Here is a 49,734-nt window from a genome sequence, read left to right as displayed (position 1 = left end):
GCTTCGTGCTCCAACTGACACACTGCGGAAGCCGCCGACGCGGCTCGCGCCGCTGCTACAGAGGCCCCGCGAGCCCGTCCGGGTGCGCAGTGTTCCAACTGACACACTACGCAAGCCGATGCTACAGGGGATGGATCAGGATTTGGTTTTCACCTTGGCAACGTCGCCACCAGGCAGGCCTTGCTCGGGCTCTGGGCTGAGCCAGACGTTGACACTGTCGACACTCTCTTGGTTCAACTGCCCGCTCCAACGATTCAACATGAAAAGGTTGGTAATGAAGTCATATTGGGATTTGAGCAGATCCCTGCGCGCCTTGAACTCGTTCTGCACACTGGTCAACACGTCCACCGCATTAACCACGCCATAGGCAAAGGCTTTTTGCGCTGCAACGCTTGACTGTTGGGCCGAAGACAAGGCGTTCTTGTTCGCACGGATCTTCTCGACGCTGGCCTGCGCGGTCAGATAGGCCGTGGTCGTCTCCTTGACGACCTGACGCCGGATGCCTTCGAGATCCTGCTCTGCGGCCAGCTGATCATCATAGAGACCGCGCACCCGCGCAGAAGTAGACCCACCGCTATAGATGGGAACCCTTACGCCCAAAGTCGCAACATAACTATCGCTGCGCGGCGTCAGGGTATTGTCATAACCCACGTCACTTTGCTGGGCACTCAAGCTCACGCTCAGTTGCGGGTAGTGTCCGCCCTTCCCTTCTCGTACCGCTGCATCAGCGGCTTCGGCACCACTCTGGTAGGCCTTGAGCAACGGGTTGGCCTCCATCGCCTGGGACACGAAGTTGGCCAGAGGCGCGACAGGCGCCTGCAATGCCACGTCGTTACGCACCCGGCTCAAACGCTCATCAATGCGCCGCCCGACAATCTCCGACAGCGCTTCGCGACTCACCTGCACCTGGTTACGCGCATCCACTTCCTGCGCTGCCAGTGCATCGACCCGCGCCTTCAGATCCAGCTGATCGGTGATCTTGGCCATCTGCCGTTCATACAGCATGTTCACCCGATCAAGGTTCTTCTGCGTCGCTCGGCGTTCGGCCTGCACTAGTTCCAATTCATCGTCAGCAGCCAAGGCGATGAAATAGCGTTTGGCCAGGTCGACTGTGGCCTCGGCATGGGCATCCTCGGCTTGGGCACCTTTCTGCGCAGTGACGCTCTTGGACTTCTGCCAACCTTCCCAGGCAGTCTTGTTGTACAGGTACTGGGTCAGGCTCAGGGAATAGCTTTTGTTGTCATAGATTTCTCGCGCTGCATCATCCTTGCGCAAAATCCGGTTGACGTTGCTCTGCGCCGAGAGCTGCGGCAGCAAGCCACCAAGCGCTTCGCGCTGTTGCTCAGAGGCAGCACGGGCCCGAGCATAGGCCGCCAGTACCCGTGGATCTTCCAGGCGCGCCTCGCGATACAGTCCAGCCAGGTCGAGCGCGTAGGTCAACGCCGACACGGGCGGTTTGGGAGGCAAATCCTTGGGAACCACCGTTTCCGCCCCCACTGCTTGCAAAACGAACATGCTCAACATCACACCAGGTAGCAAACGCAGCACTGTCATTCCTCGATCATCGACTTGGCGAACATGTTGCGTGCCGGCTTGAGCAGATACTCCAGCATTGTGCGGTCACCTGCATTGATCAAGACGTCTGCTGGCATGCCCGGTTGCAACCTGCGATCGCCAAGCGTCTTCAGCCCTCGCTCAGTTACCTTCACTCGAACGAGATAATAGGAATCGCCGGAGCGTTCGTCCTTTAGCGCGTCAGCAGAAATTCGCGTGACTTCGCCGTCGATTTCCGGCGTGGTTGCATTATTGAATGCGCTGAAGCGGATGTCGGCACGCTTGCCCATCTCCAGACGATCAATATCAGCCGGTGCTACACGCGCCTCGACAATCAGCTCAGCTTCAGCAGGCACGATGTCAAGCAGTGGCGTGCCCGCACTAACCACGCCACCTACGGTGTGCACCTTCATGTCCAGCACCATGCCGCTTTCCGGCGCGCGAATGACCACGCGTGAAAGGCGATCGTTGAGAGCTGCCTCTTTCTCTTGGAGATCAAACACCTGAGCCTGCACATTCGACAGATCATTGGCCACATCGGAGCTGAACTTCTTGTTCAACTGAACGATGGACAGTTCGGTCTCACTGATTTGCAGCTGGGTTTTGAGGATGGTGGACTGATGATCGGCCACCTCCGTCTTAAGCATGTCGAGCTTGCGCTCTTGCTCCAGCAAGCGCTGGTTGTCGACGAAGCCCTGAGATAGCAGATCCTTGAGCTGCACGATCTCGCCGTTGTATGACTTCTCCAGGTTCTGCTTGGTCCTGATCATCCCCTGTAAGCCCAGAATCTGCTGCTTGAGCTGGCTGATACGCTCGCGCTGCACGGATATTTCGCTCAAACGTGAATCGCGTCGAGCCTTGAACACTTGCTGCTCACCCGCCAGCGCTTCCATGGGACGGTCCGAATCGGTACCCGTCATCTGCACGGGCGGCACCGATTGCAGGCCGTCGCGCTCTGCACGCAAGCGGGCTTCCTTGTAGCGGGCCACGATCAGCTGGTTGCGAGTGGACTCATACTCGGCGCTCAGCTGCGCTTCATCGAGCACGATCAGCGGGTCGCCCTGCTTGACCATGTCGCCGTCACGGGCGTTGAGCTCCTTGATGATCCCGCCTTCCAGATGCTGCACGGTCTTGCGATAGCTTTGTACGGTGACGATACCGCTGCCATGCACGGCATTGCTCAAGGGGGCAACGGCCGCCCAGGTGCCGAAAATGCCGAAAGTGACGAAGATAATGGTGAAGCCGATGCGGCGGATAGCGCGGTCGGAGATCGGCATGTCATCGAAATTGTGGTCGAACTCGGTAATGGCTTTGCTGGTCATCGATGAAATCCTTTCACGCGCCGGTCGATTGGGTGTCGGCCGGGCCGGCTGGCGGCTTGGGTGCCGCAGATGGAGAAGGTGCGGCAGGCGGGGTCGGGGCGAGCGGGGCACCAGCGGCAGGAGGCGTACCTGGGGCGCCCGGCGCTGGCTGGGCCACGCGTGGCTGCCCCTTGTTCTGTTGCGCCGCCAACTCGGCAATTACCTTGTCACGCGGGCCGTACATCGAAATGGTACCGGCCGACATCACCAGAATGTGGTCAAGGCGAGACAAGATGTTGGGACGATGTGAAACGATGAAGACCGTCGAGCCATTTTCCTTGACCTTCTGCAAGGCCACGCCCAAGGCTCTTTCGCCTACTTCGTCGAGGTTCGAGTTCGGCTCGTCGAGCACAATCAGCTTGGGGCTCCCATAAAGGGCACGCGCCAGGCCCACCCGCTGACGCTGGCCGCCAGATAGATTCAAGCCATCACTGCCGATGATGGTGTCGTAGCCATCGGGCAGCATCAGAATCATTTCGTGCACACCGGCAGTCTGCGCAGCGAGCACGACTTTCTCGGCATCGACCTTCTCGAAACGGGCAATGTTGTCGCTGATAGTTCCTTCAAAAAGCTCGATGTCCTGCGGCAGGTAGCCTACATACGGCCCCAGTTCGTGCTTGTCCCAGGTACTGATGTCGGCGCCATCGAGGCGCACCACGCCGTGCTGAGGCGACCAGATGCCCATCAAGGCACGTACCAGTGTGGACTTGCCGGCAGCGCTTGGGCCAACGATGCCAACGATGGACCCGGCCGGAGCAACGAAGCTGATATTGCGGATGACAGGCGCCTTGGCACCGGGCGGCGCGACCACCAGATTCTCGACTTGAATATGGCCTTGTGGAGCGGGCAGAGCCATGCGCTCAGGCTCGGCGTTGAGTTTGTCCAGCACTTCGTTCAAGCGGGCGTACTGGACCTTGGCGGCGACAAAGCCTTTCCAACTGCCGATCATTTGGTCAATTGGTGCAAGTGCGCGCCCGAGCAAAATTGAACCGGCCATCATCAGTCCGGGGTTGATCTCGTGAATGATCACTAGGTAAGCACCCATCCCCAGCATGATTGACTGCGACCACATGCGGAACGTCTTAGAAATGGACGTGAGCGCTCCACCCTTGTCGCTGGCATTGGACTGCAATAGCAGAATGCGTCGCTGGCGTACTGCCCAGCGATTCATCAGCGTTTCGAGCATGCCCATGGACTCGATGACTTCCGCGTTGCGGAGATTTTTGGTCGTGGCTACGTTGGATCTGACGCTTTGCTGATTGGCATCAGCCAGAGCCTGGGTGGTGAAGCGATGATTCATAGCTGCAAGAACAACCAGGGTGACTCCGCATCCTACGGTCATCCATCCAAACCACGGGTGAAACATGAACATTACTGCGGAGTAGATTGGAAACCATGGCGCATCGAAGAAAGCAAACAGACCAGTGCCAGTCAAGAACTGACGCAGGGCTGTGAGATCGTTCAGCGACTGAGCCGTAGCATCCATGCCACCACTGTTGAGTGCGCGCTTGAAGCTAGCACGGTAGACATCACGACTAAGCAATACATCAAGACGATTGCTTATGCGGACCATAATGCGCGATCGCACCCACTCCAAAGCGCCCATGGTGATCATCAACACAGTGAGAATCAGCGTCAGCATAATCAGTGTCGAGTTGCTGCTGGACGGTACGACCCTACCCGAAATCTGAATCATGTAGAACGTTGGAACCAGCATCAGCGCGTTGACGAAAAAGCTGAACACACCAACAGAAACGAAGCTGTTTTTGCAGGCCTTGAGGGCGGCCTGCAAATTATTTTCTGGTAAACGACTCATAGCATCCGTACTTGAAAAAAGGCGAAAACGGCGGGCAGTGTACCACCTGCGTCGAGGTGCTGGGTGCGATCGTTAATATGACTGAGCGATGAACCCGGAATGTTGCAAACATCCATCAGCATATGGAAACGGGGCACGAGAGAACATAGCTACTACCTAATTTTTTATTCAGCTAGCACGCCAAGTCATGGCGCTGAAGGAAGCTGTGACGCAAGGTTCGACAGGCGGCTATTTGCATGTCTAGACCTATAAACCATCCGCATCGCTCTCCTAAATGGGCACTGCAATGGAACTGGCGCCAAATGCTGGCTGAACGCCATCAATAAAAACGACGGAAATTTGTCGAATCTAATTGGATTTGCCACTAAATTATGCATCTCACTGATTTTGCTGGTATTAAGGAACGTTATATAAAATCAGATGGTGCATCGTTACAACTCAGCCTGCGGGTCTGCAATATGTCGTAACATTCCCCACAAGCCACCCGTAGGAGATGTCTGCACCGCGTGTAAGAATTTTTACATTCAGTGATTGACATCACACCCCGTCTGGCTCAATCATCCTCGCTCGAAAGGAAGCCAGCACTGGTCGATTCACTTGTTACGGGTTTGCCGTTTTTTAGATGGCACAGTGGGTTCAAGCCAACAGGAAATGGAAATTCATGTCACTGCCCTCGCACGCACTTGACGGTTTGAAAATCAGCTCGCGGGTAACTCTGCTTGAGCCTGGAATGTATATATTCCGGTATGCCTCTCAGCCGCCATCCGATAAGCGTGTTTGTATCTCGCTACAGCAGGCGCCGTTGGGTAAAGGGTCGATTGATTTCTTTCCCGCCGAAGGTGTGAGCAAAAACATGCTTACCCACCTTGGTGACACCATCGTGGCGCGAGTGAAAAGTGGCGTTGCCACGGTCTTGATCACCGAATATCACATGTTCGACGCCGAAATCGACCCAGTCGATCTTCGCATCGATCGCATCGACACCTCCCCAGCCATCATGCGCAATTTTGCCGTAGTGGCGACGCCCGAGGCTAGCCCTGCACTGACCGTCGCCGCTCCTGCAACCTTGAGACTCATCGCCCATCTGCAAGGCGCCGGCGATGTAGAGTCGACCAAGGGCTGGGTCGGCGAGCACGATGGCACCAAGCGTCTGGAGGGCTTCTGTGTTATCTGGGAAAACAAGCCAGAAGGCGTCGACCTCGTCTACACCTCGACAGTTGCAGGCTCAGGCCCAAGTCCCAATGTGGCGGCCGGTACCTTCAGCGGCACCCGTGGCAAGGCATCCCCTCTTATCTCCGCTGGGTTCAGCCTGGTCGGGCCGAACCGCTGCCTCTACGAACTCTCGGGTCACATCGTATTTTCCGGCTCATCGCCGCAATTTGTCGTGCCCAATCAGATGATGTATGGCCCCACTGGCACCCAGCCCCTGGTGGCGCTCCATCTCTCAATAGATCCCGTCACGAAGACGAACGCCTCCCGCTATAAGTCTCCGTGGGAAAACTCTGCATTGAAGCAGAAAACTAGCAGCACAGGCCAGATGGCCTGAAGTAACAGGAATTACACATGCAATACGATCAGCCTTACTCCGCATCCGAACTGAAAGGTTCGCTGGCCAACAACCCTACCCTGTTGTCCTCCACCACCGCCGCTGCCATCAGCACCCTGCTGGCACTGGACACTGCTGAATCTGTAAGTGTTGCTTCGTGGGACGGCGTTGCCGCTCCTGTGTCGCCAGTAGGCACTACTCCTCAGCTGGTTACAGCTGATATCGCCGGCGCTGCCGGTGAGACCGTTGTACTGGAAATTCCTGCTGAACTGTCGTCTGCTCAGGCATTCGTGTTCGAAAGCGAAGCCAACCTGGCCGCCACTTTCAACACCCAGGCAGCTCCTGCCACCTTCGCAGCTTTCGCAGTTGCCGAAGACGTCGCTGTTACTGCTGTAACAGACAGCACCCCAGATCTGATCGTGACCTCCGGCAACGGCGATGACACCCTGATCTTCAAAGGTGATCAAAACGTCTACGTCGACGGCCGTGACGGCAATGACGTGATTGTGACTGCGGCCGGTAACGACACCATCTACGGTGGTGCTGGCAACAACACCATCCTGTCTGGTGCAGGTGACGACGAGATCTTCCTGTCTGGTACCGCTGATGTGGTCGATGCTGGGGAAGGCTATGACGTTGTTCACTTGGGCGGCGCACGCGCTGATTACACCATTACCGATGGCAACAACTTCAACGTCAACCTGACCGGCACCCAAGTGGCCTCGATCAGCAACGCTGAGTTCCTGGCATTCGACAACAACCAATCGGTTGCATTGGCTGACACTGATGCAGAAGCCATCGCACTGCGGATGTTCCAGGGTGTACTGGGTCGCGATGCAGATGTCGGTGGCGCGCAAAACTGGTCTGCTCAAGCAGATCAAGGCGTGGCGCTGACTGATATTGCTGCTGCTTTCTTGAACTCCACAGAGTTCAATGCACTCGCCAATAAAGATTTCGTCAACAGCCTGTATACCAACTTGCTGGGACGTGACAGCGAAGATACTGCCGGCGTGCAAAACTGGCTAGACGTACTTGCTAGCGGTGGAACTCGCGCCGATGTGGTTGCTGGATTCACCAACTCGCAAGAAGCCGTGACCTTTGATCAAAGTAATGGTGACTATGTACAAGGTCTATACACCACTGCCTTGGGTCGCGAAGCGGAAGATGGCGGCCTGCAGTTCTGGGTCAGCCAGCTGTTCGCGGGCACTAGCCGTCTTGAAGTCGCTCAAAGCATCGTTCTGTCTGGCGAAGCTGCTGCGAAATCCAATAGCGATTTCGTCGAAAGTCTCTACACCAACGCTCTGAACCGCGACGCCAACGACGATGCGGCAGGCAAGGCAAACTGGGTAGATGCTCTTGCTCAGGGTACTTCCCAAGCAGACGTGGTACTTGGGATCGTGGGCTCTGAGGAAGCCGCGAATGCAATTGACAATGTTATCGTAATCCACGGCCAGGTCTAACCTACCAGCCGTAACAGACTGAATGTTGCCCGCCACAAGGCGGGTAATGTTCGACAAAGGGGCGACTTTCGGGTCGCCCTTCTTTTATTTCTAGTGAACACGCCAGCCATGTCCCCAAACCTCGACCGTGGGCGAGAAACGCTCATGGACATATTTCATCATCATCGCGAAGCGCAAGAGCCCGAACTTGCCGATGCGATGCTCGAGCTTGCGCTGCAGACGCCTGAATACCGACCAGAAGCACTGATCTGGAAGGGTATCGACGCCCTGCCCACTGACGCCAAGCTGGCCTTTATTTATCTAAGTAACGCCGCTCGCGCCCTTCCCGGTCGTGCTGACGTCCACGCGCTGCTAGGGCGCAGCATGCTCGCCCAAGGTCAGCCTAAACTTGCCACCCGTTATTTATCTGCCGTGTGGCAAAAACTTCCTAACGATCCCTCTTTACGCATGACCTTGTGGCACGCGCGTACTCAGTCGACCAGTCCTACTGAACTTCGCAGGATAATTTTTGCTCACCTTCCGGATATAACGGCCCCCACCGAGCTTAATTTCGTACTCAAGATACTTGCGGCACAAACCGACGAGCCAAGTACAGTGGGCGTAGTGCGCTATCTACCAGAGGAACAAGAGATCCATGGCTGGGCTGTGGATTTACGCAATGTGCATGCCCCTGTTGCGCTGGTGGTTGAAGCTAACGCCAACACCTTATCGGTGATGGCCGACATGGCTAATCCTTTACTCACAGCCGCGGGCCTGCCGGCCACTCATGGCGGCATCCGCATCAAGGTGCCAAATCCTACATTGGCAGTTACTGTAAGATTCGCGACAGGCCTGCCGCTGCTGGGTAGTCCTTTGTCGGCCATGCCTACATTCGTACCTCCAGTGCCGCTTGCAGATGTGGGCAAGCATCACCCAGTCGACGTTTTGATACCAGTATACGATGGCCTTGAGGAAACACTTGAATGCATCAACAGCGCCATAGCTGCTCGCAAACTCAACCGTACGCGCCACCGGTTGGTGGTACTGGATGACGCGACGCCCTTACCCTCTTTACGAAAGGCGCTTAAGGTACTCGCAAGCAAGGGTAAGATCACGCTTCTACATCAGCCGGTGAACTTGGGCTTTATACGGACGATGAACCGCGCCATGGCTCTGAGCCCGTGCCAAGACGTTGTATGGCTAAACGCCGACACGCGAGTGCATGGAAATTGGCTCGACCGCTTGAGGGAATGTGCATATGCCGATGCGGACATCGCTTCAGTCACACCTTTTACGAACAACGGCGAACTGATGAGCTTTCCTGTCAGCCGGGTTAGTGCACCAATGCCTAGTCCAGCACAGCACGAACTACTCGACACGCTAGCCAGTCAGCTAGCAAGCCCTATGGTACAACTGGAAACTGGCTGCGGATTTTGTTTATACATCAAACGCAGTGCGCTGGATGAAGTTGGATATTTGGATGAAACGCATTTGATCCGAGGATACGGTGAAGAAACGGACTGGTGTCTTAGAGCCTCTGAGCGTGGACTGAAACACATGGGCGCCGTAAACGTGTTCGTAGCCCACAGAGGGGGTTGCTCCTTTGGTGAAGAAAAAGCGCTACGAGTAGCCTATAACAATGCCGTATTAAGAGAACGATATCCGAACGCTTCGGAACGCTATGATAGATTTTGCGAAAGAGATCCACTCAAAAAAGCAAGATTTGCATTACATAAGGCTAAACTTATTGCATTCGCCAATAAGAATCTACCGCCCGAGAATAGGACATTGCGAATAGCGTCAAAATTGCACGTGAGTGTTTCGCCTATCCTTAACAAAGCGATGTTAGAAATCATGGACAGCAGTAATGGGCAAGACATACAGTTTACACTCGTAGCAAAAAATGCAAATGAAACTGTGGCAACTGACTATAAATACCCCGCAGACGCGCACTATTTGCAAGACATATTAAAGAGCATCAATCTAGCCAAGATCGTAGGTAAAACTACACATACGCCTAAATACATGCTTAAGTTTATATTTAGCTTGCTAGGTAGCACAGATACCGTCTTATTCAATAGCTTAGATGATCAAAGCAAGCCATCAGATGCAGACCTAAAACTAGAAAAATGTACTACCCCACCTGAATATGAGAATGCGGTATGCCCGAAGCATAGAGGTTATGTCAGAAAACTGGTTTATTTTCGTAAATTCGAATTTAGCCTACGGAGAGAAATCATGCTTCCGCGAGGGGCCATTTTGATCACAGACAAACTAAGCTCCCAAGAACTGATAACCATGTGGAGAAGAACAGCATGGAGCTTACGAAAAAGGAATATGAAAACTACATTTTTAGTGTCCAGTGAGAACTTCGGCGGCTTTCATCTAGGATCAAGCTGTAGCATTTTCATAGCTGGACCGATTTATGGGATCACTCACGAAGAATATATGACATTGGCTGGTAGCGTTGGCGCGATCAGCTTGACTACCGAAGAAGACTATTCATCGCTGACTATCATAGCGTCCTGTGACTTACCGAAATTACCACCGTATTTTGCTGGCAATCTATTCCAAAAATCTGAAAAAACAGATGATCTGAACTCAGTACTGAGGGCTAAGTCATGAGCATTGAACAGCACACATCGCTGCTGGTTCAGAATGGGACTTACATTGGGCAGGTCAGTAGAATCTTAGGCGATGTTTTGCACGGATGGGTAGTGAACAGACTCAGCCCTAATGCTCGCGTTATTGTAGAGGTGCTGATCGATGGCGTTCAAGTCAAAACGGGACATGCGAACCAGTTCAATGCGGATGCAATGATTGGCGACTATTTCAATGGTTTCCTAATAGCTCTTTCAAAAGAATGGCTGCACCATGCCCGTCAAGTATCTGTACGTGTCGCCAATACGGACTATGTAATCCCCGGTATTGCACACGCCAATGCTTGTATGTCAGAAGTATCGCATACTGAATCTACCCAGATTTGGTACACCGGAGGATTGAGAGTCGAGGGGAGACTATACAGACGGGAAATCGATCTTCCTATAGCTAAGTTCTCCCTATGGGAAAGAGATAAATTCATAGATAATGTGGAAATCGGACCTACCGGCTGCGGCTTTTTAGACCTACCAAAATCATATCAAAGGTTTGAAATTGATCTCCCATGGAGCTTTGCTGACGGTGCTGTGCACACAGTTGATATCCGTGATGATAGTGGCTGCTCTCTTGCTGGCAGTCCCATAAAAGTGATTTGCTGGCCCCAGGGAGTGGAACGTTTTTTGCAAAAAGAGTTAATAACTGATCCAAAAAGATTGATCAGTACAATTGCAGGACTTGCAAGACTATCACCGGCGTTCAATGGAAGCAGTATTTCGTTCAAATATTACGACCACTGGTTTAAGCTATTTAGCGCTGCTGGCCAGCAACTTACCAAGATAGATCCTCTCAGAATAGGCATACTGATACTTTGTGACTATCCGAATGACAACTCCGGCATTTCAATTGGAGAAGTTACGGATAGCAACGTAAACATCATCGCGGAGCAGGGTTGGAAAAGCGATATTATCCCAGCCATTGAAAGGCTGATCGCTAAAAAATGCCAAGTTGTAATTCCAATAAAAGCAGGTGACCGTTTAGCCGATAATGCTATTCCATTGCTTTGCGACGCGCTTCAAGATGGTGCAGCATGGGCATTCGGCGACTGCGATCAAGATGGACCAGAAGGCGAACGTTGCTCACCATGGCTCAAGCCTGAGTGGAACGTGAATCTATTCTTAGGTGCCGATGTGTTCTCTCACGGAGCTATCTTTACGTCTGCAATTATCGAACAAGCGTTAAAAACATGCCAACGTCAAGACTCTAATAAAGCAAGCTGGATTCAACTTTTGGCCGGTATAGCACTGGCAACAGAGACAAAACAGCGAAGAGTTCGTCGTATAACTAGAATTGTATATCATAGAAAATTTGATAGCTCTCTAACCTTGGAAAATAAAATTTCCCTATCTACGAGAAAAGCGGCGATGGCCTGGCTTAGTGATAATATTGCCCCAGGAGCGACTATCGCGGAGGTAAGTGGGCACTCAACGCTGCTGAGGGTCATATGGCCTTTGAACGACAGCTTACCGAGGGTTACAGTCATTGTACCCACGCGAGACCGTGTAGACCTTTTGCGTCAATGCGTTGAAGGTCTAATTCATAAAACTGACTATCCAAACATCGAGATAATCATTGTAGATAACCAGTCCACTTCAGCAGCGGCGTTGGACTATATGGAAACGCTTAAAGCAAGCAATGTCAAAGTTATCAAGTATGACAAAGATTTTAACTACGCCGCGTTAAACAACCAAGCAGCGAAGATAGCAACAGGTGAACTTTTACTTTTTTTGAATAACGATACAACCGTCATTCACGAAAGCTGGCTGACCGATATGGTAAGGGAGTTCCGTCCAAATGTTGGAGTCGTAGGTGCAAAGCTTCTATGGCATAACGGAATGGTTCAGCATGCGGGTGTGACTGTCGGTATAGATGGGCTAGTTGCTCATATAGGGAATAAATGGTCAGAAAGCGACGCCGGATACCTCGGATTCAATCAGCTTGCCAGAAAGTTAAGTGCCGTGACTGGAGCATGTATGATGACTCGTAAGTCCATCTACGAAACCCTAGGGGGCATGGACCATGAGGCTTTCCCTGTGTCCCTGAACGACATCGATTATTGCTTACGCGTTCAAAACTTGGGATTTGATGTTGTCTGGACTCCTTTTGCAAAAATGCTACATGCCGAATCGGCCAGTAGGGGAAAAGACGACACCACTGAAAAACGTGCAAGAGCGATACGCGAACAGACGACCTTCATGGATCGGTGGGCGTCAGGCGGGTTGGCTGATAAATACTATCACCCTTTTTTGAGCCAAGATTACAAAACAGGTCCGTATGGTGGCTTAGTTATACCGCCTACATATTAGTGCACCTATTAAGCACTTGAAACCTTTGCAGGGTTCTGAGCCTACTGGCGCCCCCCCCCGCGAGTTATACAACCATAACCTTGAACTGAGCGCTATGAAGACATTTTGCATCACTGGGCACGATCAAGCCGCTTTAGACTGGTTAGCAGCTGTGTTAGAAAAAGCAGGCTCTGTACCAGCTTTGAACTCCAACAGAGATGCAGCTTTGTCAATTTCAGAATGGCATAAAATGGTTGCAGCAAGAAATACTTCCACGACATCTGAATCGTCTTGGTCAACTGGAAAGTTTCTGGAACAGATTATAACAGACGTTTTTTTGGCCAATCGCTTAAACCCTCTGTGGCACTGGATTGACTCATCGAGTTTGATGTTGCTTGACTACTGGGAAGAGTTTGATCCAAACATAAATTTCTTATTTGTGTATGAATCGCCTATTGATACGCTAACCAAGGTCTATGAATCTGGCAGCAGATCGCCTTGTGACTTTGATAAAGCGCTCGCAAAGTGGAAGGAAAGGACTGACAGACTTATACGCTTCGTTCGGCGCAACTCCGATAAAACCTTGATACTTTCGAACACCACATTAAAGTCGAACCCAGGCTCGTGCATCGCTGAAATCTGTAAAAAGTGGCAGCTAAGTTTAAATGAAGCGTCTGAATTGCCTCCGCTTGAAAAAACCGCTACCCCATCAAGAGATATGCTCTTGTCTTGCTACGTAAATGAGCATATACAAATAAAGGTGACAGAACATGAAGCCCAGTCTCTATTTTCCTTAGCGTCCGCTGAAGGCGAGCATAGGAAATTTGAGAAAATCATTGAGGAAATTGATCGTTGCGTAGCAGTGCCTTCGCGAAGAGACGGAATCTTGCTGGCAGATTTCATAAGCAAAAATAACAAAGACGGCGAGAATTTATACCTAGAGTCTAGTCTTCATGCATGCCAAGAGCGCCTGGAAGCTCTATATGAATTACATAACCACGACCATAGTGCAATGCTGCAATATCAATCTCGACTCGCTCAAGCACTTCAGCGGCATAAATGCCCATGGGAATTTAGTACGCTGAAAACTGAGGTTGTCCAATCCAATGAGGAAGGACATTACATTGAGTGGCAGTTAGCAGATACGTACATCGATAATGTTTATTATGAAACCTTATCATTCATGACTAGGACAATCGATTCCATGACTGGGTTTGTGATCAAGCCAGTCCATACGTTGTCATCAATAGTGCACTTCGATAAAACAGTTCAGGCGCAAGATATCCTTCTTTTCCCGACCCCAGGTTCGTATCAGCAAGAGAGTAACAGGAGACTTTCGACGCTATCAACTAGCGCGTGGAGGTTTATTATAGCACTGACATCAATCATGCTACGCCAGCTGAACACTTCTTCGACGAGTATTCTACCCCCGGGCGGCAACAGAAAATCGGTCTTTACTGGGCTAGATAATCTGTACTCAACCCTACAGAAGTGGCCAAATATTTTACGATATGACAAGGCTAGTAGTGCTGTAAACGTCGATAGCAATGAGGCGAATCTCCACATCTCTATGGAAAATGTCGAGCTGGGTGAAGCAAGGCTGCCCGGATTAACTTACTGTATACATTTCGATATACTGGAGCCTACCAAACGATTCAGCCTCCGGTTCCCTGAGTCAGCGCGCTCCTGGTTCCGCAACTGGTATGTTAACGCACCTTCAGAATCCCACAACCGTCTTATTCTGGAGTTTATAGCACCTAACATTTTGCCGCCTGAAACATGGTCAAAGCTTCACAATGATGACTATCTGTTGGTCGCAGCCATAATAGCAGATATGGAGCAGCAACTGTTTCGTTCTCGGGCTACATTCGCAAGCTCCGACAACACGACAGACTGGAAATTAGTCTGCCGTGAATTAAAATCTATATTCGTTAACGCCCACAAGACTTCTTATCAAACTCAAAGCTATTAATTTTTAGTGATCATTAGAATTTAGGTTATCGCATATGTCCATACTAAAGGTTGCCAATGAAAAATACCGTGCTGGCCTGCTCACTGAAGCACTTGAGTTATACAAAATAGCGCGTGCAAGCTCACCTTTTCTTGCTGAAGTGATAAATAGTAATATTGAGCTAATAAAACATAGGCTTGATGATTATTCCAGAGTTGCCATTTCAACGCTTGATAGTTTGAGTGACATGTCAACCCATGACCAGGACATCAAACACTTTAGCTACATTTCTCGTAATAAAACTGGACCAATTCTAGACTCAGCCCCCTCGGTAAAAGCGATTGCGATCTACTTACCTCAATACCATACTATTCCTGAAAATGACGAGTGGTGGGGTCAGGGCTTTACAGAATGGACAAATGTCCGCAGGGGCGTTCCACAGTACACGGGCCACTATCAGCCTCATATTCCACATGCTGACATTGGGTATTATGACCTTAGGGATGGTCAGATGCTTAAATACCAGGCCAGACTTGCGAAGGAATCCGGCATAGAAGGTTTCTGCTTTTATTACTACTGGTTTAATGGCAAGCGGATTCTCGAAACGCCAACCGACAAAATGCTGAGAAGCGAAGAACCAGATTTTCCCTTCTGTTTCTGCTGGGCTAATGAAAACTGGACGCGTACCTGGGATGGGGGGGATCACGAAATACTAATAGGACAAGAGCATTCAGAGTCGAGCGACTTGCAATTTATTATTGATCTTCTGGATTCATTTAGAGATTCGCGCTACATAAAGATCGATGGTAAACCCCTACTCATCGTCTACCGGCCTATGCTTCTTCCAAATGTAAAAGACACTGCGGATTTGTGGCGGAAGGTTTGTAGAGAACAGGGTATTGGCGAAATATGCCTGGCATTCATGCAGAGCTTTGACTCGCCGCATCCAGCAGATATTGGATACGATTTCGCTATTCAATTCCCCCCACTTGGGACGGCTGCAAAAGACATAGCTAACCATCAGGATCTACTGGAGCCGGGTCGATTCACAGGTTCGGTTCGAGATTATCGAAGTATGGTCGCCGACTACACATCTTCTGAACTTGGTAACAATGTCTGGCCTGGTGTCAGTCCATCATGGGATAACACGGCACGACGGCAAGAACGAGGGCATTCCTGGATCAACTCTACGCCCGAATTTTACTGCTATTGGTTGTCAGCTGCAGCATCAAAGGTTTCCCAGACACAGCCTCGGAATACTCGATTCGTTTTTATAAATGCGTGGAATGAGTGGGCGGAAGGGAATCATTTAGAACCGGATGAGAAATATGGTTATGCTTGGTTGAATGCAACCAAACGTGCGCTCATGTCTAATGTCGCAACCGTTTTGGATATAGAGCCTGAGATTATTGTGATTGGTCATGATGCTGCGCGCGCGGGCGCACAAATCGTACTCCTAACTATGCTCAGGGAATGGAAAAGAAACGGTATCAAAAACTTTAAGCTTCTCCTAATCCAAGACGGAGTACTGAGGCAAGATTTTGAGGCCATATGTGAGACTTTCGTTCTATCTGACTACCCAACTGAAAATTACAAAAAAACCATTCTTGATCACATATTTGGCGGAGGTAGCAAACTTGTCCTTAGCAATACCGTTGTCAATGGTCCAATCCTATCCCGTATCAGCCAATATGACATCAAAGTAATAACGTATGTTCATGAGCTCCAAAAATCCATTGAAAGATGGGCTCCCGGTAAAATCATGGATTCAACTGTCAAGCATACTGATCATTTCATCGCCGTTTCTGCGCCAGTACAAGAAAATCTTTTAAAAAATCATAAAATAAGAAATATCAATATAAGTTTGATTCATCCCTATATTGATATTGCTGTTGATAAATTAAGCACTGCAGAATCTTCCGCTATGAGGACTGAGCTAAGGATTGGCGCTGAAGACATAGTAATCATAGGCTGCGGAACTACTGATTGGCGAAAAGGCCCCGATCTATTCGTCAAGACTGCCATAGAGCTTCTCAAGAAAACGAAATCTTTAAAATTTGTATGGATTGGTGGGTCATCCAATTCAGAGCTTGATGTTCTAGGCAAAATGATTATGGACGCAAAAGCAGAAGATCATATAGCATTCATAGGAGAAAGAAGTAACGCACGACAGTACTTTCAGATAGGTCACCTATTTTTCTTATCTTCCCGTGAAGATCCATATCCACTTGTCGCACTCGAGGCGGCCGCAGCGGGCATCCCAATAGTATGTTATGCGCATACGGGGGGCATGCCCAGCTTTGTGGGCAAAGAATGCGGCATTGTCATTGAGACCCAAGATGTAAAACATACCGCCCGTAACATTGAAAAACTGATCAAAAACCGCAAGCAGCTTTGTGCGCTTGGTGCTAATGCTCGAGATAAAGTCGAAAGATTGCATAGCTCTATCCAAGGCAGCCAAGAGGTTTACAATCTAGCGAGTAGCCTACTCAATACATCCAAAACTGCACAGCCTCAAAAGATATCGGTGATAATCCCCAACTACAATTGCGGCCCTTTTCTTTCGGAAAGATTTCTATCTATTGTAAATCAATCGGTACCGCCTAGTGAAATAATTATCCTCGACGATGCCTCCACAGATTCGAGCCTGCAGGAAATCGAAGACTTAGTCAAAGGAACAAACATAACTGTTTCTGTAATAGTGAACAAGGAGAATTCTGGCTCCCCATTTCTCCAGTGGCAAAAAGGACTGCAGTTAGCGCAGTACGATTTGGTTTGGATAGCAGAAGCAGATGACTCTGCTAGCTTCGATTTTCTTGAGACGTTGTTGCCCCATTTTGAGGATCCTGATGTTGTACTAGCCTACGTCCAAACTACAGCAATTGATGAAATGGGCAGCACAATTCCTGAATATTTCGGCAAAGCAGTTTTCCAAAGTGATATGCACACCAAGATACCTGCACTCGCATATACAGATTCAATTAGCGAGAAGAAATGGCAGGAATCCTATATTGAGTCAGGCGCCATCGAAATTACATCTGCCCTTGGTATACAAAACACAATCCCCAACGCAAGCGCAACCATAGTAAGAAAAGAATGTGCTTTAAAGGCGGTGCGCTCAGCTCTTAGCTATCGAAATTGTGGTGACTGGGCTTATTATATCGAAATGGCGAAACAGGGTGATTTTGCATATCAAGCATTGGCACTCAACTACTTCAGACGTCACATGAACTCGACTACTCATGGCAACCCCGTGCAGGTCATCAAAGAGTCACTAGAACTAAGTTCAAACCTCATCAAAGAAAAAATGCTCCCTAAAAACGTGATCTTCAACAATCTATTCCGACGTTTTCTAGAGTATAACTGGGAGCTACGCGCCTTGGATTCGAGGCCCTCGATGCATGATCATCCAATGCTTGGGAAAGTCCTTGATAAGATCAAAAGACAGCTAAATAGCGTTATGAGAAAATCGCATACCATTCTCGTCGTTATACCGGATGCGGAAACGGGTGGAGGCCAGACTGCGGCGGTTCGCGTTGCTAATACCCTCGCTGCAACGAATAATGTTTTTTTGATCAGTGCACGCCCGCTTCTTGATGATGGCAATCTTGTGAAGCTGATATCTGAGGATGTCATATTCCTAGAAGGCACACTATCTTCCGTAGCGCATCTGCGCTTTTGCGCGGACCAACCAGGCAAGTATGAATCTGATTGTTCGGAAAACCGGATAAACACTATTTGCGCGCTATCTTCTTGGTTGGGTATCGAGAGCATATTTTCCAATGTATGGTGGGCTGACAAAGTCGCGTATGCTATACATTTATCAACCAACATACCGTGGTATATTCATATGCATGGATGCTATGAATTTCTTATGGATAACCCCGACTGCGATCCAGATTTTGTTAGCTTGGTAGGACGCATGATGGAGTCAACAAATGGCATTTTCTATCTAGATCCTAAAAACCTTAAAATATTTGAAAACGGTATGCTTCACCGACCTCCGTTGCACATGGCTAACAACGGTGTACATACCCCTGAAATTCGTCCATCTTCTTTAGATTTACACAACTACCGGCGTTCTGATGAGTTGGTCTTCTGCATGTGCGCGCGTGGCATACCGGAAAAAGGCTGGTTCGAGGCCGTACAGGCAATACTGAGGGTTAACGAGTTGCCCCCTGCTGAGCGTGGGGGTAAGTTGGCAAGGTTAGTTACGATCGGATCGAGTGAGTACCTTGATGAACTTCTTGCACCATACGAGCAACACCCAGCGCTAACAGTACTTGGACTCCAAGACGACCCATTGGCAATCATGCACGGCTGTGACGTTGGTATACTTCCAAGCTACTTTATTAGCGAAACTCAGCCTAATGTGGTGATTGAATACATGGCAAGCTCACTAGCTGTCATCGCCACACGCCATGGCGGAATACCTGGAATGATGAAACACGACGAGCTTAATGCAGGACTACTAGTCGACCTACATGGTGATCTAACGCTAGTAGACCGCTTGTCGCAAAAGATGGCGCTGTTGATGTCTGATGATCGGCTGCTTTCTGCTTACCAGAAGCAATCTCAGATTATCTTTCAAAAACGGTTTAGTATTCATACCGTAGCTGACAAGATCTTGTGCACTATAACACGTTCCAAAAAACGAATAGCTAGCGCTTAAGTTTTTAATTAAGCCTGTTTAAATACAGGCTTAATCTTGACATGGAGTTACACATGAAAAACACTGCTGTTGTGGGTCTTGTCCTGAACGAGCTGGACGTATTGGCTGGCACAAAACTAATTGAACAGTCGGGAGGCAATACTGGGAATATTCTTTTTACTCATGGTGTTTGCTCTCAGGTATACCGTCCTCAGATCATCGGCTTCCAGTTTTCTTCAAAATCCGAATTGATTAATACAGATTACTCAAGTGTAGTTATACCCGCTGCAAACTGGATAGACACTAGCAGTGACTGGGGCTTTTTAGCTGACGCGCTTGAGAAGATTGAGGTACCCATCTGCTGCGTAGGTCTTGGAGCTCAGATACCTATTTCAGAGATAGGTGGAATCAGGCCCGGAACATTAAGGTTTTTAGAGCTCTTGGCAAGAAAATGCTCTGTGATCGGCCTAAGAGGCGAGAAGACTGCCGAGATACTTCGCGCCTTGGGGATTGAGAATACGGTAGTTTGTGGCTGCCCCTCGATGTACACCGAGCTTCGCTCATTCCATGCCCCTGTGCTTCCGGAATATGGATCAGCCACCCGCTTGAGCATGTCTTTTACCCGATACACTAAAGACGACTCTGATGACGCAGCGCAGAGGCCCGTAGCAAGGCTCGCCGCTCAAGCGGCTTCGTCAATTATACTGCAGTCAGAAATTATAGAGGCCAATTGGCTCGCTAATAGCTCCACCGAAGATGCTACCTGGCTATCGCATTACTACGGGATCTCCCCTGACTTGATCCAATCAATCTACGACAGGCTTCATATATTTGGCTCTTACAAAGCCTGGATTGATTTCCACATAAATAATACAGACTTAACTATCACATCTCGTATTCACGGGGCCATCGCGTCTTATCTTGCCGGTAAACCAGCGTTTCTCCTGACGCACGACCAGCGGACATCTGAACTAGGAGAGTCCATGGGCATACCTAGCATCCCCATATCAGACGCTCAGAACCCCAACAAGCTTTTAAATGCCGAATATTTAAATCGAATCTATGATCGGGATAAATTCAATGTAAAGCATGGTGAAAACTTAACAACGCTGAAGAAATTGTATTCGCAGTGTAATGTCCTCACCATAAACTGAAATTCTCATTAATCCTAGACGACTCTTACAGGTTGGGCTTACCTTGAATATTCTTGTCACTGGCGGCGCCGGATATATTGGCTCGCACACCGTCATAGAACTGTTAAAAAACGGACATATAGTCACTATCCTCGACAATTTCTCCAATAGTAGCCCCGCCATTTTAGATCGTATAATGTTTCTCACAGGCGTCACCCCCTACCTTGTTCGGGCTGACGTCAATGATAAAGAAACTTTAGATTCGATTTTCAGCACTGATGCGTTCGATGCGGTTATGCACTTTGCTGGGGTCAAGGCGGTAGGTGAATCTACTATTAACCCACTGCTATACTATTCTACTAATGTGTGCGGGAGCATCGCACTACTTCAGGTCATGGAGAAATATAAAGTTAATACCTTTATTTTTTCTTCATCGGCAACAGTATACGGATCGCCCTCGCAATTTCCCATTGCCGAAACATGCGCTACCAATCCTACTAATCCCTATGGACGAAGCAAGCTCAGCGTCGAAGATCTGCTCGGCGATATCTATGCCGCCGACAATACATGGAAGATCGCGATCCTGCGTTATTTTAATCCGGTAGGTGCACATGAGTCCGGCTTGATAGGCGAGTGCCCGGTAGGAATCCCGAACAATCTTATGCCATACTTGAGTCAAGTAGCTGCTGGTATTCGTCCTGAAGTGATAGTGTATGGGAGTGACTATCCTACTCCCGATGGTACGGGAGTACGGGACTACATACACGTATCTGATCTAGCCATTGGACACCTAGCTGCTCTAGAGCATATATCATCCAGCTCCCACGGTGTTTACCTTCCTATGAATCTCGGCACTGGACGTGGGTATTCAGTTCTTGAGATCATTCAAGCTTTCGAAATTGCAAGTGGTAGGAAAATCCCCTATCGCTACTCCAATCGACGTCCAGGCGACATAGCCCAGTCATATGCTGATGTAAGTAGGTCCAATGAACTATTACGCTGGGTAGCCAGAAAAGATCTTATGGATATGTGTTCAGATGTCTGGCGATGGCAAATAAGAAATCCAAGAGGCTACGCACAATAGCCAATAGCCAATAGCCAATAGCGAACTGAGAACTGAGAGCTGCAAATTCAGTTTGCTTAGCTTTCATCTATCTACATCAGCACATTAAAAGCATCGTAGTCGCTGATGTATTCTCAATTAGCAACTTATAGATATGCATAAGCCGTTTAGCTGACTACGATTGAAATGGCTTTCGGAATTGCACAGTAGTGCTCTATTAAGCCCGGACACCTTTGTAAGCGAAAATGATCGTCACACAGAGGTGTTCGATGGGCAGACAACGACATACCTTCCCCCATGAATTCGAGCGCGAAGCTGCGAACTTGGTGTTTGATCAAGGCTACCACGCTGAACCAGCCCAGTTGCTTGGATTGGAAAAGTCGGCCTTGCCATTGGGTTATCCAGCTCCAGCTGAAACGAGGTGGTGCCACACCCACCAGCGAAGCGCTGACACCTGAGCAGCAAAAGATCCAGGAACCGCAAGCTCGAATCAACTGCATTGAGAGGGGAAAATCGATTCTAAAAAAGTCGATCCTGCTTTTGATGCCCGAGTTGCACCAACGCTCGCATTAGGCGATCAGCTTCGCGTCGAGGAGCCGGTTAATTTATTGTATTCGTTATTTGAAGTCACCCAATCTCGCTACTATGTGTAGTGTCGAAAACGCCGACTCCCTGATGCTGGACGGGTGATTTTACGTAGACGTGTGAACGAGCTGGTTACGCAGAGCTGAAGCGCTGCGGCCAGCCGAACCACGCTGATGAAAGAGGACAGCTTGCAAATCGTGAGATCTAAGGTGCGTACGTTGATGAGCCAGATGAACTTGCTCAGCACACAGCCGGGCTCCCATGCTCACAATAAGAGCTGACAGCGACCGCATCAGTTCAACTACGGATTAGCGCCTGCCGTTGCCGAAAAAAGCTCTACGCAGTGTCAGGGATTAGTTGATCCACTACGGAGCGATTTGAATGTAGGATTCCAGAAGTGCTTTTTTTGATCTAACACCTATCAGAGAAAGCTGATGGAGCAAGATATAAATACGTCAATCAGCTATATCTGAGAAAGCTTACGCCTCCCCTACCCAATCATGCTATCGAGAGTAGAAGAGACGAAAACACATCCATCACATTACGGCTGAAGAGTAATTGATACAAGCGCTACTGCGATAGTTCGGGCATCACCTGCTCCTGGTGCTACAGCACCTGGATGTCTAATTAGGATTGAATTATTTTCAGGTAAGATTTTACCTGGACTAAGCGCAATTTCACGCGTGTCTGTGATTTTTCCTTTAAAAAGCATATCGCCGTTGAGCAGTATCTCCAGAGGCTGGTCGCCGAATGGCATGAGCTTCAGACTAACTACTCGAATCCCTGCGTTTTCCGAGAGCTGAAAGTCAATAGTCGAAGTTTCACCCAGGCTCCATACATGATCCGTCTCGAAACCAGACCACCCGCGAAGGGATAGAAGCGGATCATCAAAACGGAATATGCCGGGGGCGCCCTTTGTCTTCTGATGGGTAGTGAGCAGGTTTCCGGCCTCGCCTGTAGTGCAGGCCGTAAGCTCATCAACACCCGCCAGGATTGGACAGGCACTGATTAACTCAAGCCCCGATATCGCCTCGCGAGGCATATCGAACTCGACCGTCAACGATTCGCCAATTCTGAGATTTTTCGGAATGGGTAAAAGCTTATCTTCTTCGAATTGGCTATCTTTGGCCTTTACATGCACACGGATGTATACGGCACCCGCTTCCGTGTGAGTACCTGTCGGTGCTACCCAAACACCTTCGCCCTTTTTGGTCGCTTTGAGAGTCACACGCGAGCCATTGACAGCGGCAGAAAAGTCAGCAGACATAAAGTCTTCAATAAATGTGTTTTCTTTCGGAACAGTAAGACGTCGGAACAAATGCGGAACAGGCGACTTAGTATCATTGACATACCAACGCTGAAACTCCGCAGAGTAAAACAGCTTAGTAGCGCCTATGAATGCTTCAGTGGGAACAACATAGTGCGAATCATCAAGCGCCCTAGTATGGAACTGTATCACCGCTGGCTTGTTAGCCAAAACGTAACTGTTATCATATTTTTGAAGAAACCCACCAGGAAGCCCAGACAAATAGGAGTCATTCAGCCCTATCATATCGATGGTATACAGCTCCGCATAGTACGGAATGGCACCAGCGTCAATGACGGCAATTTTCGCATCATGTGGCAAGTCCAATGACTTTATATACTGGCCCATGAGGATATCCCCCCTGTCGGAGGCAGCCTGCAACATAGCTCTCTCGTGAAGCTTCGAAGAGAAACCTATCAAGTTAGCCATTATCAACAGGGTTATAATGCTAGCGACTTTGGAGTTAAGTGCAGAGAGGCAGATACCAATTGTCAATACGATGAAAGGGATGATGGGAGTGACAAAGCGCCAGCCCAACATCCAATCACCACCAACCAAAAAATTGAAAAGGGTATACCCAGCAACCAAAATCGTACTAAGCCATAGCAGAAAGTATTTAGAGTCATTCTTTTTTCGCAAGCTGAAAAGCCCGAACAACAGAAGCGAAGCATAGGCTAAGACGAAAAATGAATAGCTTTGAAAAAAGCCAATAAGGTATTGTTGTCCGTGATACATTTGTACAGATAAGCTACCAGTTTTGGCGCCCACTGTAGCGGGGAACAACTTTCCGTAAATAGACCATCGAATTGCGAACATCGACGCGGTCATAACTGCATAAATACCAACAGTAGTTATGACACCCTGAAGTGAACTTTTCTTTTTGTGCAATACGAGGATCGCTTCAAAGGCAAAGACAGCGCCTATCAGCGCGAAGCCTTCCGGGCGACAAATAGACAGCAAACCGAAGAGCACACCGGACGCAACGTAATAGAAATGGTGTCTAACGCCCATTCTAGCCTGATAGTACGTGAGCACCGCAGCGCATATTATGGCGCTGAATAAAACAGTCTCCATTGCGCCCGAGGCCCACATAGCCAAAGATGGCACACTGAAAAAAATTGCAAGAGCGCATAAGGCGCTGGCTCGATTTGCGCCGGCAGCTCGGTGTGCAGATAATAAAAATGTCCCTATTCCGGCGTAGGCAAGCCAGCCAAGGAGTTTCGACCCCCAAAGCGCATCAACGCCAGCGGCAGCTAGCAATGTGACCAATAGCGTCCAGAGTACCGAGGAATACCCCTCAACTAACTGACCATTAAATGTTAAACCATTTCCTTGAAGGTAGCTTTTAACGTATACCAAATATATAAACGTGTCATCCGGTTGGAAATCCCTGTACCAATAGGTATGCACTCCGCCCACAAGAAAGATTAAGACAATTAAAGCTGCAAAGCCCCCTTTGCTCATCCAACCTGGCGTATTTGTATTCATGAGGCTCATTTCAATATCTTTCCCCGTTTGACGAGCATAATTGCTCCAATGGCAACTGCGAACCATAAAGTGGCGAGTCGAATAAGTACTGTTGCTGCTACGGCGTCAGGTACAGGCATTCCTTTCCATGTAAGAAGCCCTACCATCACGGCCTCAGCACCTCCAAGTCCTCCTGGCATAAAGCTGACTGCACCAGCAAGCATGGCTAAGGCATAGATAAATATGGCTATTTGGAGCGGAATATCCGCACCCATAAACTCCAATATCCAATAGAAAGCCAGCGCTTCTGCCCCCCAGGCAAAGATACTTATTATTAGCGCGGAAGCTAGCACTAAGGGACGATGACAATCATAAGCGGCCACGGACATTCGATATAACGAGGTCAGAAGACTCTTGATTCGCCCCCTGGACTTATCAGCCGCGACACCTATCCAATTAATAACCGTTCGACTGGTGAGTACTGCGAGCCCAATTGTAACAATACCTGCTACGACAAATACAATTGACCGCGCTTGCGGATACATGGATATACCAAGCAGCGCAAGCGCGACAACTCCACAAAGATCCGAAAGCCTTTCGCTGATGAACACAGCAAAGCTTTTGTCGTAGCCGACTCCCAAGGGCTTGAGAAAAACGCCCCGGAGTGCTTCGCCCGCTTTACCAGGCGTAGTAGTAAGAGCGAACCCGGCGATATAGATTTCAAAACTATCCTTAGCGCCAACTTTCTCCCCCAGTACCTTCAAATACAGCTGCCACCGAGAAAAGCGCAATGCGTAGTTCAAGCACGACATGGACAGAGCAAGTAGCAGGCCACCTAGGCCCACATTACTCACCGCCTTTAGAATTTCCGCTCCTCCCGCCCAAAGCGAAAATCCAAGATACCCCAAAGCCGATCCAACGACTGACAGTATGAGGGCCTTGAGACGCCACCCTGTTAGATAAACACTATTGCTCACAAGTTAAGTCTTTTGAAAATAGCTTCAGGTATGAGTTTAATAATTAACATAATTAGCTGCCAGAAACCCGGCACATAGAGAACACCTGATTTTTTCCCTACCGCCCGGGTAATGATAGCGGCAACCTTTTCTGGAGAGCTTACAAGCGCTTGCGGTAAGGGCAATCCTGCCGTCATGGGCGTGTTTACGAAACCAGGCTTAACGTCAAGAACCTTCACGCCTTTCTTATGTAGTCTGGCGCCTAACCCTTGACAGAACACAGAGATAGAGGCTTTAGCTGCCCCATAAACGTAGTTTGATGGCCTGCCCCGATCACCTGCAACAGATGAGATTGCTACAAGTGTTCCGCACCGTTGCTCTTCGAACTGTATAGCAAGTATTGATAGCAATGAGATTACCGAGGTCCCATTGGCGACAATTTCCCGTAGCGCAAGGTCGACATTTTTTTCGCATTCTTTCTGATCAGGCAGAGTCCCATGAGCAATCAATGCGATGTCAATTTGGTGGAGCACACCAATGGATTTTTCAATCATTGCGTGATGCGCACTGAAATCAACGGCGTCCATAACTTCCACTGCCACTGAGTGCGCGCCCCTAGCGAGCAGATCAGACGAAACCTGCTCAAGCTTCGTCAAATCACGTGCTACAAGATAGAAGCTAGCTCCTTCATTTGCCCATTCACGTGCGCAGGCAATCGCTATGGCAGACGTAGCTCCAACGATCAAGATTTTTTTCATTGCGACACTCTTTTCCAGAACAACGAATTCAGTTGTGGGTCTCGACGTATCTCAAGCTGCTGCCAATTGGGGTAGAAAATTTTGAAGTCATCACCCTTCATATGGGCATCCTTGGCCGGATAAAGCCTACCGCGAGCGGTGCGAACTATACCATCGAGCACTTTGAAGAGCTTTGTCTCAAGCTCTCCTGTCTGAGGAAAATCCAACGCCAATGATATACCAGGCATTGGAAACGAAATTAGGCCTGGCGACTCCGCCCTTCCGCAGCGCTTCAAGACCGCTAAAAATGAGCCTTGCCGAAAATCGGAGATAGCCTTCAGGATTTCAGTCATCGCTGAATAGGCTTCCGCTTCAGGTATGACACATTGGTACTGTTGAAATCCTCGGGGACCGTACATTCGATTCCACCCTGAAATCCTATCTAACGGATAGAAAAAGGGTTCGTACTCGCATCGGCCCATGACAGGTTTGGCAGAGTGTTTCCGCCAATAAACTCCGTTGAAGGCAGCCAACGAATATTTATTGATCAAGGATACAGGCGGGGTCACGCCCATTGCGATCGGTCGCCGCGATTGTGTGGTCAGCTCACCATAGGGGGCATGATCTCCAAAGAAATATACCCCTCGGCCGGCCTGAGCTCCTTTAGCAAGGCAATCAATCCATGCCACGCTGTATTCATGTTGATCATCCAACCTTTCCGATAGCTCGAAAAACTCCAGCAGGCTTTCAAAGCGAATTGTCTGGGTATTGATTTGGGCTGACGCAATTGGGATCAGCTGAATACGCGCCCATAGTATTAGTCCGGTTAAACCCAGCCCGCCAATTGTGGCCTTAAACATATTTGGATTTGTATCAGGTGCGCACGCACTGTATCCATCGTCACTCCGTAAAAGACCAAATTCTTTTACATGACCTCCGAAGGTCCCTTGTTTATGGTGGTTTTTACCGTGCACGTCATTAGCGATCGCGCCACCCAAGGTCGCATGCTGTGTGCCTGGCGTGACTGCTAAGAACCAACCTGCAGGTACGACAATATGTAGAATCTCCTCCAATGTAATGCCTGACTCTGCACAAAATGTACCTCGCGCTCGATCAAATTCGATCACGCGGTTCATCCTTCGCGTTTCTACAACGCACCCGCTGACGGCTAGACAGCTGTCGCCGTAGCTTCTCCCGTTTCCGAACGGGAGGGTCGAGCCGAATTCCGCTGCGGCCTGTGAAAAGACCTCTCCGGCCTCTCCACGCCAGCCAAGCTCAGATCCGACTTGGGGTTGATTTGGATGCCGGCCCCAGGAAAGAATATTTTTCGTCATGCGGCAAGCCAGAAAATCAAGCAGAACACCAATCCTGTCATAAGACTTGTCCTGTCGCGAATCGCGAAGATCACAGGGTCATCGTGCATTTCTCCCCTGTGTGTAAGTATCCATACCCGAGTAATCCAAAAAAGAAGTGCTGGGCAAGCTAACCATATGACTTGTGGATGCGCGTACATTGCCATGGTAACGGTATCATGAAGATACAGCGCCAAGACCATTACAGCTAGATACCCCGATGCGGCACCGAGTGAGGCGATCATTTCTAAATCACCAGGAAAGTAACCACGACCTCTTGTTTTGCCCTTCAGACCCTTGACTCTCGCCTCGCGCAACTCGGCGTACCGCTTTACTAGAGCGAGACTTAGAAAAATAAACATTGAGAAAGCGAGCACCCAGAAAGTCAACACCAACTGGAAGGCATACGCCCCTGCAATAATTCGCATTGTGTAAAGCAGCGCCAAGGCGATAACATCTACGCCCATCATTCGCTTCAGCGAGAGCGAGTAGGCGAGCGTTAGCAGGTAATAAGTTCCAAGCGCTATACTGAACTCTTCTGGGAGGATAGTTAACGCACCTGCAAACGCAATAACAAGCAGTAACGGAAAGACCAGTACGCCCGAGGCTATGCTGAGCCTGCCACTCGCAAAAGGGCGATTGCGCTTGGTCTTGTGATGCCTGTCATCGGCTAAATCAAGCAGATCATTCAGTATGTAAACGCTTGACGCGCAAATACCGAAAAGGACAAATGCGACGATCCCATCCATAAACAGTGAAAGATTAGTGACCTGATGAGCCGCCAGTAGCGGTACAAAGATCAACGTGTTCTTCATCCACTGGTGTAGCCTAAAGGCTTTAATCCATGCACGGGTCGTCGTTTTTGGCGTCTGCATGACTTCTAGGACATTTCCACTGCGCATGGCTTTGCGCTCGACCCCACTGTCAGGGTTGACTACATAGGCATATCGAGCACTTTCCCAGACGCAAATGTCATCGTGCGAATTCCCCATGTAGTCATAACCACCTTGCCCATATCTCTCGACCAGCAAATCCCGCTTGTGCGTTGCTGTGAGGTTGATATTTCCATCGCTGGAATGAACATGATCGAAAATCCCAAAGTGGCTCGCAACGCGTTCTGCAAGTGTCGAGTGGCTTGCAGTAGCAAGAATCAGCACGCGACCCGCTTCTCGCTGTTTTCTCAAAAACTCAACGACGGTTTCATTATAGGGCAAAGTGCTCACATCAACCGATGTGCTTATGGCAAGCTGCTCTTTGAGATGCGCCTTACCTTTGCGCAGCCAATTGACTGGGCGCAAGCAGCTTATCGGATTATTGCGAACGAATGACATCCCGGTTTCCAGCAGGAGATCGGAATGCAATAGTGTGCCATCCAAATCTACAACGAGCGGTACGGTATTCAAAACTTATACCCTAAGCTAAAATATTGATCATGAGTAGTATTTGCGATGATACTGAGCACCATATAGGTTATTTCCTACAATCGATAGGTTCAACTATCGGAGATAAGCTCTCATCGCTCAACGCAGCCTTCCACAGCTCTTCCGCACTCTGCTTCCAGGTCAGCCACGGCATCTCGTCGGAACGGATGGTCTTTCCTTCGGCATCGCTACGCACCCACTGCTGCACGGCATCGGCCAATGCTCGAGGCGCATCTCCATCAAAGAACGCAGCATGCTCGCCCGCCACTTCGTGGAACACCGGCAGCGATCGGGCGAGGATCGGCACCTTGTGCTGTGCGGCCTCGATCAGTGGCAGGCCGAACCCCTCGCCTTTCGATGCAGCCAACAGGCATGTCGACACCGAATAGACCGCCTCCAGGCCTTCGTCGCTGATCCCTTCGAGCCAGAACAACTGCTTGCCCCGCAGTGGGTGATTGCGCAAGCGCTCGACAAGCGCTTCGACCATCCAGCCTTGTTTGCCGATGATCACCAGGTTCAGGCGGTCACCTTCCTGCCATAGCAGCTCGAAGGCTTCGAGCACCTCAGCATGCCCTTTGCGCGGCTCCAGCGTGCCGACCATAAGGAACGAAGGGGCCTGTCGCAACTTGCCCAGTGTCTCTGATACATCACCCGCTACGCCTGTGGAGGGCACTGATTCGAGGATATCCGCCCCCAGATGAAACCACCCAAGTTTAGGCATGTGCCCCGCGGGAGGAGGATTGTTGCCCAACCATTGGGATAGATCGCCTTGCACCGCCTTCGAGATGCTCAACATGCCGTCGAAGCGAGTGACAACGCTGAGCCAATCGGTCAGCAAGCCGCCGCCGTGCGCCGGGAAGCAGTCCGGTAGCCCAAGGAGAAGCATGTCGTAGATCACGAACTGAATCTCGACGCCAACCCGATGCATATCGGTCAGCGACTGCACTTGGCTGGGCACGATGCTGGGTTGGAAATCCAAACCGATGAACATATCGCCGGGACCGAAGGTAATCGGTTCATCCACTAGAGCGTCCATTGGACAGTCCAAGAACCCGAGTGTGAAACGTCGAGCATAGAAATAGCCTGGTGCATCGGCTGTCGCATAGACCGGCTCGACGCGGTAGCCCTGCGGCGGATTGAGCAACCAGTGACGCAGAATGCTGCGCACCACGCGCTGAATACCACTGCGAGCATCGCGCTGACAGAGCTCGGAGATGTCTACGAACAGCTGCTTTTGATAGAACCTGGGCAGCAGCGAGCGATCGATGCTGTTGGCCAGCAAGGCGCGATCGTGGGCGTCTTGCGGCTGTGCGTCGAACTCCTCCAATGCCTGGATTAAAGAAGGTACGGAGTGCGCGTTGTCTGCATAGAAGTGCTCGATCGCGCGAACGTACTTGTCAGCACAGTAACGCGGAGAATGGTTGCTGTGGACCTCCGCCTTGCCTTTCTGAGACAACAGCGATCGCTCCTCGGAATCGCGCCTCAGACGCACCAGCGCTTCTGTCAGTTCAGCCACCTCGAAATCATCCGCCAGCTTCACCACGCACTGATCGGGCAAGTCCGCCATGCCTCCGTTGGCATTGGCTATGGTCGCCAGACCGTGGTTCATGCAGTCCAGAACCGTCGCGGACGTCTCGCCCCGGGAAAAGGTTCGTAACTGAACGCCGATGTCGGCCGCGACCAGATACGACTTGAAGGTCTTGTTGTCAGTCCAACCGGTGATCTTGACCCGCTCTCCACCACTCTGACTCTTGATCCGTTTGAGGATCTGCGCGCCGTACTCGCCGGTCTCGTTTTCGCCCACGAATATCAGCACGCATTTAGGGTCTGCGGCCATGGGTGAAGCCAGCCATGCGTCCAGAAGTCGGTCGTTGAGTTTGCTGGGGCCCAACAGGCCGAAGCTGCAGACGATGAAGTCGTAGCCATCGAGACCCAACGCTCGGCGCGCTGCGGTCTTGTCGGCCGGCATGCTGTGATCCGGCACTCGAAGCAGTGGCACGTACGCCCACTCGCTCTGATCACCCTCTCCATACCATTCGGTAGCCAGTCGCCGCGAGTGTTCTGAGTGAACGATGACCCCGACCGCATCACGCAGCACACTGAGATTGCATGGATACGCCCAGACAACCTCAGCCTTCTGTTCAACCTTGAATCGATCCTGCACTGCTTTGTAGCCATGCGCCGAATAGAGTTCATGGACCCAGAAGCCAGGCACGATGCTGTGAAATTCCAGATGCGCGACGATGCCCGAAAGAAAGAAATCGTGAAGAACGATAGCGCCTGGGATGCGTTTGATCAGCTCGAACATGTGCTGATGAAAGCTTGAATTGCCGAAGTGGTACAGGACCCGGTCGTACACGCGGTGATTACGTTGAAACCAGTCTACGGAGCGCACCTGGCAATTCGCATTGATCCACGCATTCGATATCTCATGCTGCGCAACAATCACATCGATATGGTAATGGCGCGCCAGTTCCGGCAACAGCTCTGCGCTGTAATCGCTGATACCGCTACGCTCAGGCGGCAGGGGTGACACGTAGGCAAGCCTGGGTCTGCGTACAGGATGACTGGCACCTTCACGGGTAGAAATATGGTCGGCTACGGCTCTTTCGAGCGCCTCTACCGCAAGAGCGGCCGTCTTTTCCCATGAAAATTTCGTGGCTTGAATCAGGCCATGACTTCGCAGCTTGCTACGGAAGTGTTCGTCAGTGAGGACCTGCTCAAGCTTCGCTGTAAACGCCTGTTGATCGCGTGGATCGAACAAAGCTTCGTCGAGCCCGATGACTTCCGGGACGCTGGAGGTATTGGCGCCGATGACAGCACAGCCACAGTGCATGGCCTCAAGTGCCGGCAAGCCGAATCCCTCGTGCCAGGATGGAAAAACGAACGCGTGGCAGAGGTTATAGAGCGCGACAAGATCCTCTTCCGACACAAAGCCAGTGAGCACGAGGTCACCTGGTTTCAGCCCGGATTTCTTGGCCAGCTCCAGCAGCCTGGCCTTGTCGTGCGGTTGCACCGAGCAGACGATCGCAAGTTGATAGTCAGCTCGCACGCTCTTCGGCAAGGTGGCAAAAGCAGTGATTAAGCCTTCGATATTCTTGCGGTGGTCGATCCCGCCCGTGTACATCAAAAACGGCCTGTCCAAGTCATGCCTGCCGAACAGTTCGCTGCGCTGGGCCTCGGACAGTTCGATTTGCTTGAATGGTGAGTCGGCGGCTGTGGAGATGTTGGTGACCTTGGCAGCGGGTAAAGAAAGGTATTTCAAGCCTTCGCTGCGTGAGGATTCCGAGATGGCCAGGACCGCGCTCGCGCTCCTCAGATGACCGATCTTGTTTTCATACCAGCGCTCAACGAGCGGGTTTTCCAGGTACGGTTCACGGTTGATCAGGGGAATCAGGTCATACAGCACAACGGCCGTGGGCACGTTGGAACTGAGCATTCCGACGCTGGTGACTACATTGTCGACAAGCCCTTCGAACAAGCTGCAGACCAGAACGATGGACGGATTGAGTGTCTCGAGAAACGCTTCTCTGACCAGCTCCGCAGCGCGGCGGCGTTTTTCGTTTGCGACGTTGATCTGCCCTACTTCACCGGGTGAATGCCACACCCTGATATTTTGCGCAGGGACCACGTCAGCCAGAGTGCGACGCAGCTCATCTATGCTTTCGCCGAACGCATCGTTGAGGACTACGATGACTTCGTGTTTACCCTGCGCGGCAATTGCCCGGGTCAACGACAGGCAGTAGCGACCGATACCGCGCTTGCGGTTTTCGGCCTGAGCACCCTGCAGGTCAATAACAATACGCATTACTTCTCAACCTTAGAATTAGCCGCGCTTTCCAACGCTTGGTAGATGGCATTGGCACGCTGAGTCTGTCGCTGCGAGCCCGGTGCAGGCTCGCCCTGCATAGTTACGTTGAAATCGGCCATGGGCGTGACGGCAGCAGCGTAAGGCTGGCTGGCGGAGCGATTACGCGCCATGTTGCTCAGCCGTTGGTGCAGACGCGGGAATTTCTTCAGGCCTCGGTTCAACTTCATGCTCAAGCGCGGGCGCGCCAGCACGAATCGAACGGCACGACTGGCCAGACCGCGAATGATCCCCTTGATCGTGTGTCGAGGTGACCTCAGAACGCGCCCAGCCGTTCGCCCGCAAAAGCGCAGCGGGGCCGTGAGACGCCATGAGGTGCTGGCCAACAGAGCGCGTTGATGCGATTCATAGGCAACGGCACGCGTGTACCAGAGGTGGGCATTGCCCAGCGACTCATCAAGCTGACGCTGCAGCTCAGCGGCACGCGCTTCGGCTGCTTCGCAGCGGACTTTGGCTTCGTTGCCACGAGCTTCGGCTTCCTCGTAGCATGCTTTCGCTTCGTTGCCACGGGCTTCAGCTTCTTTGTAGAACTCTTCGATTTCTTTAGAGCGCGCCTCGACGGTGCTGTACACCGCTTCGGCCTGAATGCGTTGAACCTCCAGACGAGCCGTCAGCTCTGCCTCTTTGGCCTGCGCTTCGGCTCTCACCAACTGCAATGCAGCTTCATGCAATTGGCCGTGCATTTCCTGCAGTTGCTCGTGCACTTGCCCATTTAGACGCTCGGTCAGCACGTCCAGCTTGTGGGCTCTGATCTCGAGTTCCAGTGTGCGATCGGAAACTTGACCGACCAGGCTTTCCAGCCACACCCCATGCTGAGCCTGTGCTTGGGATTGAGTGCGTATTTCTTCGATACTGTTCTGGCGAGCATGGTCGTAGCGCTGAGCCAACGCATCGAGCGCAAGCCCATAATCTTTGCCGAAAGCTTCGTCGAAGGCTTGAAGCTTTTCCAGTGCGGCCGCTTTTTGCGCCACGATGGCGTAGTCAGGGCTGACTGCAGACAGGACCGCAAGCAGGTCCACGGGATGATCCGGATTTTTGAGCTGATCGGGCTCCTGCAGGCGCAGGAGCTTGGAACGTGAGAAACCGGTGTAATCGGTGAGAAAACTCAACAGCAGATGGGGAATCGGCCGCTCGTGCGTAGGATCCAGGTAAAAGCCGTTGGTGCCTACCGCGATGTTCTCGGCATTCGGTGTCTCCAGTATCAACACACCGCCCGGGATCAGCACGCGTAGTGCTTCGGCTACGAGTGTTTGCAGGTCTGGAAAAGGAATGTGCTCAGCAATGTGGAAGCCGCTGACGATCGCCAGACTGTTGTCTTCCAAGGTCGCTAGATAGCTCAATGCATCATTCTGCTGAGCCGGAAGGCCACGCTCTTGGCAGGCTTCCAACATCCCTTCATCGAGATCAATACCATTGGCGTCAAAACCGCAGCCGATCAGAATCTCCAGCCACTCGCCACGACCGCACCCCAGGTCGGCCGCGCGGCGGGAGCCGTCGCCTTCCAGCAGTGGCGTGATGAAGGGCAGATAAACCTTCAAACGCTGACTGATCAGTTCCCGCGTACCTCGATGACGATCTTCGAATGCACGGTAGAAATTTTCACTCACTTGACGTACTCCACCACGGGCGGCAGCCACGAAACACCCACGAAGGGGGACCGGTTCACGTTGACCACGTTGAACACCAGGGCGTGGTCCCGCCACTCGTAGTTATGCGCCATATGGCTGTCGGTTGTATGCAATGCCACCGCTACGGAGTAGGAGCCCACGCCTAGATTCGCGTCGAAGGCGAATCGGTATTCGAGGGTATCGCCAGCCTGCTGTGCGGCCAACTTGCAGCCAAGATGGTGAGTGTTTGTTCCATAGACTTCCTGACCAAGGCGATCCTTGATCATGTAGCCCACTACCAGTTCAGGAATGGCGACATTGACGTCTACCTGAATCCGCAAGGTAACCGGCTCGCCAACGGGCACGTACTCGACGGCAGCACCGGTCGCGTCGGCCAGACTGACGCTCTTGATACTTGCCTCGGCCGAACCTGAACGGGTCTGCACGGCACCGCTGTCCAGAGTAACCACCTTGACTGTGGAATTCTCTTTTTCTGCAATGATCGCATTGTAGAAGTCCATGACTTCTTCCGGTGGACCATCCTTGATGACGGTGCCCGACTCCAGCAGGATGGCTCGGTTACACAAGCCCTGGATGGCGCCACGGTCATGGGAAACGATGAGAAGCGTCGTACCCTGCTGCTGGAATTCGCGAATCCTATCGAAACTTTTGTGCTGGAAGTAACTGTCGCCTACCGATAACGCTTCGTCGACGATAAGGATTTCTGGCCGGAAAGCAGTCGCGACCGCGAATGCCACGCGCATTTGCATGCCGCTCGAATAGGTGCGCACTGACTCATCGAAGTACTCGCCGATTTCTGCGAATGCTTCGATATCGTCGATGACCGTGTCCATCTGCTCGCCGCTGAAACCCATCAGGCCAGCCGCATGGTAAACGTTCTGACGACCGCTGAGTTCAGGGTTGAAGCCCATGCCTAACTCAAGAATAGCCGCAATACGGCCATTGACCTGGATGCTGCCTTCGGACGGCTGCAGGGTGCCGGTGATCATCTTGAGCAGCGTCGATTTGCCGGCGCCGTTCTGCCCGACAATGCCGATCGCCTCGCCCGGCTGGATATCGAAGCTCACGTGCTTGAGCACCCAATGCTCTTCGCTTGGAGCTACGGGAAGGAAGAACCATCTGGCAATACGCTGCCATTCGGAACGGTACGACCTGTAGGCTTTGCCTAGGTTATTGACGGTGAGCAGGCTCATAGTGCATCCACCATTTCAGCCGATGCTCGGCGGAAGAGGAACAGGCCCAGCAGCATCAAGCCGAACGCCAGGCCAAACGCAGACCAGATGTGATGCATGTCTGGTGATGTCCCATACACAAGTATATTTTGGTAGGAGGTCACGACCGGGTACATAGGGTTGTAGACCAACGCGCCGCGCAAGGCTTCGGGGATGATGTTCACCGAATACACGATAGGCGTGAACCAGAAGAGAATCTGCAGGACGATGGGCACGACTTGCCCGATATCACGAAGAAAAACGTTCAGCACGCCAAGTACCAGTCCGATACCGACGCCCAGGGCAACGACCGATAACGTCATTGGGATCAGCCAGAACATCTGCATCGTCGGAGCATGCCCAAGAATGGCGAACACCGCGAGCACTGCGACGAACAACAGCAAGTTGTTCAGAAGGCAGGAACCGACAACAATCACAGGCAAGGCGATGCGCGGGAAGCGCATCTTCTTCATGAGATTTCCGTTCTCAATGAAAATGGTCAGGCACCTGGAAACGATTTCGGAAAACAGATTCCAGGCCAACATACCGGCCATCAAATAGAGCGCATAAGCATATTTGTTGTCGATGCCTGGCAGCTTGGCTGCCAGGACGTTGGACAGGATGAGGGCATAGATTGCAACTTGCGCCAATGGATGAATGATCATCCAAAGGCCACCCAGACGGCTTCGAGCGAAACGGGCGATGAACTCGTTCTTGATCGAACTAACCACGAAGCTTCGGTATTCCCAAAGCCCTCTTAACATGCCAAACATAATTATCCTTTGATCAAACGCTCAATCTCAGCGACACGCTGAGCCACCAATTCTTCGCTGCCGCGGCTTTCCACGTTCAAACGCAGCAATGGCTCGGTGTTCGAACCCCGCAGGCTGAAACGCCAATCGGCGAACTCGACGCTGATGCCGTCGGTGCGGTCGACGCTGGGGTTCTGGGCGGTGTAGAACGCCAGGATCTTCTCGATGGAGCCTTTGACGTCGGCGACTTCGTAGTTGATCTCGCCGCTGCACGGGAACGCTGCGATGCGCTCGTCCACCAGTTGGGCCAGGGTCTTGCCGGTGACGCTCATCAACTCGGCGACCAGCAGCCACGGAATGTTACCGCTGTCGCAGTAGGCGAAGTCGCGGAAATAATGGTGGGCGCTCATCTCGCCGCCGTACACGGCGTCTTCGGCGCGCATGCGCTCCTTGATGAAGGCGTGGCCGGTCTTGCTCTGGATGGCGATGCCACCTGCGGCTTCGACCTGCTCGATGGTGTTCCAGGTCAGGCGCGGGTCGTGGATGATCTTGCTGCCGGGGTGCTTCTTCAGCAGCATTTCAGCCAACAGACCGACCAAGTAATAGCCCTCGATGAAGCGGCCCTTGTCGTCGAAGAAGAAGCAGCGGTCGAAGTCGCCGTCCCAGGCGATACCCATGTCGGCGCCGTTTTCCAGCAAGGCCTTGCGGGTCAGCTCGCGGTTTTCCGGCAACAGCGGGTTGGGCACGCCGTTGGGGAAGTTGCCGTCTGGCTCGCCATTGATGACGATCAGTTCCAGGGGCAGCTTGGTCTTGAGCAGTTCGATGGTCGGGCCCACGGCGCCGTTGCCGGGATCGGCCAGGACCTTGAGGGGCTTGAGCGAGTTGACGTCGATGTAGGTCAGCAGGTGCTCGATGTAGGCGCTCTTGTCGAACACTTCGCGAACGTGGCCTGCAGTGGCTGCCTTGTCGTCGAAGTTGCCGGCCTCTACGCGGGCACGGATGGCGTCCAGGCCGGTGTCGCCGCTGATCGGCTTGGAGTGCTCGCGCACCAGTTTCATGCCGTTGTAACCCTTGGGGTTATGGCTGGCAGTGATCATGATGCCGCCGTCGGCCTTGAGGTGGCTGGTGGCGAAATAGACTTCTTCGGTACCGCACAGGCCCAGGTCGAGCACGTCGGCGCCGGCCTCGGTCAGGCCCTTGATCAGGGCAGCGGCCAGGCCTGGGCTTTCCAGGCGCATGTCGCGCCCGACGACATAGGCTTTACCGTGCAGTTCGGAGACCAGCGCGCGACCGATGCGGTAGGCGATGTCGTCATTGAGGTCGGCGGGAACCTGGCCGCGGATGTCGTAGGCCTTGAAGCAACGGGTCTGAAGAGGGGGATACATGGCAATCGCTCGCTCTATGGGGCCGACGCGCAATCGGTGCGGACGTCGGTAGATTGGACGGTCGCTGACGAACGACCAGCACGATTCGGCCCCTGCGCATGTTTTTCGAACACGGGCAGAGGCCGAGGCGGAAGATGTCGGTCAGGCCTTGTCAACGCGGCCGTAGACGTCTTCGAAACGGACGATGTCGTCCTCACCGAGGTAGTCGCCGCTCTGCACTTCGATCAGGACCAGATCGATCACGCCCGGGTTTTTCAGGCGATGCTGGTGGCCGGCACGAATGAAGGTCGACTCGTTGGTGTTGAGCATCAGTTCGCGGTCGTCATTGACCACGACGGCCATGCCGCTGACCACGATCCAGTGCTCGCTGCGGTGGTGGTGCATCTGCAACGACAACGACGCCTGGGGCTTGACCACGATGCGCTTGATCTTGAAGCGCTCGCCCTCTTCCAGGGTGGTGTAGGTACCCCATGGACGGTGCACGGTGCGGTGCAGCTTGTGCAGGTGGTGACCGTTGGCCTTGAGCTGGCCGACGATGTGCTTGACGTCCTGGCAGTGATCCTTGTGGCTGATCATCAGCGCGTCCGGGGTGTCGATGACCAGCAGGTCATCGACGCCGACCAGCGCGGTCAGGCGGTCTTCGCTGTGGACGAAGTTGTTGCGGGCGTTGTGCGAAAGCACTTCGCCTTCGAAGCGGTTGCCCTGAGCATCGGCTTCAGTCAGTTCGCTGACCGCGTTCCACGAGCCGATGTCGCTCCAGCCGATGTCGCACGGCACGGTGGCGACCTTGTCCGAACGCTCCATCAGCGCGTAGTCGACCGAGATGTCCGGGACCTGGGCAAACGCATCCGCGTCCAGGGCCAGGCAGCGATAGTTCGGCGCTTCGCTCAGACGCGAGGCTTCCTTGACGGCTGTGGCGGCGGCCAGTACGTCCGGCGCATGTTTCTTCAATTCTTCGAGGACGGTGCCGACCTTGAAGCAGAACATGCCCGAGTTCCAGAAGTAGTTGCCGGCGGCTACGTAGCCCTTGGCGGTTTCCAGGTCTGGCTTCTCGACGAAACGGGCGACTTTCAGCGTGCCATCCAGGCCGGTGCCGACGCCGGCTTCGATGTAGCCGAAGCCGGTTTCAGGGTACTGCGGCTGAATGCCGAAGGTGACCAGCCAGCCATCAGCCGACAGCTTGACGGCCTTGGCGACGGCCGCGGCGAATGCGGCTTCGTTCTGGATCAGGTGGTCGGCTGCCAGCACCAGCATGTGTGCGTCGGGGCCGTGGGAATCATTGAGTTGCAGTGCGGCCATGGCGACGGCAGCTGCGGTGTTGCGGCCGAAGGGCTCAAGGATGAAGCCCTGGGCGTGGCCAGTCTTGTTGACGGTGCGGTATTCGTCTTCGGTCTTGAACAGCAGTTCGCGGTTGGTGACGGTCAGCACTTCGGACACGCCTTCGAGCTTGGCGGCGCGCAGGAAGGTTTTTTGAATCAGGTTCTGGCCGTCGGGCAGCGCCATGAATGGCTTGGGATGGGCCTCGCGGGACACGGGCCACAACCGGCTGCCAACGCCGCCGGAAAGAATAACGGGGATCAGGTTCATGCGTATTGGATCCTTTGTTTGCCGGTGTAGCGGCACTGTGAAATCGATCTGTAGACCGTCTGTACATGGGGTAGATCACCCCTGCGCATCGAAGATCTGGCGGCTCCCTGCGCCGCAGACAACATATACGTCAAACCCCTAAAACCGCTCGCTGCTGATGAGTCAAGGAAGTGGCGGCTAGAATATCAGGAAATCCGGGGCCAAGCGCAAATCGTTCGCGCTTGGACAGCTGACCCGGCACGGTAGTTCAGCGACCATCACCTAGCGCTGATTTCTGCCAGCATGCGCTTAACTCCAAGCTCCCAATGAGGCAGCTCCAGGCCGAAACGCTCGGTCAGTTTGCTGGTATCGAGGCGCGAGTTCAGTGGACGTCGGGCGGGCGTCGGGTAGGCGCTGGTAGGAATGGCGTCGACCGTTTCCACAGCCAGCTTGGTGCCTTGGCTGCGGGCGTTTTCAATGACCAGCTTGGCGAACGCATGCCAGGACGTTTCGCCACTGGCCGCCAGGTGATAGGTACCTGCCAGGTCGGGTTGGGCCAGCGCCTTGGGAATCGCATGGGCCACGACGTCGGCCAGGAGCTCGGCGCCGGTGGGTGCGCCGATCTGATCGCTGATGACGCTCATGCTCTTGCGGTCCTTGGCTAGGCGCAGCATGGTCTTGGCGAAATTGTTGCCCCGTGGGGCATAGACCCAACTGGTGCGGAAGATCAGGTGCTTGCAGCCGGAGTGGCGAATGGCTTCCTCACCGGCCAGCTTGCTGGCACCGTAGTAGTTGACCGGCGCCGTGGTGTCGGTTTCGCGCCATGGTCGGTCGCCGCTGCCATCGAACACGTAGTCGGTGGAGTAATGCACCAGCCAGGCGTCCAGGCCCAGCGCTTCACGGGCGAGCACGGCGCTGGCTTGGTGGTTGATCAAGTCAGCAGCTTGTTTCTCACTTTCGGCCTTGTCCACGGCGGTGTAGGCAGCGGCGTTGACGATCACGTTCGGCGCGATGCGTCGTACCGTCTCAGCCAAACCTTCAAGTGCCGCCAGGTCTCCGCAGAGACCGGCCTCATCGATGTTCCTGCCCAGCGCGACTACCTTGCCCAGCGGCGCCAACGCACGCTGCAGCTCCCAACCCACCTGACCGTTCTTACCCAGGAGCAATATTTTCACAGTTCACGCCCTTGATAATTCGTATCGATCCATTGCTGGTAGGCGCCGCTCTTCACGCGGTTCACCCATTCGGGATTATCCAGATACCACTGCACGGTCTTGCGGATACCCGACTCGAACGTTTCTACCGGCGTCCAGCCCAGCTCGCGCTGGATCTTGCTGGCGTCGATGGCGTAGCGAACGTCATGGCCGGGGCGATCTTGTACGTGGGTGATCAATTGCGCATGCGGACGATGGGGTGACTGCGGGCAGAGCTCGTCGAGCAAGGCGCAGACCGTGTGCACGACTTCGATGTTCTGTTTTTCGTTGTGACCGCCGATGTTGTAGGTCTCCCCTACTTCACCTTTGGTCACCACTTGATACAGAGCCCGTGCGTGGTCTTCGACATAAAGCCAGTCGCGAATTTGATTACCTTTGCCATAAATGGGGAGCGCTTTGCCTTCCAGGGCATTGAGGATGATCAGCGGAATGAGTTTTTCCGGGAAGTGGCACGGCCCATAGTTGTTTGAACAGTTGGTGACCAGCGTCGGCAGGCCGTAGGTGCGCTGCCAGGCGCGGACCAAGTGATCGGAGCTGGCCTTGCTCGCCGAATATGGCGAGCTCGGCTGGTACGGCGTAGTTTCGGTGAACAGGTCTTCGGGCCCTTCCAGGTCGCCATAGACTTCATCGGTGGAGATGTGGTGGAAGCGAAACGCTGCCTGCTGTTCGGCATCGAGCTGCGACCAGTACTGGCGCGCGGCTTCGAGCAGCGTGTAGGTGCCAATGACGTTGGTTTCGACGAAAGCCGCAGGCCCGGTGATCGAGCGATCGACATGGGATTCGGCGGCTAGGTGCATGACGCGGTCGGGGCGATGCTCGGCGAACACCCGATCCATTTGCGCCCGGTCGCAGATATCGACGTGCTCGAAGGCGTAGCGCGGTGTGCGCTCGCTGCCCATGAGGGAATCCAGGTTGCCGGCGTAGGTCAGTTTATCGACATTGACCACCGCGTCGTCGGTATTCGCCAGGATATGGCGAATAACTGCCGAGCCAATGAAGCCTGCACCACCGGTTACAAGGATTTTCACGTTAAACAACACCATCGAGTGGAAGAAGGGACGCGCTGTATCGATTCAGAACGCGTTTGTCGTAGGCAAAACCGCGCGAAGCCAGATGATACCAAACCACCCAAGGCGTGTCCGCACGGGACGTGCGGGCCGCGAGGCAGGTCTGTAACGCCGCTTGAACACACTGGCGGAAAAGATGTTACTGGAGGTAACCAGCATAGCTTGTAACGCGCAATGTGGCTCTGCGGTCGGATTTCGCGAGGCTATGGACAACGTCTTTTGCACTTTCGTAAATGATCGTTCCATTCATCTGACGAAAGGCACCTTTCGGGCATCGGTAAACGGTTCGAAAGAAACGGTTATAGTGCGGGCCTCACACAAGGAGTGACAGGTATGAAAGCGGTAGCAGGCATGGTTTTAGGGGCTTTGCTCGCGGGTTGCGGCACCATCAATACGGTGTTTCGCGACGACGTTGTGACCAGTGACAAACTCAAGGAAGCGAAGTCGTTCTGCGGCGCGGTGCCGCGCGTCTACAGCGGCGTGATGTACGACTTCTGCTTGCTCAACGGCGAGGCACCAACGCCCAGCCGACCTGGCAGCGGGCCGGAGATTGGTTTCGTGGGGATAGACATGGCCATTTCGGCCGTCACCGATACCTTGATGCTGCCCTATACGCTGTACCGGCAGCACACCGATGGCAGCATTGAAGTGGTGGGTGGCTGACCGCCTTTCGGTCAGCGTTCAAGGATCAAGAGAGCCGTCGAGGCAAGTGACGCAGGCACCGGTGACCTTTATCGACTGGTCGGTGATCGAGAGGTGCAGCTTGCCGGCGCGCCCCAGCGCCGCGCCTTGGGCGACGCGCAGTTGTGAACCCAGCGAGGTGGTTTGACCGGTTGCACGAATGAAGGCGGCGACCGCCCCGCTGCCGCTGCCACAGGCGGCGTCTTCAGTGATGCCGCAGGTGGGCGCGAACGTGCGTACTTCGATGTGCTCGTTACTGCCTTCGGGGTGCGGGCCGAAGATCACCACACCGGTGGTACTGGTGCGGTGATCGTTGATAGCCATGCGCGCCAGGTCGGGTATGACGGCCAGCACGGTTTGCGCATCGCGCAGTTGCACCACCAGCCAGCGCGGGCCGACGGTCACGAAACAGGGCCGGCGATCGCGCACCACGCTCACGCCGAGCACGGCCTGCAATTCGCGATGGTCGCTGTCGTTGACCGGCTGGATGGTGGCCGGTGGCAGTTCGAAGGTGATCAGTTGCGAGCCGTCGGTGCCCCGTGCGATGTCGACATCGATCAGGCCTGCAACGCATTCCTGCACCAGCTTGCCGTTGCGAGGCTCGATGAGTCCGGCTTCGATCAACGCGTGGGCACTGCCGATGGTGGCGTGGCCTGCGAATGGCAGCTCGCAATTGGGCGTGAAGATGCGCAGACGGTAGTCCGCATCGGAACGTGTGGCGGGCAATACGAAGGCGGTTTCGGACAGGTTGTTCCAGTGGGCGATCTGCTGCATCTGCTCGCGCGTCAGGCTTTCGGCCTGCAGGACGACCGCCAGAGGGTTGCCCTTGAATCGCTGGGTGGTGAAGACGTCGACTTGCTTGAACGCTAAGCGGTGCATGGTCGGCCCTGCAGATGGGTGTGTGGAGGCAGTGATAAGGCGATTTTCTGTAGCAGCGGCGCGAGCCGCGTCCGGCGACGGCGCGTTTGTTCAGGCCCACCGCATGTACCGCCGACGCGGCTTGCGCCGCTGCTACAGGGATCGTGGGAGCCCGGTGATGACGCGTTCCGGTTCACCGCGCGTACCGCCGACGCGGCTTGCGTCGCTGCTACAGGTTACCGGTTCGCCCGGTCTTTGTAGCAGCGGCGCGAGCCGCGTCCGGCGACGGCGCGTTCGTTCAGGCCCACCGCGTGTGCCGCCGACGCGGCTTGCGCCGCTGCTACGGGGGCTATGGTAACCGGTTACAAGGTGATTGGTCTGCGGCCAGAGAAAGAATGGGCCAGGGTACCGCCGTCTACCAACTCCAATTCGCCACCCAATGGAACACCGTGAGCGATGCGTGATGCGACCAGACCTTTTTTCGCCAACAGCTGAGCGATGTAGTGAGCGGTGGCTTCGCCTTCGACGGTTGGATTGGTGGCCAGGATGACTTCGGCGAAGGTGCCCTGCTCGTCTATGCGTGCCATCAGTTGCGGAATACCGATCGCTTCCGGCCCGAGCCCATCCAGAGGCGACAGATGCCCCTTGAGCACGAAGTAGCGGCCGCGGTAACCCGTCTGCTCTACAGCATAGACGTCCATCGGCCCTTCCACCACGCACAGCAGCGTGTCGTCGCGCCGGGGGTCGGCGCATTGCGGGCAGAGTTCTTCTTCGGTGAGGGTACGGCACTGGCGGCAATGGCCGACGCCTTCCATGGCCTGACTCAGCGCCTGGGCCAATCGACTGCCGCCGCTGCGGTCGCGCTCGAGGAGCTGCAAGGCCATGCGCTGGGCGGATTTCTGACCGACGCCAGGCAAGGTGCGCAGGCTATCGATCAGTTGGCGGATCAGTGGACTGAAGCTCATGGAAGGCGGCCTGAGGTGACGACGAGACGCGGTTTATACCCGCGCCTCTGGACCACGTCAAATGATCAAGCGTCGGAAACCTTGACCACCAGCTTGCCGAAGTTGTGCCCTTGCAGCAGGCCGATGAAGGCCTCCGGTGCGCGCTCCAGGCCGTCGACCACGTCTTCGCGGAATTTGATCTTGCCGTCACGAACCCACGGCACCATGGCCGAGAAGAATTCGGCATGGCGATCGCCGAAGTCGTCGAACACGATGAAGCCCTGCATGCGGATGCGCTTGGTCAGCAGCATGCGCGGCAGCAGCGCGAAGCGATCCGGGCCTTCGGGCAGGTCGGTGGCGTTGTAACCGGCGATCAGGCCGCACACCGGAATGCGCGCGCGGGCGTTGAGCAGCGGCATGACGGCATCGAAGACTTTGCCGCCGACGTTTTCGAAGTAGATGTCGATGCCTTTGTCGCAGGCCTTGGCCAAGTCATCGGCGAAGGTGTCGCTCTTGTGGTCGACGCAGGCGTCGAAGCCCAGCTCCTCTACAACGTAGCGGCATTTTTCCGGACCACCAGCGATACCAACGACCTTGAGGCCTTTGATCTTGCCGACCTGCCCTACCACCGAGCCGACAGCGCCGGAAGCTGCGGCGACCACGAGTGTTTCGCCTTCCTTGGGCTGGCCGATGTGGGTCAGGCCCATGTAGGCGGTCATACCGGGCATGCCAAGGACGCCGAGCGCCATGGAAGGGCTGGGGATGCCGGCAGGCAGCGGCGTGAGGTTGCTGCCGTCGGAGATGCAGTGGGTCTGCCAGCCAGTCATACCGACGACCAGATCGCCTTCACGGAATTTGGGGTGCTTGGACGTTTCCACGCGGCTGACGGTGCCACCCGTCATGACGTCGTCGATTTCGACGGGAGCGGCGTAGGAAGGCGCGTCGCTCATGCGGCCACGCATGTAGGGGTCCAGGGACAGATACAGGGTGCGTAGCAGAACTTGGCCGTCTTCGAGATCCGGCAAGGCTTCGCGCTCCAGGCGGAAATTTTCCGGCGTGGGTACACCGGTAGGGCGGGAAGCAAGGACGAAGCGCTGGTTGAGGGTCAGGTCTTGGGACATTGCGGGGTATTCCTTGAGCAAGTGGCTATAGGAAAAGGACAGCGAGGGGTGCCGGGATGTTCAAACGGGTGATGGTTGGAGCAAAAGATGGGGTGGTTGTAGGTGAGGAGATTGTGTGGGGCAAGTGAGTTGCGGAAGCAGATGAATTGTGGAAGCAGATGAATTGTGGAAGCAGATGAATTGTGGGAGCAGATGGATTGTGGGAGCGGGCTCTGCCCGCGAAGCGAACGCCGCGGTATGCCTGCTAAACCTCGGCGCGGCCTTCGCGGGCAGAGCCCGCTCCCACAGGGATCGCGGTACCCTTGTAGCAGCGGCGCAAGCCGCGTTGGCGGTGCATGCGGTCTGTCGGATGCACTACAGCACGGCCTTCGCGGGCAGAGCCCGCTCCCACAGGGATCGCGCTGCCTGTGTAGCAGCGGCGCGAGCCCCACAGTGACCCGGATACAAAAATGCCAGGCTTGGTGCCTGGCATTTTGTTTTAGAACGGCATCTTGAAGCCTGGCGGCAGCTGCATGCCGGAGGTCATGCCGGACATCTTGTCCTGACTGTTGGCCTCGATCTTGCGCACGGCGTCGTTGACGGCGGCAGCGATGAGGTCTTCCAGCACGTCTTTGTCTTCCTGCATCAGGCTGTCGTCCAGGCTGACGCGCTTGACGTCATGGCGGCCGGTCATCACCACGCTCACCAGGCCTGCGCCCGATTGGCCGGTCACTTCGGCCTTGGCCAGCTCTTCCTGCATCTGAGCCATTTTTTCCTGCATCTGCTGGGCCTGCTTCATCAGGCCGGCCATGCCACCTTTCATCATGGGATTCACCTCAAAGGTCAATGGGTATGACCGCGCAGTGCCAGAAGCATCCTGCGCGGGTTCGGGTAGGTTGCTTAACGCGTTGGGCTGGCCACCGCTTCGACTGGTTCAATCGTATCGTTGCGAATGATGGCACCGAACTGTTGCAGCATTTGTTGAATGTACGGGTCCTGCTGAATCGACTGCTCGGCATCGGCCTGGCGATTGGCACGCCAGCGCGCCGCTGCCTGGGCTGGGGTTTCCTGTTCCGGGCGGATCAGCTCGATGGTCAGGCTGATCGTGCGCTCGTGATACTGGTTCAGCGCATCGTTCAGCCGGCGCTGCTGGGTGCTGTTGAACAAGGCGCTGTGGGCCGGATCCAGGTGCAGCAGCCAGTCGTCACCTTCGACGGCGATCAATGTGCAGTTGGCGGCGATGCTGCCGGTCATGCCCGAAATCGGCAGCTTCGGGAACAGTTCGAGCCATTGCAGGGCTAGACCGGTGGCAGGCTGCGCGGCGGGCAGCACCTCGGGTTCCGCTTCGACTGGCGCGTCGTGAACGGTTTCGCTGGCCAGTTCGTCGAGGTAGCTGTAGGCGGCGCCATCGGTTTCCGGGGCGTAGTAGTCTTCGTCGAGCGGTGGCTCGTCGTCGCGTTCCATGCCGGCGGGGATGTAGTCGACTGGGTCGGTGTCGTCAGCGGGCGGTGTTGCTTCGGTTTCCGGGGCATCGGGTACGGCGCTGGCGGGCGTGGGGGCCGGCATGGGCGTGAGTGCCGGTTGCTCGCCGACGACGTCGAGGATCGGCTCTGGCGCCGGGGCGGCGACGGGCGTTACAGGGTCGTTCCAGGGGAGGTCGATGGGTTCTGCGGTTGTCGCTTGAACCGGGGTGGATTCTTCGCGGGCAGAGCCCGCTCCCACAGGTGGCGGCGCTGGTGCGGCGCGGTCGTTCTGGGGGGCCGCGGTGGGTTCTTCGCGGGCAGAGCCCGCTCCCACAGGGTCCGGGTCCGCGGGGGCTACGGTTGGAGATTGTGGCTCCACAGGAGACGAGACTGCCACGGGTTGGGTGGAATCAACTGTGGCCTGGCTGATCCCCACTGTCTTTAGGGGTTGATCGGGCCCATCGCTGGTGCCTGCCGGGCGGAACGCGAGCATGCGCAGCAGGACCATTTCGAAGCCGCCTCTCAGCTCCGGGGCCAAAGGCAGGTCGCGGCGGCCGATCAGACCCATCTGGTAATAGAACTGCACATCCTCGGCCGGCAGCGCCTGGGCCAGGGCCAGCACGCGATCACGATCACCCTGGCCGTTGTCGACCGCTTCGGGCAGCGCCTGGGCGATCGCCACGCGGTGCAGCACGTTGAGCATTTCGGCCAGCACGCCGTTCCAGTCGGGCCCCTGCTCCGCCAGATGGCGCACGGCCTCGAGCAGCGCACGCGCATCGCCATCGAGCAGTGCCTGCAACACGCCATACACCTGACCGTGGTCCAGGGTGCCGAGCATCGCTCGCACATCGGCTGCCAGCACCTTGCCTTCGCCGAAGGCAATGGCCTGGTCGGTCAGGCTCATGGCGTCACGCATCGAGCCATCGGCGGCGCGGCCCAGCAACCACAGCGCATCGTCTTCGAACGGCACGTTCTCCACACCCAGCACATGGCTCAAGTGCTCGACCACGCGCTCTGGGGTCATGTTCTTCAGCGAGAACTGCAGGCAGCGCGAAAGAATGGTCGCAGGCAGTTTCTGCGGATCGGTGGTGGCGAGGATGAACTTGACGTAGGGCGGCGGCTCTTCCAGCGTCTTCAGCAGCGCGTTGAAGGAGTGGCTGGACAGCATGTGCACTTCGTCGATCAGGTAGACCTTGAAGCGCCCGCGGCTGGGGGCGTACTGGACGTTGTCGAGCAGCTCGCGGGTGTCTTCGACCTTGGTCCGGCTCGCGGCGTCGATCTCGATCAGATCGACGAAACGACCCTCGTCGATCTCGCGGCAGACCGAGCACTCACCACAGGGCGTGGACGTGATGCCCGTCTCGCAGTTGACGCATTTGGCGATGATCCGCGCGATGGTGGTCTTGCCCACCCCCCGGGTGCCGGTGAACAGGTAGGCGTGATGCAGCCGCTGGTTGTCCAGCGCATTGATCAATGCCTTGAGCACATGGGTCTGGCCGACCATTTCGCGGAACGAGCGCGGACGCCATTTACGTGCAAGAACCTGATAACTCATCGAAAACCGTCGCGACATGAAAGCGGAAGACCGCCAATGCTAATGGAGCAGGGCCAAAATTGCATCCGTGCCCTGCGCTATTGCTGCGTCGAGTCGTAAAAACCCAGGCGAAAGCTGGCGAAGACGATTGATCGCACGAGACGAGGAGATGGATGGTGACTTGAGGTGGGCATTGCGATGAACCCGTGCAACGACGAATTCGGAAAGAGGTGGCGACCCTACCAGCCACACCCCGGCACACAATGTTCCCGCTGTGGCTGCTTCCTTCCGGATCTGACCAGGTTCACGGGTAATCGTTGCGGGGGGACCGGCAGGGTCACCATAACGACACTCGCTGGGTAGCGAGCGGGGGCCATTGTACCGGTCCTGACGGAAGTTACAACCCGTGGCGCAAGATAAAATTTCGAGGGCCTTCAGGGACTTGGCGTGGCGTGCATGTTGAGGATCATCTTCGCAGGCGTTTGTTTGCGCGCAAGTGAAGCGACAGACGGCATGTGAATTGGTAACGTCGCCACATGTCCCTTGCCTGGTTGTCTGCGATGAATGTTCTGATGCCCTACCCCGACTTGTCTCCAGATCAGATGCACCAGTTGATGGAGATCGAGATTCGTCCTGAGCAGAAGAGGTATTCGGGCGATGTGGACATGGCGCTGTATACGCTGCTGGGCTGCCTGGACGGTGAAATCCGGGGCTTTGCCCTGCTGGTGGATGAAGTACCCAAAGCGTTTCTATTGCTCAAGCACGGGCGATATGTACCGGAGTGGGCTGACCCGCAAGCGGTGACGTTGCATGCGCTGCAGGTGGATTGGCGGATGCAGGGGCGCGGGCTGGGTCGGGCGTGCCTGGAGGGTCTGCCGGAGGCCGCGAGGGGCGCGTGGCCTGGGGTCAAGCAGCTGGAGTTGTCGGTGGATGCCGATAATGTGGCGGGTATTGGTTTGTATAAGGCGTTGGGGTGGGTGGATCGTGGTGAGGCTTATCGTGGGCGGATTGGTTTCGAGCGCAGGTTTGTACTGGAGCTTTAGGGGGACGCTGTTGGTTTTGAAGTGAATCTGAGCAAGAGCCGGTAATTGTGGGAGCGGGCTCTGCCCGCGAAGGCGTCGGGATGGGCGATGCACAGTTTGGAAGATGTGGTGATTGGGAGGTTCTCTTCGCGGGCCGCGACCG

At 53.8% G+C, this 49,734-nt stretch carries 31 protein-coding genes and 1 other RNA gene; 10 read left to right on the top strand and 22 right to left on the bottom strand.

Features of this window, described 5'->3' with window-relative positions:
* Nucleotides 1–135: 135 nt before the first annotated feature.
* Genes QMX89_RS16815 through QMX89_RS16805 form a run of 3 tightly spaced genes read right to left on the bottom strand, consistent with a single transcriptional unit; the run spans nucleotide 136 to nucleotide 4,731 of the window.
* Nucleotides 136–1,554 (bottom strand): TolC family outer membrane protein, encoded by a 1,419-nt coding sequence (locus tag QMX89_RS16815; protein WP_282349070.1) that lies wholly within the window; start codon nucleotides 1,552–1,554, stop codon nucleotides 136–138.
* Nucleotides 1,551–2,876, bottom strand: coding sequence for an HlyD family type I secretion periplasmic adaptor subunit (locus tag QMX89_RS16810; protein WP_282349069.1), 1,326 nt, complete (start codon nucleotides 2,874–2,876; stop codon nucleotides 1,551–1,553). Before QMX89_RS16810 ends, QMX89_RS16815 begins: the two co-directional genes overlap by 4 nt.
* A gap of 13 nt (nucleotides 2,877–2,889) precedes the next feature.
* A complete protein-coding gene (locus tag QMX89_RS16805) occupies nucleotides 2,890–4,731 on the bottom strand; it encodes a type I secretion system permease/ATPase (RefSeq protein ID WP_282349068.1) in 1,842 nt (613 codons plus the stop codon).
* A gap of 730 nt (nucleotides 4,732–5,461) precedes the next feature.
* Here QMX89_RS16805 and QMX89_RS16800 point away from each other — a divergent pair.
* From QMX89_RS16800 to galE, 8 genes are all read left to right on the top strand, one after another.
* A complete protein-coding gene (locus tag QMX89_RS16800) occupies nucleotides 5,462–6,277 on the top strand; it encodes a hypothetical protein (RefSeq protein ID WP_282349071.1) in 816 nt (271 codons plus the stop codon).
* 17 nt (nucleotides 6,278–6,294) lie between these two features.
* Nucleotides 6,295–7,737 (top strand): DUF4214 domain-containing protein, encoded by a 1,443-nt coding sequence (locus tag QMX89_RS16795; RefSeq protein ID WP_282349067.1) that lies wholly within the window; start codon nucleotides 6,295–6,297, stop codon nucleotides 7,735–7,737.
* Nucleotides 7,738–7,881: 144 nt separating this feature from the next.
* Nucleotides 7,882–10,341: a glycosyltransferase gene (locus QMX89_RS16790; protein ID WP_282349065.1), complete on the top strand. Its 2,460-nt coding sequence runs from the start codon at nucleotides 7,882–7,884 to the stop codon at nucleotides 10,339–10,341.
* 92 nt (nucleotides 10,342–10,433) lie between these two features.
* A complete protein-coding gene (locus QMX89_RS16785; RefSeq protein WP_282349063.1) occupies nucleotides 10,434–12,677 on the top strand; it encodes a glycosyltransferase family 2 protein in 2,244 nt (747 codons plus the stop codon).
* A gap of 94 nt (nucleotides 12,678–12,771) precedes the next feature.
* Entirely contained in the window at nucleotides 12,772–14,628 is a 1,857-nt protein-coding gene (locus QMX89_RS16780; RefSeq protein ID WP_282349062.1) for a hypothetical protein, read from the top strand.
* A gap of 34 nt (nucleotides 14,629–14,662) precedes the next feature.
* Entirely contained in the window at nucleotides 14,663–19,279 is a 4,617-nt protein-coding gene (locus QMX89_RS16775; RefSeq protein ID WP_282349061.1) for a glycoside hydrolase family 99-like domain-containing protein, read from the top strand.
* Nucleotides 19,280–19,332: 53 nt separating this feature from the next.
* Nucleotides 19,333–20,412 (top strand): polysaccharide pyruvyl transferase family protein, encoded by a 1,080-nt coding sequence (locus QMX89_RS16770; RefSeq protein ID WP_282349060.1) that lies wholly within the window; start codon nucleotides 19,333–19,335, stop codon nucleotides 20,410–20,412.
* 43 nt (nucleotides 20,413–20,455) lie between these two features.
* Nucleotides 20,456–21,475: a UDP-glucose 4-epimerase GalE gene (gene galE / locus QMX89_RS16765; protein ID WP_282349059.1), complete on the top strand. Its 1,020-nt coding sequence runs from the start codon at nucleotides 20,456–20,458 to the stop codon at nucleotides 21,473–21,475.
* Nucleotides 21,476–22,580: 1,105 nt separating this feature from the next.
* Here galE and QMX89_RS16760 read toward each other — a convergent pair.
* The 13 genes from QMX89_RS16760 to rfbB form a co-directional block, all read right to left on the bottom strand.
* On the bottom strand, nucleotides 22,581–24,842 hold the full coding sequence (locus tag QMX89_RS16760) for a hypothetical protein (protein WP_282349058.1): 2,262 nt from the start codon (nucleotides 24,840–24,842) through the stop codon (nucleotides 22,581–22,583).
* Nucleotides 24,839–25,789, bottom strand: coding sequence for a lysylphosphatidylglycerol synthase transmembrane domain-containing protein (locus tag QMX89_RS16755; RefSeq protein WP_282349057.1), 951 nt, complete (start codon nucleotides 25,787–25,789; stop codon nucleotides 24,839–24,841). Before QMX89_RS16755 ends, QMX89_RS16760 begins: the two co-directional genes overlap by 4 nt.
* On the bottom strand, nucleotides 25,786–26,526 hold the full coding sequence (locus QMX89_RS16750; RefSeq protein WP_282349056.1) for an SDR family oxidoreductase: 741 nt from the start codon (nucleotides 26,524–26,526) through the stop codon (nucleotides 25,786–25,788). The genes QMX89_RS16755 and QMX89_RS16750 overlap by 4 nt, the downstream gene beginning before the upstream one ends.
* The gene (locus QMX89_RS16745) at nucleotides 26,523–27,839 is read right to left on the bottom strand and encodes an FAD-binding oxidoreductase (RefSeq protein ID WP_282349055.1); all 1,317 of its coding nucleotides are present in this window, start codon (nucleotides 27,837–27,839) and stop codon (nucleotides 26,523–26,525) included. The genes QMX89_RS16750 and QMX89_RS16745 overlap by 4 nt, the downstream gene beginning before the upstream one ends.
* Nucleotides 27,836–29,260, bottom strand: a complete 1,425-nt coding sequence (locus QMX89_RS16740) for a UbiA family prenyltransferase (protein WP_282349053.1) — start codon at nucleotides 29,258–29,260, stop codon at nucleotides 27,836–27,838. The genes QMX89_RS16745 and QMX89_RS16740 overlap by 4 nt, the downstream gene beginning before the upstream one ends.
* Nucleotides 29,261–29,327: 67 nt before the next feature.
* On the bottom strand, nucleotides 29,328–33,086 hold the full coding sequence (locus QMX89_RS16735) for a glycosyltransferase (protein ID WP_282349052.1): 3,759 nt from the start codon (nucleotides 33,084–33,086) through the stop codon (nucleotides 29,328–29,330).
* Nucleotides 33,086–34,753 carry a methyltransferase domain-containing protein gene (locus QMX89_RS16730; protein ID WP_282349051.1) on the bottom strand — a complete coding sequence of 556 codons (1,668 nt, stop codon included), beginning with the start codon at nucleotides 34,751–34,753 and terminating at the stop codon, nucleotides 33,086–33,088. The genes QMX89_RS16735 and QMX89_RS16730 overlap by 1 nt, the downstream gene beginning before the upstream one ends.
* Complete coding sequence (locus QMX89_RS16725) at nucleotides 34,750–35,967, bottom strand: ABC transporter ATP-binding protein (protein ID WP_049859406.1); 1,218 nt, start codon at nucleotides 35,965–35,967, stop codon at nucleotides 34,750–34,752. Before QMX89_RS16725 ends, QMX89_RS16730 begins: the two co-directional genes overlap by 4 nt.
* On the bottom strand, nucleotides 35,964–36,758 hold the full coding sequence (locus QMX89_RS16720; protein WP_282349050.1) for an ABC transporter permease: 795 nt from the start codon (nucleotides 36,756–36,758) through the stop codon (nucleotides 35,964–35,966). The genes QMX89_RS16725 and QMX89_RS16720 overlap by 4 nt, the downstream gene beginning before the upstream one ends.
* Before the next feature lie 2 nt (nucleotides 36,759–36,760).
* Nucleotides 36,761–38,122 (bottom strand): phosphomannomutase, encoded by a 1,362-nt coding sequence (locus QMX89_RS16715; protein WP_282349049.1) that lies wholly within the window; start codon nucleotides 38,120–38,122, stop codon nucleotides 36,761–36,763.
* Between the two features lie 141 nt (nucleotides 38,123–38,263).
* Nucleotides 38,264–39,709: a mannose-1-phosphate guanylyltransferase/mannose-6-phosphate isomerase gene (locus QMX89_RS16710; RefSeq protein WP_282349048.1), complete on the bottom strand. Its 1,446-nt coding sequence runs from the start codon at nucleotides 39,707–39,709 to the stop codon at nucleotides 38,264–38,266.
* 257 nt (nucleotides 39,710–39,966) lie between these two features.
* Nucleotides 39,967–40,863 (bottom strand): dTDP-4-dehydrorhamnose reductase, encoded by an 897-nt coding sequence (gene rfbD, locus QMX89_RS16705; protein WP_282349046.1) that lies wholly within the window; start codon nucleotides 40,861–40,863, stop codon nucleotides 39,967–39,969.
* Nucleotides 40,860–41,930, bottom strand: a complete 1,071-nt coding sequence (rfbB, locus tag QMX89_RS16700) for a dTDP-glucose 4,6-dehydratase (RefSeq protein ID WP_282349043.1) — start codon at nucleotides 41,928–41,930, stop codon at nucleotides 40,860–40,862. The genes rfbD and rfbB overlap by 4 nt, the downstream gene beginning before the upstream one ends.
* A 372-nt stretch (nucleotides 41,931–42,302) precedes the next feature.
* Between rfbB and QMX89_RS16695 the strand changes: the two genes are divergently transcribed.
* Entirely contained in the window at nucleotides 42,303–42,632 is a 330-nt protein-coding gene (locus QMX89_RS16695) for a YceK/YidQ family lipoprotein (RefSeq protein WP_134721926.1), read from the top strand.
* Nucleotides 42,633–42,650: 18 nt separating this feature from the next.
* On the opposite strand, the gene QMX89_RS16690 is transcribed toward QMX89_RS16695, so the two are convergent.
* The 6 genes from QMX89_RS16690 to ffs form a co-directional block, all read right to left on the bottom strand.
* Nucleotides 42,651–43,529, bottom strand: coding sequence for a PhzF family phenazine biosynthesis protein (locus QMX89_RS16690; RefSeq protein ID WP_282349042.1), 879 nt, complete (start codon nucleotides 43,527–43,529; stop codon nucleotides 42,651–42,653).
* Between the two features lie 341 nt (nucleotides 43,530–43,870).
* The gene (gene recR / locus QMX89_RS16685) at nucleotides 43,871–44,473 is read right to left on the bottom strand and encodes a recombination mediator RecR (RefSeq protein WP_049859397.1); all 603 of its coding nucleotides are present in this window, start codon (nucleotides 44,471–44,473) and stop codon (nucleotides 43,871–43,873) included.
* A gap of 65 nt (nucleotides 44,474–44,538) precedes the next feature.
* Complete coding sequence (locus tag QMX89_RS16680) at nucleotides 44,539–45,573, bottom strand: NADP-dependent oxidoreductase (protein WP_282349041.1); 1,035 nt, start codon at nucleotides 45,571–45,573, stop codon at nucleotides 44,539–44,541.
* Nucleotides 45,574–46,051: 478 nt separating this feature from the next.
* Nucleotides 46,052–46,378, bottom strand: coding sequence for a YbaB/EbfC family nucleoid-associated protein (locus tag QMX89_RS16675; RefSeq protein WP_043189078.1), 327 nt, complete (start codon nucleotides 46,376–46,378; stop codon nucleotides 46,052–46,054).
* A gap of 74 nt (nucleotides 46,379–46,452) precedes the next feature.
* Nucleotides 46,453–48,570, bottom strand: coding sequence for a DNA polymerase III subunit gamma/tau (dnaX, locus tag QMX89_RS16670; protein WP_282349038.1), 2,118 nt, complete (start codon nucleotides 48,568–48,570; stop codon nucleotides 46,453–46,455).
* A gap of 216 nt (nucleotides 48,571–48,786) precedes the next feature.
* Nucleotides 48,787–48,883, bottom strand: an RNA gene (ffs, locus tag QMX89_RS16665) — signal recognition particle sRNA small type.
* 226 nt (nucleotides 48,884–49,109) lie between these two features.
* Between ffs and QMX89_RS16660 the strand changes: the two genes are divergently transcribed.
* Nucleotides 49,110–49,592, top strand: coding sequence for a GNAT family N-acetyltransferase (locus QMX89_RS16660; protein WP_134721949.1), 483 nt, complete (start codon nucleotides 49,110–49,112; stop codon nucleotides 49,590–49,592).
* The last annotated feature ends 142 nt before the right edge of the window (nucleotides 49,593–49,734 follow it).

Source organism: Pseudomonas sp. PS01301, assembly GCF_029960215.1.
Classification (GTDB): domain Bacteria; phylum Pseudomonadota; class Gammaproteobacteria; order Pseudomonadales; family Pseudomonadaceae; genus Aquipseudomonas; species Aquipseudomonas coleopterorum.
This window is presented reverse-complemented; position numbering and strand designations above follow the sequence as displayed.

Excerpts from the sequence above, each read along its gene's own strand:
- QMX89_RS16815 (WP_282349070.1), bottom strand. The coding sequence starts at position 1,554 with ATGACAGTGCTGCGTTTGCTACCTGGTGTGATGTTGAGCATGTTCGTT.
- QMX89_RS16810 (WP_282349069.1), bottom strand. The coding sequence starts at position 2,876 with ATGACCAGCAAAGCCATTACCGAGTTCGACCACAATTTCGATGACATG.
- QMX89_RS16805 (WP_282349068.1), bottom strand. The coding sequence starts at position 4,731 with ATGAGTCGTTTACCAGAAAATAATTTGCAGGCCGCCCTCAAGGCCTGC.
- QMX89_RS16800 (WP_282349071.1), top strand. The coding sequence starts at position 5,462 with ATGTATATATTCCGGTATGCCTCTCAGCCGCCATCCGATAAGCGTGTT.
- QMX89_RS16795 (WP_282349067.1), top strand. The coding sequence starts at position 6,295 with ATGCAATACGATCAGCCTTACTCCGCATCCGAACTGAAAGGTTCGCTG.
- QMX89_RS16790 (WP_282349065.1), top strand. The coding sequence starts at position 7,882 with ATGGACATATTTCATCATCATCGCGAAGCGCAAGAGCCCGAACTTGCC.
- QMX89_RS16780 (WP_282349062.1), top strand. The coding sequence starts at position 12,772 with ATGAAGACATTTTGCATCACTGGGCACGATCAAGCCGCTTTAGACTGG.
- QMX89_RS16775 (WP_282349061.1), top strand. The coding sequence starts at position 14,663 with ATGTCCATACTAAAGGTTGCCAATGAAAAATACCGTGCTGGCCTGCTC.
- QMX89_RS16770 (WP_282349060.1), top strand. The coding sequence starts at position 19,333 with ATGAAAAACACTGCTGTTGTGGGTCTTGTCCTGAACGAGCTGGACGTA.
- QMX89_RS16760 (WP_282349058.1), bottom strand. The coding sequence starts at position 24,842 with ATGAGCCTCATGAATACAAATACGCCAGGTTGGATGAGCAAAGGGGGC.
- QMX89_RS16750 (WP_282349056.1), bottom strand. The coding sequence starts at position 26,526 with ATGAAAAAAATCTTGATCGTTGGAGCTACGTCTGCCATAGCGATTGCC.
- QMX89_RS16745 (WP_282349055.1), bottom strand. The coding sequence starts at position 27,839 with ATGACGAAAAATATTCTTTCCTGGGGCCGGCATCCAAATCAACCCCAA.
- QMX89_RS16735 (WP_282349052.1), bottom strand. The coding sequence starts at position 33,086 with ATGCGTATTGTTATTGACCTGCAGGGTGCTCAGGCCGAAAACCGCAAG.
- QMX89_RS16725 (WP_049859406.1), bottom strand. The coding sequence starts at position 35,967 with ATGAGCCTGCTCACCGTCAATAACCTAGGCAAAGCCTACAGGTCGTAC.
- QMX89_RS16720 (WP_282349050.1), bottom strand. The coding sequence starts at position 36,758 with ATGTTTGGCATGTTAAGAGGGCTTTGGGAATACCGAAGCTTCGTGGTT.
- QMX89_RS16715 (WP_282349049.1), bottom strand. The coding sequence starts at position 38,122 with ATGTATCCCCCTCTTCAGACCCGTTGCTTCAAGGCCTACGACATCCGC.
- QMX89_RS16710 (WP_282349048.1), bottom strand. The coding sequence starts at position 39,709 with ATGAACCTGATCCCCGTTATTCTTTCCGGCGGCGTTGGCAGCCGGTTG.
- QMX89_RS16695 (WP_134721926.1), top strand. The coding sequence starts at position 42,303 with ATGAAAGCGGTAGCAGGCATGGTTTTAGGGGCTTTGCTCGCGGGTTGC.
- QMX89_RS16690 (WP_282349042.1), bottom strand. The coding sequence starts at position 43,529 with ATGCACCGCTTAGCGTTCAAGCAAGTCGACGTCTTCACCACCCAGCGA.
- recR (WP_049859397.1), bottom strand. The coding sequence starts at position 44,473 with ATGAGCTTCAGTCCACTGATCCGCCAACTGATCGATAGCCTGCGCACC.
- QMX89_RS16680 (WP_282349041.1), bottom strand. The coding sequence starts at position 45,573 with ATGTCCCAAGACCTGACCCTCAACCAGCGCTTCGTCCTTGCTTCCCGC.
- QMX89_RS16675 (WP_043189078.1), bottom strand. The coding sequence starts at position 46,378 with ATGATGAAAGGTGGCATGGCCGGCCTGATGAAGCAGGCCCAGCAGATG.
- dnaX (WP_282349038.1), bottom strand. The coding sequence starts at position 48,570 with ATGAGTTATCAGGTTCTTGCACGTAAATGGCGTCCGCGCTCGTTCCGC.
- QMX89_RS16660 (WP_134721949.1), top strand. The coding sequence starts at position 49,110 with ATGAATGTTCTGATGCCCTACCCCGACTTGTCTCCAGATCAGATGCAC.